54 protein-coding genes, 2 tRNA genes and 1 pseudogene (1 of these 57 only partly in view) are annotated in these 56876 nt (G+C 59.2%); 21 read left to right on the forward strand and 36 right to left on the reverse strand.

What is annotated here, in order from left to right; genetic code table 11:
- From tolB to ACI2KS_RS01920, 12 genes are all read right to left on the reverse strand, one after another.
- Window positions 1-1240, reverse strand: a 1240-nt coding sequence (tolB, locus tag ACI2KS_RS01865; RefSeq protein ID WP_404616693.1) for a Tol-Pal system beta propeller repeat protein TolB, incomplete at its 3' end; no start/stop codon positions are given.
- Window positions 1237-2325, reverse strand: coding sequence for a cell envelope integrity protein TolA (gene tolA / locus ACI2KS_RS01870; RefSeq protein WP_404616694.1), 1089 nt, complete (start codon window positions 2323-2325; stop codon window positions 1237-1239). The genes tolB and tolA, both read right to left, overlap by 4 nt.
- Window positions 2325-2789 carry a protein TolR gene (gene tolR / locus ACI2KS_RS01875; RefSeq protein ID WP_404616695.1) on the reverse strand — a complete coding sequence of 155 codons (465 nt, stop codon included), beginning with the start codon at window positions 2787-2789 and terminating at the stop codon, window positions 2325-2327. The genes tolA and tolR overlap by 1 nt, the downstream gene beginning before the upstream one ends.
- 14 nt (window positions 2790-2803) lie before the next feature.
- Entirely contained in the window at window positions 2804-3499 is a 696-nt protein-coding gene (gene tolQ, locus ACI2KS_RS01880) for a protein TolQ (RefSeq protein WP_074752669.1), read from the reverse strand.
- Entirely contained in the window at window positions 3489-3959 is a 471-nt protein-coding gene (ybgC, locus tag ACI2KS_RS01885) for a tol-pal system-associated acyl-CoA thioesterase (protein ID WP_404616696.1), read from the reverse strand. The genes tolQ and ybgC overlap by 11 nt, the downstream gene beginning before the upstream one ends.
- A 139-nt stretch (window positions 3960-4098) precedes the next feature.
- A complete protein-coding gene (ruvB, locus tag ACI2KS_RS01890) occupies window positions 4099-5154 on the reverse strand; it encodes a Holliday junction branch migration DNA helicase RuvB (protein WP_404616697.1) in 1056 nt (351 codons plus the stop codon).
- Window positions 5155-5763: a Holliday junction branch migration protein RuvA gene (gene ruvA, locus ACI2KS_RS01895; RefSeq protein WP_404616698.1), complete on the reverse strand. Its 609-nt coding sequence runs from the start codon at window positions 5761-5763 to the stop codon at window positions 5155-5157.
- 114 nt (window positions 5764-5877) lie between these two features.
- Window positions 5878-6402 carry a crossover junction endodeoxyribonuclease RuvC gene (gene ruvC, locus ACI2KS_RS01900; protein WP_404616699.1) on the reverse strand — a complete coding sequence of 175 codons (525 nt, stop codon included), beginning with the start codon at window positions 6400-6402 and terminating at the stop codon, window positions 5878-5880.
- Between the two features lie 126 nt (window positions 6403-6528).
- Complete coding sequence (locus ACI2KS_RS01905; RefSeq protein WP_404616700.1) at window positions 6529-7275, reverse strand: YebC/PmpR family DNA-binding transcriptional regulator; 747 nt, start codon at window positions 7273-7275, stop codon at window positions 6529-6531.
- 126 nt (window positions 7276-7401) lie between these two features.
- The gene (gene aspS / locus ACI2KS_RS01910; RefSeq protein WP_404616701.1) at window positions 7402-9177 is read right to left on the reverse strand and encodes an aspartate--tRNA ligase; all 1776 of its coding nucleotides are present in this window, start codon (window positions 9175-9177) and stop codon (window positions 7402-7404) included.
- Between the two features lie 280 nt (window positions 9178-9457).
- Window positions 9458-9799 carry a ribbon-helix-helix domain-containing protein gene (locus ACI2KS_RS01915; protein ID WP_404616702.1) on the reverse strand — a complete coding sequence of 114 codons (342 nt, stop codon included), beginning with the start codon at window positions 9797-9799 and terminating at the stop codon, window positions 9458-9460.
- A gap of 419 nt (window positions 9800-10218) precedes the next feature.
- Window positions 10219-10692 carry a Dps family protein gene (locus ACI2KS_RS01920; protein ID WP_404616703.1) on the reverse strand — a complete coding sequence of 158 codons (474 nt, stop codon included), beginning with the start codon at window positions 10690-10692 and terminating at the stop codon, window positions 10219-10221.
- Between the two features lie 471 nt (window positions 10693-11163).
- Here ACI2KS_RS01920 and ACI2KS_RS01925 point away from each other — a divergent pair.
- Window positions 11164-11487, forward strand: a pseudogene (locus ACI2KS_RS01925) (cold shock domain-containing protein membrane protein); the annotation flags it as partial.
- 60 nt (window positions 11488-11547) lie between these two features.
- Entirely contained in the window at window positions 11548-11769 is a 222-nt protein-coding gene (locus tag ACI2KS_RS01930) for a cold shock domain-containing protein (RefSeq protein WP_004667445.1), read from the forward strand.
- 55 nt (window positions 11770-11824) lie between these two features.
- On the opposite strand, the gene ACI2KS_RS01935 is transcribed toward ACI2KS_RS01930, so the two are convergent.
- On the reverse strand, window positions 11825-12031 hold the full coding sequence (locus tag ACI2KS_RS01935; RefSeq protein ID WP_404616704.1) for a SlyX family protein: 207 nt from the start codon (window positions 12029-12031) through the stop codon (window positions 11825-11827).
- Window positions 12031-12459, reverse strand: coding sequence for an HIT family protein (locus ACI2KS_RS01940; RefSeq protein ID WP_404616705.1), 429 nt, complete (start codon window positions 12457-12459; stop codon window positions 12031-12033). The genes ACI2KS_RS01935 and ACI2KS_RS01940 overlap by 1 nt, the downstream gene beginning before the upstream one ends.
- Before the next feature lie 994 nt (window positions 12460-13453).
- On the opposite strand from ACI2KS_RS01940, the gene ACI2KS_RS01945 reads away from it, so the two are divergent.
- The 3 genes from ACI2KS_RS01945 to ACI2KS_RS01955 all read left to right on the forward strand — a co-directional run bounded on the left by ACI2KS_RS01945 (window position 13454) and on the right by ACI2KS_RS01955 (window position 17699).
- Complete coding sequence (locus tag ACI2KS_RS01945; protein ID WP_404616706.1) at window positions 13454-14776, forward strand: OprD family porin; 1323 nt, start codon at window positions 13454-13456, stop codon at window positions 14774-14776.
- A gap of 172 nt (window positions 14777-14948) precedes the next feature.
- Window positions 14949-16664, forward strand: a complete 1716-nt coding sequence (locus tag ACI2KS_RS01950) for a proline--tRNA ligase (protein ID WP_404616707.1) — start codon at window positions 14949-14951, stop codon at window positions 16662-16664.
- Window positions 16665-16742: 78 nt separating this feature from the next.
- Window positions 16743-17699 carry a hypothetical protein gene (locus ACI2KS_RS01955; protein WP_404616708.1) on the forward strand — a complete coding sequence of 319 codons (957 nt, stop codon included), beginning with the start codon at window positions 16743-16745 and terminating at the stop codon, window positions 17697-17699.
- Window positions 17700-17708: 9 nt separating this feature from the next.
- Here ACI2KS_RS01955 and dinB read toward each other — a convergent pair whose 3' ends face one another.
- Window positions 17709-18767, reverse strand: coding sequence for a DNA polymerase IV (gene dinB / locus ACI2KS_RS01960; protein ID WP_404616709.1), 1059 nt, complete (start codon window positions 18765-18767; stop codon window positions 17709-17711).
- Window positions 18768-19021: 254 nt separating this feature from the next.
- Here dinB and ACI2KS_RS01965 point away from each other — a divergent pair.
- The 4 genes from ACI2KS_RS01965 to ACI2KS_RS01980 all read left to right on the forward strand — a co-directional run bounded on the left by ACI2KS_RS01965 (window position 19022) and on the right by ACI2KS_RS01980 (window position 23706).
- Window positions 19022-19098 (forward strand) — tRNA-Met (locus ACI2KS_RS01965).
- 258 nt (window positions 19099-19356) lie between these two features.
- Window positions 19357-19433, forward strand: a tRNA-Met gene (locus ACI2KS_RS01970).
- A gap of 329 nt (window positions 19434-19762) precedes the next feature.
- Complete coding sequence (gene mprF / locus ACI2KS_RS01975) at window positions 19763-22405, forward strand: bifunctional lysylphosphatidylglycerol flippase/synthetase MprF (protein WP_404616710.1); 2643 nt, start codon at window positions 19763-19765, stop codon at window positions 22403-22405.
- On the forward strand, window positions 22405-23706 hold the full coding sequence (locus tag ACI2KS_RS01980; protein WP_404616711.1) for a virulence factor family protein: 1302 nt from the start codon (window positions 22405-22407) through the stop codon (window positions 23704-23706). The genes mprF and ACI2KS_RS01980 overlap by 1 nt, the downstream gene beginning before the upstream one ends.
- Window positions 23707-23868: 162 nt before the next feature.
- On the opposite strand, the gene ACI2KS_RS01985 is transcribed toward ACI2KS_RS01980, so the two are convergent.
- Window positions 23869-25767: a potassium transporter Kup gene (locus ACI2KS_RS01985; protein ID WP_404616712.1), complete on the reverse strand. Its 1899-nt coding sequence runs from the start codon at window positions 25765-25767 to the stop codon at window positions 23869-23871.
- Window positions 25768-26039: 272 nt separating this feature from the next.
- On the opposite strand from ACI2KS_RS01985, the gene rimO reads away from it, so the two are divergent.
- The gene (gene rimO / locus ACI2KS_RS01990) at window positions 26040-27377 is read left to right on the forward strand and encodes a 30S ribosomal protein S12 methylthiotransferase RimO (RefSeq protein ID WP_404616713.1); all 1338 of its coding nucleotides are present in this window, start codon (window positions 26040-26042) and stop codon (window positions 27375-27377) included.
- A 110-nt stretch (window positions 27378-27487) separates the two neighbouring features.
- The gene (locus ACI2KS_RS01995; protein WP_404616714.1) at window positions 27488-27943 is read left to right on the forward strand and encodes a GNAT family N-acetyltransferase; all 456 of its coding nucleotides are present in this window, start codon (window positions 27488-27490) and stop codon (window positions 27941-27943) included.
- Between the two features lie 132 nt (window positions 27944-28075).
- Here ACI2KS_RS01995 and ACI2KS_RS02000 read toward each other — a convergent pair whose 3' ends face one another.
- Complete coding sequence (locus tag ACI2KS_RS02000) at window positions 28076-29071, reverse strand: alpha/beta fold hydrolase (protein WP_404616715.1); 996 nt, start codon at window positions 29069-29071, stop codon at window positions 28076-28078.
- Window positions 29072-29233: 162 nt separating this feature from the next.
- Here ACI2KS_RS02000 and ACI2KS_RS02005 point away from each other — a divergent pair, with 162 nt between their 5' ends.
- From ACI2KS_RS02005 to tsaA, 3 genes are all read left to right on the forward strand, one after another.
- Window positions 29234-29944 carry an rRNA pseudouridine synthase gene (locus ACI2KS_RS02005; RefSeq protein WP_404616716.1) on the forward strand — a complete coding sequence of 237 codons (711 nt, stop codon included), beginning with the start codon at window positions 29234-29236 and terminating at the stop codon, window positions 29942-29944.
- A gap of 66 nt (window positions 29945-30010) precedes the next feature.
- Window positions 30011-30472, forward strand: coding sequence for a DUF1456 family protein (locus tag ACI2KS_RS02010; protein WP_404616717.1), 462 nt, complete (start codon window positions 30011-30013; stop codon window positions 30470-30472).
- A gap of 34 nt (window positions 30473-30506) precedes the next feature.
- Window positions 30507-31211 carry a tRNA (N6-threonylcarbamoyladenosine(37)-N6)-methyltransferase TrmO gene (tsaA, locus tag ACI2KS_RS02015; RefSeq protein ID WP_404616718.1) on the forward strand — a complete coding sequence of 235 codons (705 nt, stop codon included), beginning with the start codon at window positions 30507-30509 and terminating at the stop codon, window positions 31209-31211.
- A gap of 308 nt (window positions 31212-31519) precedes the next feature.
- Here tsaA and fpr read toward each other — a convergent pair whose 3' ends face one another.
- Window positions 31520-32299, reverse strand: a complete 780-nt coding sequence (gene fpr / locus ACI2KS_RS02020) for a ferredoxin-NADP reductase (RefSeq protein ID WP_005616041.1) — start codon at window positions 32297-32299, stop codon at window positions 31520-31522.
- A gap of 121 nt (window positions 32300-32420) precedes the next feature.
- Between fpr and ACI2KS_RS02025 the strand changes: the two genes are divergently transcribed.
- Window positions 32421-33347 (forward strand): LysR family transcriptional regulator, encoded by a 927-nt coding sequence (locus ACI2KS_RS02025; protein WP_404616719.1) that lies wholly within the window; start codon window positions 32421-32423, stop codon window positions 33345-33347.
- Window positions 33348-33463: 116 nt separating this feature from the next.
- Here the strand turns inward: ACI2KS_RS02025 and ACI2KS_RS02030 are convergent, their stop codons facing one another.
- A complete protein-coding gene (locus ACI2KS_RS02030; RefSeq protein WP_404616720.1) occupies window positions 33464-33832 on the reverse strand; it encodes a diacylglycerol kinase in 369 nt (122 codons plus the stop codon).
- A 108-nt stretch (window positions 33833-33940) separates the two neighbouring features.
- Window positions 33941-34588 carry a response regulator transcription factor ErdR gene (gene erdR, locus ACI2KS_RS02035; RefSeq protein ID WP_404616721.1) on the reverse strand — a complete coding sequence of 216 codons (648 nt, stop codon included), beginning with the start codon at window positions 34586-34588 and terminating at the stop codon, window positions 33941-33943.
- Window positions 34589-34814: 226 nt separating this feature from the next.
- Between erdR and ACI2KS_RS02040 the strand changes: the two genes are divergently transcribed.
- Window positions 34815-35705 (forward strand): DMT family transporter, encoded by an 891-nt coding sequence (locus ACI2KS_RS02040; protein ID WP_404616722.1) that lies wholly within the window; start codon window positions 34815-34817, stop codon window positions 35703-35705.
- A 92-nt stretch (window positions 35706-35797) separates the two neighbouring features.
- Here ACI2KS_RS02040 and ACI2KS_RS02045 read toward each other — a convergent pair whose 3' ends face one another.
- Complete coding sequence (locus ACI2KS_RS02045) at window positions 35798-36508, reverse strand: tRNA-uridine aminocarboxypropyltransferase (RefSeq protein ID WP_404616723.1); 711 nt, start codon at window positions 36506-36508, stop codon at window positions 35798-35800.
- A gap of 219 nt (window positions 36509-36727) precedes the next feature.
- Between ACI2KS_RS02045 and ACI2KS_RS02050 the strand changes: the two genes are divergently transcribed.
- Window positions 36728-37153: a PA3611 family quorum-sensing-regulated virulence factor gene (locus ACI2KS_RS02050; protein ID WP_404617241.1), complete on the forward strand. Its 426-nt coding sequence runs from the start codon at window positions 36728-36730 to the stop codon at window positions 37151-37153.
- A 391-nt stretch (window positions 37154-37544) separates the two neighbouring features.
- Window positions 37545-38660, forward strand: coding sequence for an LOG family protein (locus tag ACI2KS_RS02055; protein WP_404616724.1), 1116 nt, complete (start codon window positions 37545-37547; stop codon window positions 38658-38660).
- Between the two features lie 130 nt (window positions 38661-38790).
- Here the strand turns inward: ACI2KS_RS02055 and recX are convergent, their stop codons facing one another.
- The 3 genes from recX to ACI2KS_RS02070 form a co-directional block, all read right to left on the reverse strand.
- Window positions 38791-39258 carry a recombination regulator RecX gene (recX, locus tag ACI2KS_RS02060; protein WP_404616725.1) on the reverse strand — a complete coding sequence of 156 codons (468 nt, stop codon included), beginning with the start codon at window positions 39256-39258 and terminating at the stop codon, window positions 38791-38793.
- Between the two features lie 13 nt (window positions 39259-39271).
- Entirely contained in the window at window positions 39272-40336 is a 1065-nt protein-coding gene (gene recA / locus ACI2KS_RS02065) for a recombinase RecA (protein WP_404616726.1), read from the reverse strand.
- An 85-nt stretch (window positions 40337-40421) separates the two neighbouring features.
- Window positions 40422-40958, reverse strand: a complete 537-nt coding sequence (locus ACI2KS_RS02070; RefSeq protein WP_404616727.1) for a CinA family protein — start codon at window positions 40956-40958, stop codon at window positions 40422-40424.
- A 464-nt stretch (window positions 40959-41422) separates the two neighbouring features.
- Here ACI2KS_RS02070 and mutS point away from each other — a divergent pair, with 464 nt between their 5' ends.
- Both mutS and fdxA read left to right on the forward strand, forming a co-directional pair.
- The gene (gene mutS / locus ACI2KS_RS02075; protein WP_404617243.1) at window positions 41423-43990 is read left to right on the forward strand and encodes a DNA mismatch repair protein MutS; all 2568 of its coding nucleotides are present in this window, start codon (window positions 41423-41425) and stop codon (window positions 43988-43990) included.
- 244 nt (window positions 43991-44234) lie between these two features.
- Window positions 44235-44558 (forward strand): ferredoxin FdxA, encoded by a 324-nt coding sequence (gene fdxA, locus ACI2KS_RS02080; protein WP_404616728.1) that lies wholly within the window; start codon window positions 44235-44237, stop codon window positions 44556-44558.
- Between the two features lie 586 nt (window positions 44559-45144).
- Here fdxA and rpoS read toward each other — a convergent pair.
- From rpoS to ACI2KS_RS02120, 8 genes are all read right to left on the reverse strand, one after another.
- Entirely contained in the window at window positions 45145-46149 is a 1005-nt protein-coding gene (gene rpoS, locus ACI2KS_RS02085; RefSeq protein WP_404616729.1) for an RNA polymerase sigma factor RpoS, read from the reverse strand.
- A 104-nt stretch (window positions 46150-46253) separates the two neighbouring features.
- A complete protein-coding gene (locus tag ACI2KS_RS02090) occupies window positions 46254-47150 on the reverse strand; it encodes a peptidoglycan DD-metalloendopeptidase family protein (RefSeq protein WP_404616730.1) in 897 nt (298 codons plus the stop codon).
- Between the two features lie 191 nt (window positions 47151-47341).
- Entirely contained in the window at window positions 47342-47977 is a 636-nt protein-coding gene (locus tag ACI2KS_RS02095) for a protein-L-isoaspartate(D-aspartate) O-methyltransferase (protein ID WP_404617245.1), read from the reverse strand.
- Window positions 47978-48018: 41 nt separating this feature from the next.
- The gene (gene surE / locus ACI2KS_RS02100) at window positions 48019-48768 is read right to left on the reverse strand and encodes a 5'/3'-nucleotidase SurE (RefSeq protein ID WP_404616732.1); all 750 of its coding nucleotides are present in this window, start codon (window positions 48766-48768) and stop codon (window positions 48019-48021) included.
- Window positions 48756-49814 (reverse strand): tRNA pseudouridine(13) synthase TruD, encoded by a 1059-nt coding sequence (gene truD, locus ACI2KS_RS02105; RefSeq protein WP_404616733.1) that lies wholly within the window; start codon window positions 49812-49814, stop codon window positions 48756-48758. Before truD ends, surE begins: the two co-directional genes overlap by 13 nt.
- Window positions 49811-50284, reverse strand: coding sequence for a 2-C-methyl-D-erythritol 2,4-cyclodiphosphate synthase (gene ispF, locus ACI2KS_RS02110; protein WP_404616735.1), 474 nt, complete (start codon window positions 50282-50284; stop codon window positions 49811-49813). The genes truD and ispF overlap by 4 nt, the downstream gene beginning before the upstream one ends.
- Window positions 50285-50393: 109 nt before the next feature.
- Entirely contained in the window at window positions 50394-51239 is an 846-nt protein-coding gene (fghA, locus tag ACI2KS_RS02115) for an S-formylglutathione hydrolase (RefSeq protein ID WP_404616736.1), read from the reverse strand.
- Between the two features lie 97 nt (window positions 51240-51336).
- On the reverse strand, window positions 51337-52449 hold the full coding sequence (locus ACI2KS_RS02120) for an S-(hydroxymethyl)glutathione dehydrogenase/class III alcohol dehydrogenase (protein WP_404616737.1): 1113 nt from the start codon (window positions 52447-52449) through the stop codon (window positions 51337-51339).
- Between the two features lie 103 nt (window positions 52450-52552).
- On the opposite strand from ACI2KS_RS02120, the gene ACI2KS_RS02125 reads away from it, so the two are divergent.
- Window positions 52553-53446, forward strand: coding sequence for a LysR substrate-binding domain-containing protein (locus ACI2KS_RS02125; RefSeq protein WP_404616738.1), 894 nt, complete (start codon window positions 52553-52555; stop codon window positions 53444-53446).
- A gap of 88 nt (window positions 53447-53534) precedes the next feature.
- Here ACI2KS_RS02125 and ispD read toward each other — a convergent pair whose 3' ends face one another.
- The 4 genes from ispD to kdsA all read right to left on the reverse strand — a co-directional run.
- Complete coding sequence (gene ispD / locus ACI2KS_RS02130; protein WP_404616740.1) at window positions 53535-54245, reverse strand: 2-C-methyl-D-erythritol 4-phosphate cytidylyltransferase; 711 nt, start codon at window positions 54243-54245, stop codon at window positions 53535-53537.
- Window positions 54246-54255: 10 nt separating this feature from the next.
- The gene (ftsB, locus tag ACI2KS_RS02135; protein ID WP_404616741.1) at window positions 54256-54534 is read right to left on the reverse strand and encodes a cell division protein FtsB; all 279 of its coding nucleotides are present in this window, start codon (window positions 54532-54534) and stop codon (window positions 54256-54258) included.
- A 157-nt stretch (window positions 54535-54691) separates the two neighbouring features.
- On the reverse strand, window positions 54692-55978 hold the full coding sequence (gene eno / locus ACI2KS_RS02140) for a phosphopyruvate hydratase (RefSeq protein WP_265386909.1): 1287 nt from the start codon (window positions 55976-55978) through the stop codon (window positions 54692-54694).
- 170 nt (window positions 55979-56148) lie between these two features.
- On the reverse strand, window positions 56149-56876 hold the 3' portion of the coding sequence (gene kdsA, locus ACI2KS_RS02145) for a 3-deoxy-8-phosphooctulonate synthase (protein WP_404616742.1). The gene runs 118 nt beyond the window's last position; only the last 728 of its 846 coding nucleotides appear in the window; the start codon falls outside the window, past its right edge; the stop codon is at window positions 56149-56151.

Below are 56876 nucleotides of genomic sequence, written 5' to 3' on the forward strand. Positions count from 1 at the left end.
GCCTTACGCGTCCATTAATGGACACGAGCATCAAGACTCCCCGGCCCTGCTGGCGGGTGGCGTAGATTACCATGGTGCCGTTGGGCGCAACAGTAGGCGACTCATCAAGGTTGCTATCTGTGAGGATTTTCACGCTACCGCGCTGCAAATCCTGAGCCGCTACCTTGAAGTTAGTGAAACCATCTTGACGATGGATCATGACCAGAGTCTTTTCATCAGCCGACAACTTAGGGTTTGCGTTGTAGTTACCGATGAAAGTGACTCGCTCAGCGCCGCCACCGTTAATGCTCGTTTTATAGATCTGTGGTTTGCCGCCACGATCGGAAGTGAAATAAAGAGTCGAGCCGTCCTTGCCAAAGAAAGGTTCGGTATCGATGGACGAATCATTGGTCACTCGCGACAGCTGACGCGAAGCCAGATTCATCACGTAGATTTCCGGGTTGCCGTCCTTGGACAGAACCATTGCCAGTTTGCTGCCATCCGGAGACCACGCAGGGGCGCCGTTGAGGCCTTCAAAGTTGGTGATCTGCTCGCGACGGCCAGTATCAATGTGCTGGACGAATATACGTGGACGCTTCTGTTCGAACGATACGTAGGCGATGCGCTTGCCATCGGGCGCGAAACGCGGCGACAGAATCGGCTCACGCGACTGCAACAGGGTGACTGCGCGAGCACCGTCGTAGTCCGAACGTTGCAGCGTGTAACGGGTATTGTCGGTAGAAAAACGTTCGGCGGTGACATACAGCATGCGAGTGGAGAACGCACCCTTGATGCCGGTCAGTTTTTCGAAAGACTGGTCGGCAATGTAGTGCGACATGTCACGCAGCTGATCGGTCGTACCCGACACATTGCCGGTCAACACCTGTTGCTCGGTGGCCACGTTGAACAGTGCATATTGAACCTGCAGCCGACCGCCCGAGGGCGTGATGCTGCCGACCATGACGTACTGGGCACCCAGCGCTTTCCAGTCACGGAAGATGACTTCGCTGGCCTGGCTCGGCTGGCTGATCATGTTTTCCTTTGGAATCGGCGAGTAATAGCCCGAGTTCTGCAGGTCACTGCCAATGATCTTGGCCATGTCTTCCGGCAATACGCTGCCGCCCTGCAAGCCAAATGGCACAACTGCAATCGGCGTGGCGCGGTCACTGCCGCTTGTGACCAGAATGTTCTTTTCGTCGGCAGCGGCAAAACCCGCTGCGCAACATAGAACGACAAGCAATCCTCGAAGAAGGTTAATCACAAGGCTAGATCCTCAGGTGTGAATGTCATCTTGAATGACCGGTAAGGTGCGAAATCCGAAGGTTTCAGCCCCTGCATCTCTGTCAAACGACCAATGTTCTTGACCGCTGCTACTGCCGAACTGTCGAAAGGACCATCGCCGCTGGATTTGCTGACGGTAACCGAAGTGACCGTGCCATCCGGCAACATGGCGATCTGCAACACGACTGTCATGCCTTTACGTGCCGAAGGTGGACGTGCCCAACCTTCCGCCGCGCGTGAGCGAATCAAGTCATCGAAGCTGCCTGCCGTTTCGTCGCCCTGCTCATCGGCCAGCGCCTGTTGGCGTTCGGGCTTGTCGGAAAGCAGATCGGCCAGTGCTTGCGCCTTCTTCTCTTCCGCCGATTTACGGGCTGCGTCCTGGGCTTTCTTCTTCGCGTCGTCAGCAGATTTCTTCTTGGCATCCTCGGCCGCTTTTTTCTTCGCGTCCTCGGTGGCCTTTTTCTTCGCGTCGTCAGCAGCCTGCTTCTTCGCGTCCTCGGCAGCCTGTTTCTTGGCTTCTTCGGCGGCCGCGCGCTTGGCGTCTTCCTCGGCTTTTTTCTTCGCGTCGTCTTCGGCTTTCTTCTTGGCTATATCAGCCACTTGTTTCTCTTCTGCGGCCTTCTTGGCGTCGTCTGCCTTCTTGGCTTCGGTCTTCTTGGCGTCTTCAGCTTTCTTGGCGTCATCGGCCTTTTTGGCGTCGTCAGCCTTCTTCGCTTCCTCAGCCTTTTGCTCTTCGGCTTTTTGAGCCGCGTCGGCTTTCTTTTGTTCCGCCGCCTTTATCGCTTCCTGCTCAACTTTTTTCTGCTCCATCTGCTCGACTTCAGTTTGTCGTGCAGCGGATTTCTTCGCCTCGCCGGCAAGCTTCTGGTTGGTCTGGGTCGTCGCCTGGCTCTTGGACTTCAACTGATAAAGCGTGGCCTGAACGATTGGCTTGGCCTCAGGCAGCTCTGGCGTCATCGCAAAGCTCGCGAACAACATGCCAAAAATCAGGACGTGCAGTGCCACAGCCCAGACCGAGGGCCAGAAGTAGCTTTCCGAGGCTGTCGGCTCTCGAATCGGCTGCATCAGGGGGCCTCGGTAATCAGACCAACATTCCCGACTCCGGCCTTCTGCAACCCGCCCATGGTGCCCATCACCGCACCGTAATCGACGGTCTTGTCGCCGCGGATGAAGACCTGGGTCTGCTTGCCGGCCTCACGACCGGCGGCGATGATCTTGGTCACCGCGCTGGTCAGCTGCGGCAAGGTCATGGCCTTGTCCATCTGCTTGTCGGTATCGACTTCGCTGCCAAGATTCCAGTAGTAGGTCTTGTCAGCCTTGATCGAAATGGTCAGGACCTGATTGTTGTTGTCCTGCGGCAGGGCCTCGCTGGAGACCTTGGGCAGATCGACCTTCACGCCCTGGTTAATCATTGGAGCCGTCACCATGAAGATGACCAGCAGCACCAGCATCACGTCGATGTAAGGCACCACGTTCATTTCGGCGACCGGCTTGCGTTTGTTGCGTCGGCCGCGAGCGATTAAAGCCATTGGGAAATACCTGCTTAGTCTTCGCTGGTGTGCACTTTACGGTGCAGGATGGCCTGGAATTCGTCGGCGAATGTGTAGTAACGGCCAATCAGGTTTTCGCCACGAGCGGCGAAACGGTTGTAGGCGATTACTGCAGGGATTGCAGCGAACAGGCCGATGGCGGTAGCGATCAGTGCTTCGGCGATACCCGGTGCGACGGTGGCCAGAGTCGCCTGCTGGGCCGTGGCCAGGCCACGGAAGGAGTTCATGATGCCCCAGACGGTACCGAACAGCCCGACATAAGGACTGGTGGAACCCACGGTTGCCAGGAACGGCAGACTTTGTTCGAGTTTCTCTTCCTCACGGGAGATGGCAACGCGCATGGCACGTGCAACACCTTCCATTACCGCATCGGGATCGACGCCCGGTTGCTGGCGCAGACGGGAAAACTCCTTGAAGCCGGCGCGGAAGATCTGCTCCACACCTGAATCCGGGTCAGGATTGCTGCCAGCCTGACGGTACAGCTTGGACAGGTCGATACCCGACCAGAAACGCTCTTCGAAGCTGTCCAGCGCACGGCGCCCGGCACGCAGCATCGCGCTGCGCTGAAAAATCATGATCCACGAGGTGACCGATGCGGCCACCAGGATCAGCATTACCAACTGAACGACCACGCTGGCATTGCTGACCAAACTCCACATGGAGGAATGGTCGACGACGTTAGCTTCCACGCTGTATCTCCTGCTCTGAATGTGTACCCGCGCCGCCCTGACCGGCAAAGGCCGTGCGCAGAGCTTCGGGAATGGCCCGGGGTTTCAAACTATCGGCGCGCACACACGCCACCAAAAACTGCCCCTCGCAGAGCAGCACATCATCCGCAGCCCGCCTGACCTGCTGTTTAAAGCGCAGGCTGGCACGGTTCAATTCGATCACTTCGGCGCTGATCAGCAGCTCATCGTCCAGTCGCGCCGGCTTGTGGTAACGCGCCTCGCTGGAATGCACGACAAACAACAGGTTCTCATCACCAGCCATTGCGGACTGGGCAAAGCCCAATTCCCGCAGTCGCTCGGTCCGAGCCCGCTCCATGAATTTCAGGTAATTGACGTAGTAGACGATGCCGCCAGCATCGGTGTCCTCGTAATAAACGCGACAACGATGTGCGAACGACTGAGCCCCGTTTTGCGCGCGCATACTCTAGTGCTTACTCCTCGGGTTGCCAATCCGGCCAGGCAACTGTTTTTCATCGTTTTTCATTGTCATGTGCAAGGTCATATCGCCCTGACTGCCCGTCAGACCATCAAACATCCGAATAAATCGCTCGGCGTCGCTTTTATTCGTCGGCATCGTCGACCCGTTCATCCGGAACCGCCCGATCCCCCATGCGCGACGGAATGTTCAGACCGAAGTGCAGATAGGCATGCCGGGTGACCATGCGTCCTCGTGGCGTGCGCATCATATAGCCTTGCTGGATCAAATAGGGTTCCAGTACATCCTCGATGGTGTGTCGCTCCTCGCTGATCGCTGCGGCAAGGTTGTCAACGCCAACCGGGCCACCGTCGAACTTCTCGATCATGGTCAGCAGCAACCGACGGTCCTGATGATCGAAGCCGCGCTCATCGACATCCAGCAGGTTCAGCGCCAGATCGGCAATGGCCTTGGTGATTTCTCCCTTGGCGCGCACCTCGGCAAAATCGCGTACCCGGCGTAACAGACGGTTGGCAATACGCGGGGTACCGCGAGCCCGGCGAGCAATCTCGAAAGCCCCCTGATCCTCGATAGGCAGCCCCAGGATGCCCGCCGAACGGGACACGATCGTGGCCAGGTCTGCGGTGCTGTAGAACTCAAGACGCTGCACGATACCGAAGCGGTCACGCAACGGATTGGTCAGCATGCCCGCCCGAGTGGTGGCGCCGACCAGGGTGAAAGGCGGCAGGTCGAGCTTGATCGAGCGCGCCGCAGGGCCTTCGCCGATCATGATGTCGAGCTGGAAGTCTTCCATCGCCGGGTACAGGACCTCTTCGACGATGGGCGACAGGCGGTGGATTTCGTCGATGAACAGCACGTCGTGCGGTTCAAGATTGGTAAGAATCGCCGCCAGATCGCCCGGCCGCTCCAGTACCGGGCCGGAGGTGCTCTTGATCGAAACCGACATTTCCTGGGCGATGATATGGGCCAGCGTGGTCTTGCCCAGCCCCGGCGGCCCGAAGATTAGTGTGTGGTCCAGGGCTTCGTTGCGTCCCCGGGCAGCCTGAATGAACAACTCCATCTGCTCGCGCACGGTAGGTTGACCAATGTAGTCGGCCAGGCTCAGCGGCCGGATGGCACGATCCAGTTGCTCGTCACGATCGCGTCCAGTGGCGGCGATCAGGCGGTCGGCGTCGATCACTTACATCATCCCCTTGAGTGCGCGGCGAATCAGATCTTCACTGCTCAGATTCTTGTCTTTGATGGCCGTGATGGCCTTGCTGGCTTCCTGCGGCTTGTAGCCCAGCGAGACCAGCGCGCTGATCGCGTCCGACTCGGCGGTAGCGATCGCCATCGGCGCGCCAGGGCCTTCAGACACCAGGGCGAAGGTGCCCGGCAACGCGTCCCATGCCTTGAAGCGGTCCTTGAGTTCAACCAGCAGACGCTCGGCGGTCTTCTTGCCTACCCCTGGCACGCGGGTCAGCGCCGAGGTGTCTTGCGCCTGAACGCAGCGCACCAGCTCATCGACTTCCAGCGTGGACATCAAGGCAAGCGCCAGCTTCGGTCCCACACCATTGAGGCGGATAAGCTCGCGAAACATCTCGCGGTCGCGCTTCTCGTAAAAGCCGAACAGCAGATGCGCATCTTCACGAACCACCAGATGGGTGTGCAGCGTCACCGTATCGCCCAGATGTGGCAGACGATAGAGGGTGGTCATCGGAACTTCGATCTCGTAGCCCACACCGTTGACATCCAGCACCAGGTGCGGTGGTTGCTTCTCGACCAGCGCACCGCGCAAACGTCCAATCACGTATCAGATCCTTTTCAGTAGCCCGTCACTGCGATCGACAGGGTTGAACCCCGGTCGCCATGGTTGCAGGACTCACGCGAGCTGCAAGTGAAGATTTATAAGCGAATGATGCTATCAGAGACGCAAGCGCCCACCACGACTACGTGCGGTATTGAGGCCATGAGGAATCAGACTGGAGCGTGTATGGGCATGACACAAGGCAATCGCCAACGCATCCGAGGCGTCTATCTGCGGTTTCTTGGTCAGTTTCAGCAGATGCATGACCATCATCATCACCTGATCCTTGTTCGCTCCACCCGTGCCCGCCACTGCCTGCTTGACCTGTGTCGCGGTGTATTCAGCTATTTCCAGGCTTTCCTCGGCGCCCGCGACGATTGCCGCGCCCCGGGCCTGGCCGAGCTTGAGCGCTGAGTCGGGGTTGCGCGCCATGAACACCTTTTCGATGCCCATGGTCACCGGGCCGTAGGTCTGGATCACCTCTCGCACACCCCGATAGATGATCTGCAGGCGCTCGTGCAACAAGCCACTGCCGGTGCGGATACAGCCCGAGGCCACATATTCGCAGCCGCGGCCCGTGTCTCGCACGACGCCAAAGCCGGTGATTCGCGAACCGGGGTCGATACCAAGGATAAGAGTCATAACGCCTGCAGCTTGAGAAGTGACGCGCACAATTGGACGCAGCTTAAAGGCAGAAGCCGAAGGCCCGAAGCGATGATCGAATCAGCGCTTCGTGCCTCCGGCCTCAGGTCCAGACGAGGGTGATGGTCAGCCAAGCTGCTCCAGCACTTCATCGGGTATTTCCGCGTTGGAATAGACGTTCTGTACGTCATCCAGGTCCTCGAGCATGTCGATCAGCTTGAGTACCTTCTCCGCCATCTCAAGATCCAGCACCGCGCTGGTGGTCGGCTGCATTACGATCTCTGCATCGGACGCCTTGAACCCGGCGGCTTCCAGAGCGATGCGCACCGCGTAGAAACCGGCGAACGAGGTAAACACGTCGATGGAGCCGTCTTCATGGGTTACGACATCGTCGGCATCCGCTTCCATCGCAGCTTCGATCAGCGCGTCTTCATCAATGCCTGGCGCGAAGGATATCTGCCCTTTGCGTTCGAACAGATAAGCCACCGAGCCATCGGTACCCAGATTCCCGCCGCACTTGCTGAACGCGTGGCGTACGGCTGCGGCCGTCCGGTTGCGGTTGTCGGTCATGGTTTCGACCATGACCGCCACGCCGCCAGGGCCGTAACCCTCATAGCCCAGCTCGACCATATCATCGGCATCGGCAGCGCCGGCACCCCGGGCGATCGCCCGGTCGATGATGTCGCGACTCATGTTAGCGCCTAGCGCCTTGTCCTGAGCCAGACGCAAACGCGGGTTGGATGCCGGATCACCGCCACCCTGGCGAGCGGCGACCGTCAGCTCACGAATCCACTTGGTGAAGATCTTGCCTTTCTTGGCATCCTGACGCTCTTTGCGGTGCTTGATGTTCGCCCACTTGGAATGACCAGCCATAACACGCTCCAAACCTTGAAACACGACGCCCCGTTCGATGACTCGAACGGGACGCTTCACTCGAAACCTTGCCCGATGCGGGCGTGGGAATCAGGGCGTATCGTGTCGATCCGCCCTGCCCCGCTGTCACTCGGCCTTTGGCGTTTCGCGCAGGCGAATGTGCAGTTCACGCAGCTGTTTGGCGTCGACCACACCTGGAGCCTGGGTCATCACGTCAGCAGCGCTCTGGGTTTTCGGGAAGGCAATGACTTCACGAATCGACTGCGCGCCAGTCATCAGCATGACCAGACGATCCAGGCCGAAGGCCAGACCACCGTGCGGTGGAGCACCATACTTAAGAGCGTCGAGCAGGAAGCCGAACTTCTCTTGCTGCTCATCTTCGGAAATACCCAGCAGACGGAACACCGCTTGCTGCATTTCCTTGCGATGGATACGGATCGAACCGCCGCCCAGCTCGGTGCCGTTGAGCACCATGTCGTAGGCGCGGGACAGAGCGGTTGCCGGGTTGGCGGCCAACTCTTCAGGCGAGCACTTTGGCGCAGTGAACGGGTGGTGCAACGCACTGAAGCTGCCGTCGTCGTTCTCTTCGAACATCGGGAAGTCGACGACCCACATCGGTGCCCATTCGCAGGTCAGCAGGTTCAGGTCGTGGCCAAGCTTGATACGCAATGCGCCCAAGGCTTCGCTGACGACTTTGAACTTGTCGGCGCCGAAGAACACGATGTCGCCATCAACGGCGCCAACGCGATCCAGAATCACGTTCAGGTTGTCTTGCGGGATGTTCTTGACGATCGGAGACTGCAAGCCTTCAACGCCCTTGGCGCGCTCGTTGACCTTGATGTAGGCCAGACCGCGTGCACCATAGATGCCGACGAACTTGGTGTAGTCGTCGATCTTGCTGCGCGGCATGCTCGCACCACCGGGGACGCGCAAAGCGGTCACGCGGCATTTCGGGTCGTTGGCCGGGCCGCTGAAGACCTTGAACTCGACATCCTTGAGCTGATCGGCGACGTCTACCAGTTCCAGCGGGTTGCGCAGGTCAGGCTTGTCGGAACCGTAGCGGCGCATGGCTTCTTCGAAGGTCATGTGCGGGAAGTCGTCAAACTCCAGGTCCAGCACTTCCTTGAACAGCTTGCGAATCATGCTCTCGGTCAGACCCATGATGTCGGCTTCGTTGAGGAAGCTGGTCTCGATGTCGATCTGGGTGAACTCAGGCTGACGGTCGGCACGCAGGTCTTCGTCGCGGAAACATTTGGCGATCTGGTAGTAACGGTCGAAGCCGGCGACCATCAGCAATTGCTTGAACAGCTGCGGCGATTGCGGCAGGGCGAAGAAGCTGCCGGCATGCGTACGGCTAGGTACCAGATAGTCGCGAGCACCTTCAGGGGTGGCACGGGTCAGGATCGGGGTTTCGACGTCAAGGAAGCCGTTACCGTCCAGAAATCCACGGATGCTGGAGGTGATGCGCGAGCGCAGGCGCAGCTTTTCGGCCATCTCTGGACGGCGCAGGTCGATGAAGCGATAGCGCAGGCGGGTCTCTTCGCCAACGTCGGAGTACTCGTTGAGCGGGAACGGCGGGGTTTCCGACTCGTTCAGGACTTCCAGCTCGTAGCCGAGGACTTCGATGGCACCGGAGGCCATGTTCGGATTGACAGCGCCAGCCGGACGCGCGCGGACCTTGCCGGTCAGCTTGACCACGTATTCGCTGCGCACGCGATCGGCGATGGCGAAGGTGTCGGCGCGATCCGGATCGAAGACCACCTGAGCGAGACCTTCACGATCACGGATGTCGAGGAAAATCACACCCCCGTGGTCGCGACGGCGGTGGACCCATCCGCAAAGGGTAATTTCCTGGCCTTCCAGGCTTTCGTTCAGTTGGCCGCAATAATGGCTGCGCATCATGATCGTGTGTTCACTTCTCGTAATTCGGAATTCGGTGGAGCTCTCGCCCGTCGCAGTGCGCAATAGTGCAGGAGCCCTGGCATGCACTTCAAGCTGACAGGTCGGTCGCTGCCCGCCGTAGTAAGGCGGGGGATTATATAGGGTTAATCAAGGCTGTGCAGCCGCGCAGGCCGATACAGATAAAGAAGTCGCCCGGAACGAGGCTTTCTCGATCCCGGGCGACGGTTGCTCAAGCAGGCCCGACCACGCGCACCCGCAAAAAATTAGCGCCTGTGCGCAGTCATGCAGGCGACAGCTGAAAGCCTTCGGCCTTGAGCAGATGCGCCACACACACGACGCGAATCAGACCGCTGAAGTTTTTAACACCGCCGTAACGCAGATGAACTTCCCGGTCGACATAAGATAAAACCGCGTTGATCGAACAACTGTTGCAACTTGCAATTTCCGACAGGATATTCCAGTACACCTCCTCCAGGCGCAGGCAGGTTGCCAGCCCATTAAGCCTTACCGAGCGCGACTGCGGCTGCGCAAGGTCCATATTGAAGTTTTCCACAAACGGATCGTTTTGAACGGTGAAACATCGGTGTGCATCCTTGACCTCCCGTGCAGAATTTTGACTCATGAATTCCCCCTTGACGCAATTTCGAACCTGGCGATAGAAACATTTGAAATCAAATAGACAACACGCCTATCAAGCCCTATTCATTGGGGGTTATCCAGCGGAATGAGCAACCACGAGGTGTAGGACATGACCACAAGTGCAAGACGAATTTCGACAAGATAAGACTTGAAGAAGTTAAAAAACAGGATGGGTATTACATATATATATTTTGCGGACTGAGATATCGACGGGACGCATCAAACCAGCACTGTTAGTTGACCACTTCGACAACTTAATCGCTTCAGCCATCAACACTGCGCAAGAAGTTGAATAGCAATTTACACGTTGAAAACTGCGACTGAGGACGTCAGCCTGAAACAAAGGCCAAGCCGTAAGGGTCAGGCGAGCGGCAGCCGATGCACGCCGCTCACCGTGCCGGTTTACTTGCCTTCGAGCATCGCGCGCAGCATCCAGGCTGTTTTCTCATGAATCTGCATGCGCTGGGTCAACAGGTCAGCGGTAGGTTCGTCACTGACTTTGTCCAGCAGCGGGAAGATGCCGCGAGCGGTCCGCGTCACTGCCTCTTGCCCCTGCACCAGCGAACGAATCATGTCTTCGGCGCCAGGGACACCCTCTTCCTCCTTGATCGAGGACAGACGCGCGTAGGTCGAATAGGTCCCCGGGGCCGGAAAGCCCAAGGCACGGATACGCTCTGCGATGGAGTCGACGGCCAGGGCCAGTTCGTTGTATTGCTCCTCGAACATCAGGTGCAAGGTACGAAACATCGGGCCTGTGACGTTCCAGTGGAAGTTGTGGGTTTTCAGATACAGCACATAGGTATCTGCCAGCAGGCGGGATAGACCCTCCACAATGGACTTGCGATCTTCTTCGCTGATACCGATATCAATTGCCATGCTTTGCCCTCTTTATAGAATGATTTTTTCCAAGCAACTGCCGACCACTCTACCAAGACGTGAGCCACCACGCAGCCATACATCGGAATGACGCGCTTGGGGAAAACGCCGCGCGGCATGCCCCGCCCGAAGTTCGCGGCCAACCCACAGGCATGCGAAACCTGTCGATTGCAGCCCCAAGGAGCTAAACATTGCCCACGCTGCCCTCGATGGCTCTGCGCCGAGCCTTCGGTGCCGTCATGCAAATATGAGACAAATAGCCACCACCATCACCGGAGACTGGCGCTAAGCGCTTGATTTGAGTAGCTCTCGGCTTTGCTGTTAAATACGGATGTGTCGCTGCTGACGTGCCAACAGGCTGCAGCGCATAGGCTGACCCGACGCTCGTGCAGCACGCCTTCCTTTTTGTCAGAAGCGTACCGGACGTCATCAGCTATTTCCTTGCGATCCATCTTAATGTGAGTCATCAAAATGTTGAAAATAGTCCACCTGCTAACGGGCGCAGCTGCCCTGCTGCTGTCATTCATACCCAGCCTGCGTAGTGAAGCGTTGTCTTCTTACCTGTCTCAACCGGATGCGTTGTACCTTGCATTCTTTGGCCTCATCAATCTGCTGCTCGCTCCGGTGATTCCTTACTGGAACCGGGGTCCACGTCATCAACTGCAAAATCTGGTCAGCGCACTGCTGGTGCTGGCCGTGGTGCTGCAGATCCTCACGCTACTCGTTCCACTGGAAACCATTGCCGGGCAACCAGCGGTTCTCGCCAGCCTGGTGGCTGTGGTGATTGCCGTCGCCGTGCACCTGGCTGTGAGTTTTTACCGGTCTTCCCCTTCGCCCGCTTCCCAGCCTCACGAACTGGGCAACCGGGATACCGGGACGGTCAAGTGGTTCAACACATCCAAGGGCTTTGGTTTTATCTCGCGGGATTCAGGCGACGATATCTTCGTACACTTTCGCGCCATCCGCGGTGAAGGTCACCGGGTGCTGGTCGAAGGTCAGCGCGTAGAGTTTTCGGTGATGAACCGGGACAAAGGCCTGCAAGCCGAAGACGTCATCGCAGCGTTGCCGCGCCGGTAACGCTAGCCACAAAAAAACCGCGCCTGCAAGCGCGGTTTTTTTTGCCTGCCGACACTCAATAATGTGGCGGCGGCGCATCTTCCTCAAACGCTTCGAATTGCCCGCCCATCTCCGCCTGACGCTTGATCAAGGCGGCCATCTGCAGTTGCAGTCGCTCCACACTTCGCTGCTGAGCGACCAATACATCGTTGAGCGTCTGAATAGTATCGTCCTGAAACGCCAGACGGCTTTCCAGTTCCATCACGCGCTCTTCCAGATCCATCACGACTGCTCCGCGAACGTGAAATCTTCGGTAAGCACTGCCTTGAGCCGCGCAAGGACCTCAGCCGCCTGGTCGGCCGAGTAAGCAACTGCCGGATGCCTGCCCCACACCGGGGCCGGCCATGCTGCATCAGTCTTGTGGCGCACGATGACGTGCATGTGCAACTGACTTACCACGTTGCCCAGCGCTGCGACATTCATCTTGTCGGCGTTGAAGAGCAACTGGAGTGTCTTGGACAGAACACTGGTCTCCTTCCACAGTTGCGCCTGTTCGGCATCGGATAACTGGAAAATCTCGCTGATATCTGCCCTGCGTGGCACCAGGATGAACCATGGGTACTGCGAGTCGTTTGACAATAGCAGTCGGCACAGCGGGAAATCTCCCACTGACAATGTGTCCTGTAGCAAACGCTGATCCAAAACGAACACGCGATGACTCCTGATCGCCGGGTTAAGGTTTTCGGCTGTTAATAGAGTTCGCCGAAATATGCACCGATAGGCGGCAGGATACTCGGGAATGGGCATCGAATCACCCCGACCCGCCATTTCGGATCATTTTGCACGGCCAGTGTTGATCCAGGGTCAGCTGATGGCGTTGGGTGCCTGCCCGGGATGTCCCCCTCCCGCCCAAACGCACTGGCATGACGCAGCGACGAAGGACAATAGATTCCGCTGGCGTCCCCGAAAATCAGCCCTGTAGCCCTTGTTAATCAAGGCCTTGACCGAGCGCCTGACTGAGCCGCGCTGACTCAAAAGTCAGACGCCGGTGGCACAAAGGAACGCGCGTACCAAATTCAGGCGAAATCACGATTCGGTGCACCAAAACGACTCACTCCAGGCAGCCGCGACACGGGCACCCATGCGCAATTTACCCACTTGCCCTCGGTAACAGGTAACGTCCGTGACATCTTTGAGGGGTAACCTCATCCGTTCAGACAGCGCAAACCATTTATTTCAATTTTTTTTAGCCTTATAAAACAATGAATTACGGGACCCTCTGAATGTGTTTATGTGGCTGTTGACATTTTTTTCAGGTTTGTGGGAACTTTGTGCACGGTTGTTGCTTTGTCACACACAGGATCGAACGTATGGGTCACCTGCCTGAACGTCGGTCGAGAAGAAAATGGCGATGAGCTTCTGGAGGCATTTGGGATGGCGGGATGCAGGTTAAAGCGGATGGGCGTCCCGGCCGTCGAAAAGTACTGCGGTAGTTGCACGTCTATGGATATGGAGCTGTTCAGTAGCGACACGGACAGTGCTGGTTTGCGACACGGCCGTAAAGAATTTGAAAGGATAGGTACGTAACTATCGCCAATAATGTCAGCGTGCTATAAGTTCGCCGACACCAAAAAGAAAGAGCCGTTCAGATAAAAAAACAGGTGGACGGCAGTACTCTTCTTAAAACCAAAGGAGCAAAGTCACGATGAGAGTGATGAAGTGGAGCGCAATCGCCCTGGCAGTTACTGCGGCCAGTACCCAATTGGCATCGGCTGCGGCATTCGTAAGCGATCAGTCCGAAGCAACTGGTTTTGTTGAAGGTAGCAAGCTGGACGTCAAGGCTCGCAACTACTACTACAACCGTAACAAGATGAACGGTGCAGTAGACGACAAGGACTGGACTCAAGGTTTCTGGGCCAACTACAGCTCCGGTTACACTCAAGGCCTGATCGGCGTGGGTGTTGACGCATTCGGTTACGCTGGCTTCAAGCTGGACGGTTCGGACAAGTATTCCGGCTCGGGCAACCTGGTCACCGACAGCAACGGCAAAAACGAAGACAGCTTCGGCAAAGCCGGTGGTGCTGTTAAGTTCCGCGTTTCGAAAACCGAACTGAAAATCGGCGACATGCAGCCGCAGAACCCGGTCTTCGCAGTAGGCGGCTCCCGTCTGTTGCCTCAGACTGCCAGCGGTATCACTCTGCAGAGCAGCGAACTCAAAGGTCTGGACGTTGAAGCCGGTCGTTTCTATTCGGGCACCAGCCAGGATGAAACCAACCGTGACGGCGACATCTGGGCGACCTACGCTGGCGTGACTTCGAAGTCTGCTACCTACGGCGGCGGCAAGTACTCCATCACTGACAACCTGGGCGTTGGTTTCTACTACAACAAACTCGAAGACGTGTGGAACCAGTACTACGGTAACGTGAACTACGCGCTGCCGTTGACCGACGACCAGTCCCTGGCCTTCGACTTCAACTACTACAACACCCAGGACACTGGCAGCAAGAAAGCAGGCGACATCAGCAACAACGCCTACTCCCTGTCTGCAGCCTACTCGTTCCTGGCCGCTCATACCCTGACCCTGGCTTTCCAGAAAGTTAACGGTGATACGCCGTTCGACTACATCGGTATCGGCGACAACAACCGTGGTGGCGACTCGATCTTCCTGGCGAACTCGATTCAATACTCCGACTTTAACGCCCCGGGTGAGAAATCCTGGCAAGCTCGCTACGACCTGAACATGTCTCCTTATGGTGTTCCTGGTCTGAGCTTCATGGCTCGTTACGTCAGCGGTACCGACATCGACGGTACTCACACCCCATCGAACAGCACCTACACCGGTCTGTACGGTGCTGACGGTAGCCACCACGAGACCAACGTCGAGGCCAAGTACGTTGTTCAGACTGGCCCGGCAAAAGACCTGTCGTTCCGCATCCGTCAAGCGTTCCACCGTGCCAACACGGACGAGGGCGAAGGCGATGTCAACGAGTTCCGTCTGATCGTCGACTACCCGATTTCGGTCCTGTAATCGCGCTGTCTGACACTCGTTATAGAAAAGCCCGGCCTTGTGCCGGGCTTTTTCATGCCTGCAACATCGACTCTCTCACCGCCCCAAGCGCCCAGGCGCCCTGTACTCGACCGTATCACCACCGTACAATGCCAGGTCATTTCCCAGTCACAGCAACCGACAACGGCCGACCATGCGTACAAGTCAATATTTGCTCGCCACACAAAAAGAAACGCCAAACGATGCGGTCGTGATCAGCCATCAGCTGATGCTTCGTGCCGGCATGATCCGCAAGCTCGCCTCCGGTCTCTACACCTGGCTGCCCATGGGTTTGCGTGTACTGCGCAAGGTCGAAGCGGTCGTGCGTGAAGAGATGAACGCGGCAGGTGCACTGGAAGTATTGATGCCCGGCATTCAGCCGGCAGAATTGTGGCAGGAATCCGGTCGCTGGGAGCAATACGGCCCTGAGCTGCTGCGCCTCAAAGACCGTCATGATCGCGAGTTCTGCGCCGGTCCGACCCACGAGGAAGTCATCACCGATCTGGCTCGCAACGAGCTGAGCAGCTATAAACAGCTGCCAATCAACATGTACCAGATCCAGACCAAGTTCCGTGACGAGATCCGTCCACGCTTCGGCTTGATGCGCGGTCGTGAATTCATCATGAAGGACGCCTACTCCTTCCACGCGACCCAGGATTCCCTGCAGCAAACCTACGACCGTATGCACCAGGCATACAGCAACGTATTCACCCGCCTTGGCCTGAACTTCCGCCCTGTGGTGGCAGACAACGGTTCGATCGGCGGCGCCGGCTCCCACGAGTTCCATGTGCTGGCCGAGTCGGGCGAAGACGATATCGTGTTCAGCGACACCTCCGATTACGCCGCCAACATCGAGAAGGCCGAGGCCGTACCCCGCGAGAAGTCGCGTGGCGTCGCGACCGAGCAACTGCGCCTGGTCGATACGCCGAACGCCAAGACCATCGCCGCGCTGGTCGAGCAGTTCAACCTCGCGATCGAGAAAACCGTCAAGACGCTGGTGGTGCATGCAGCAGAAGAAGGCAAGCTGATCGCGCTGATCATTCGTGGCGACCACGAACTCAACGAGATCAAGGCATCCAATCACCCATTGGTGGCCAGCCCGCTGGTCATGGCCAGTGAAGCCGATCTGCGCGACGCCATTGGCGCTGGCGCCGGGTCACTCGGTCCGCTGAATCTGCCACTGCCGTGCATCATCGACCGTTCGGTCGAGCTGATGAGCGATTTCGGCATCGGTGCAAACATCGACGACAAGCACTACTTCGGTGTGAACTGGGAACGCGATCTGCCGGTTCCGGAGGTCGCCGACCTGCGCAATGTGGTCGAAGGCGATCCAAGTCCGGATGGCCAGGGCAATGTCATCATCAAGCGCGGCATCGAAGTGGGCCATATCTTCCAGCTGGGCACCAAGTACAGCGACGCGATGAAGTGCCAGGTACTGGGCGAAAACGGCAAGCCTGTCACCTTGGCCATGGGTTGCTATGGCATCGGTGTTTCTCGCGTTGTCGCAGCCGCCATCGAGCAGAACAACGACGAAAACGGCATCATCTGGAGCGACGCGCTGGCACCGTACCAGATTGCCCTGGTACCGCTGCGTTATGAGACCGACGCTGTTCGCGAGGCCACCGACAAACTGTACGCAGAGCTCACCGCTGCAGGTTTCGAGGTGTTGCTGGACGACCGCGACAAGAAAACCAGCCCGGGCATCAAGTTCGCGGACATGGAGCTGATCGGCATCCCCCATCGGATCGTGGTCAGCGACCGCGGTCTGGCCGAAGGCAATCTGGAGTACAAGAGCCGTACCGAGTCTGAAGCCCAGGCCTTGCCGGTTGCTGATGTGCTGTCCTTCATCAAGGGCCGGATCAAGCGCTGAGTCGATGGCGCGCCCGCTGCTGGCGGGCGCGCCCTCCTTGACCGGCTTTATCCTGCCGTACGTGCAACAAGAGATCTCATGTTCAAGCGAAGTTCCTCAAGTCTCGCAGGCGCCGCGTTATGTGGCAGCCTGCTCGTCAGCGGTTGCGCCAATCATCTGTCTCAACGCAGCGAGCACGAAGAGCGCATCGAGCGTAAGTTGCTCGATCACAGTTTCCAGATCGATGTCGGCGAACCCAGAACGCTGGAGTTGCCACAACGTCGTGTGCGTATCCACGAACTGAAAACCTTCGACATCACCGAATTCGAAGTCACCCGCCATTACGATCGCTACACCCCCTATCAACCCTGGCGCGAAATCTACGAAATCCCGATGGGTGCCGTGGCCATCGTCGCCGGCGTTGGCGCCAACGTGGTCAATGTGCTGACCTTCGGCAGCCTGCCGGACAGCGTGACCAAAGACTGGCTCAGTTACGGCATTGCGGGCATCAATCCGTTCATGAACGCACCTTCACACGGCCGGGCCCAGCAAAACCTGGCCGGCATCGACGAAGTGCAGCATGATCATCGCGTCGAACATTCGAGCCTGCCCTGGAGTGAAAGCCCCGTGGAGATCAAGGCGGGTAAAGACACGCATGAGCTGAACACCGACCGCAACGGCGTACTGCGTATCAACCTGCTGGACAGTCCGTTCGCCGAACAGGACCTCAGTCGCATCACGCAACTGAGCATCAAGGTGGAGGATGAGCAGACCAACGTCCAGGCCAATGCCAGTCTGCCGCTGAGCAAATCCCTGCGTGGCAAACTGATCGAGGCCCACGACCTGATCTACGACGACCTTGAAGATGACGAAGTCAGCCAGTGGGTGCATCGGGTCAAGCGCCTGTCGGAACTGGGTCTGGAAGAACAGGCCAGCGAACTGGAACAGTCATTGATCGAAATGACGCGCAACGACCCGCAACTGCAACACGAGTTTCTCAAATCGCTGGCCAAGGACGCCGGCCGCCTGGTCGCCGTGCCTGCCGGAAGCGAGTAACAGGTGGCGTCAGCTGAACAGCTGAAGCTGTTCGTGGGCGCCACGCAGATCGTGTAACCGCACGCCGATCCCCAGCAATCGCACCGGCTTGCCGCCGCGTGCGAAAGCCTGGGTGAGCAAATGCTCGTAGCTCTCCAGATCCTTTGCCGCGCCCGCTTGCTCCAGCGTGGTCTGGGTGAAGTCGTGAAACTTCACTTTCACGAACGGTTTGCCCGGGCGGTACTGCGTATCGATGCGGGCAATCCTGCCGTTCAGGCTTTCCAGCAATTCGGGCAGCTTTTCCAGGCAACTGGCCAGATCAGGGAGATCCGTATCGTAGGTATTTTCCACACTCACTGATTGTCGACGACTGTCGTTCTGCACTGGACGCTCGTCGATGCCGTGGGCCAGATTCCAGAGCCGTTCGCCAAAGGAGCCAAATTCGCGTACCAGCGACAGCCGGCTCCAGTCACGCAGGTCAGCGCAACTGACGATTCCCAGGCGCCCCAGCTTGTCGGCCGTGACTTTGCCGACACCATGCAGCTTGGAGACCGGGAGCTGGGAAACGAAGTCTTCGACCTGATCCGGCGTGATCACGAACAAGCCGTTGGGCTTGCGCCAGTCACTGGCAATCTTGGCCAGAAACTTGTTGGGCGCCACCCCGGCCGAAACGGTGATGTGCAACTGGTTGGAAACCCGCCGGCGGATGTCCTGAGCGATACGCGTGGCGCTGCCGGCAAACTGACCGCAGTCAGAGACATCCAGATAAGCCTCATCCAGCGACAACGGCTCGATCAGATCGGTGTAATCGCGGAAGATCGTATGAATTTCCTTGGACGCTTCTTTATAAGCATCCATTCGCGGCTTGACGATAGTCAGGTCCGGGCACAGTGACAGTGCGTGCCGCGACGACATCGCCGAACGCACGCCATAAGCCCGGGCCTCGTAGCTACAGGTGGCAATGACGCCGCGCCGGTCTGCGGCGCCACCCACCGCCAACGGCTTGCCGGCCAGGCTGGGGTCGTCGCGCATTTCAATGGCGGCGTAGAAGCAGTCACAGTCTATATGGATGATTTTGCGCTGCGGCATAACATGCGGTCGTAGGAAAACGGATTAGGCAGTATCTCATTCATGCAACGGTCTGACACTCACCATCCATTCATGCCTGCAGCCATGGCTCAAACGCGCGACGAAAGCACCGCCAATGCAGGCGGACAGCCGCGTGTGCCAGGCCCTGCTCCACAGTGCGCTGACCACAATCGCTAACCAATTGAAGAAAAAGCATTTTTTTCCGTGCAACGCTTGACACCCTCGCATTCCTCTGTAGAATGCCGGCACACAGACGCGGGATGGAGCAGTCTGGTAGCTCGTCGGGCTCATAACCCGAAGGTCGTCGGTTCAAATCCGGCTCCCGCAACCAAACATCAAAAAAGGCTACTCGAAAGAGTGGCCTTTTTTGTGCGCGACGGTTTTTGATCTGGCTGGACATCGAGTCTTTCTTTCATACAACTGAAACACAGGCAATCGATGATGGCCTCGTGCCCAGCCTGGCGGCTGCGATAAAAGCCTTGTCGAACCGTCACTTAGGCTTGCAGCCCATGGAATGCGCTTATTTTGTCGATCATTGGCATAAAGGGTTGACACCTCGCCGTTCGGCTGTAGAATGCCGCCACACAGACGCGGGATGGAGCAGTCTGGTAGCTCGTCGGGCTCATAACCCGAAGGTCGTCGGTTCAAATCCGGCTCCCGCAACCAAACGTCTAAAAAGGCTACTCGAAAGAGTGGCCTTTTTTTTGCCCTGACGAAAAGCGCCCGAACAGCATGGGCAAACGCTTGTCACAGTGATTGTCAGACCTTTTAGCCTGGGCTGCTCGTTACCAGGTGTTGCAAGGCGCGATAGTTTTTATCCCCCTTGCCGATACGCTGGCCAGCAACTGAACCTAGACTGAATGGTCACGCAAACGTATCTGCCGTATTCGCCCGTTAGACGTTGAAGCGCTAACATCCTGAATTATTTTTTGCGTAGGGATTGGTAACTTGGCTGTATACCCCCATCCTGTCGCGCACGATCCAAGGAGTGATTGATGCGCGCCAACCCATCCGACACAAACGAAGCAGTTCCGGAGCGTCTTCCGGTCCCCCCTGCCCGACTGCGCGTACGCGAACTGGTGAGCAAGTATCGTCAACCCATCGGGCTGGCTGTCACCATCCTGCTGTTCGCCGTGGCGCTTATCGCCTGCCGGCACATGCTTACCGAGCTGGACATTTATGCCTTGCAGGATTCGCTGCTGAGCGTGCCGCTACCCTCGTTGGGCGGCGCTGTTCTGGCGACTGTCATCGGCTTCACCATACTGCTGGGTTATGAATGGTCCGCCAGTCGCTATGCCAATGTCGAGTTGCCCGCCAAGAGCCTGATCATGGGCGGTTTCTGCGCCTTCGCCATCGGTAACGCCGTTGGCTTGTCCATGCTTTCCGGCGGCTCTGTGCGTTACCGCCTGTATTCCCGACTGGGCCTGGGTGCTGGTGAAGTCGCCCACATGACCCTGTTCGCCAGCCTTTCGCTGGGTTGCGCACTGCCACCGCTGGCCGCATTGGCAACCTTGAGCGACCTGCCCGCCGCCTCGCTGGCGCTGCATTTGTCGGTGCCGGTGCTGGCGACTGTCGCGGTCGCGGTGCTTGCGATCAGCCTGATTCTCGGCGTAGCCATCTATCGTCGGCGACTGCCCGAGCAGACCATCCCGAACAGCCTGCTGGTACGTGCCGGACGCCGCACCCTGCGTCTGCCCGGGTTGCGTCTGACCCTGATGCAACTGGTCATTACCGCGCTGGACGTCGCCGCCGCTGCCGCCGTGCTGTATCTGCTGTTGCCGTCCGCCCCGCCCTTCGGCGCGTTTTTGCTGGTCTATCTGCTGGCATTGGCCGCCGGGGTGCTCAGCCATGTACCGGGTGGCGTCGGGGTTTTCGAAGCCATTCTGCTGACCGCTTTCGCTGACGAACTGGGTGCTGCGCCACTGGCCGCGGCGTTGCTGCTGTATCGCTTGATCTACGTGGTACTGCCGCTGCTGGTGGCGTGTCTGGTCCTGCTGTTCAGCGAGGCCAAGCGCTTTCTGTTTGCCCGCCAGGCCATGCGTGTCGCCTCGGGCCTGGGCGCGCCGATTCTTGCGTTGTTGGTGTTCCTGTCTGGCGTGGTGCTGCTGTTTTCCGGTGCCACTCCGGAAATCGATACCCGGCTCGAAAGCCTGGGGTTTCTGATCCCTCATCGGCTTATCGATGCCTCGCACTTCGGCGCGAGCCTGATTGGCGTGCTGTGTCTGTTGCTGGCCCAGGGCCTGCGTCGGCGGCTGTCCGCAGCCTGGATGCTGACGACGATCTTGCTGTTCGTCGGCTCCGTGCTTTCGATTCTCAAGGGGTTCGACTGGGAGGAAGCCAGCCTGCTGCTGTCGACCGCCTGCCTGCTGGCGATCTTCCGCCGCTCGTTCTATCGCCCCAGCCGCTTGCTCGAGCTGCCGTTCTCGCCGCTGTATCTGGTCGCCAGTATCTGCGTGCTGGGCGCCTCGTTCTGGCTGCTGCTGTTTGCCTATCAAGACGTTCCTTACAGCCATCAACTGTGGTGGCAATTCACCCTTGACGCTGACGCACCCCGTGGCCTGCGCTCGGCGCTGGGCAGTGCGGTACTGCTGGTGATCGTCTCGCTGACCTGGCTGTTGCGCACCGCGCGCCCACAGATCGATCTGCCCGATGAGGCTCAGCTGGCCAAGGCTGCCGAGATCATCAAGGCCTCCAATCAGCCGGACGGCGGGCTGGTGCTCACCGGTGACAAGGCCGTGCTGCTGCACCCGGACGGCAATGCATTCTTGATGTACGCCCATCGCGGCCGTAGCCTGGTGGCGCTGTATGATCCGATCGGGCCGACGCAACAGCGCGCCGAGCTGATCTGGCAATTCCGTGACCTGTGCGACGTCCACCACGCGCGCCCGGTTTTCTACCAGGTACGCGCCGAAAACCTGCCGTTCTACATGGACATCGGCCTGACCGCCATCAAGCTGGGCGAAGAGGCACGGGTCGATCTGCTCAAGTTCGACATCGACGCCAAGGGCAAGGAAATGAAAGACCTGCGCTACACCTGGAACAGAGGGGGTCGCGACGGTCTGTCACTGGAAATCTATGAAGTCGGTCAGGCACCGATGGAAGAGCTCAAGGTCATTTCCGATGCCTGGCTGACCGGTAAGAACGTGCGCGAAAAAGGCTTCTCGCTGGGTCGTTTCAGCCTTGATTACCTCAAGCATTTCCGCATTGCCATCATTCACTTCGAAGGCAAGCCGGTGGCGTTTTCCAACCTGCTGGAAACCTCGCGCCATGATCTGGCCAGCCTGGATCTGATGCGCTCGCACCCGGAAGCGCCGAAGCTGACCATGGAGTTCATGATGGTCGGCCTGATCCTGCATTACAAAAAAGAAGGCTACGCACGCTTCAGCCTGGGCATGGTGCCATTGTCCGGGCTGCAGCCACGACGTGGCGCACCATTGACCCAGCGTCTGGGCTCGATGGTCTTCAGTCGCGGCGAGCAGCTCTACAATTTTCAGGGCCTGCGCCGCTTCAAAGACAAATTCCAGCCTGACTGGGAACCTCGTTATATGGCCGTGCCCGCAGGACTTGATCCGCTGGTGGCACTGGCAGATACCGCCGCCCTTATCGCGGGCGGCCTGACTGGATTGGTGAAACGCTGATGATTCAACGCTACTGGCGCTTTTTGCTCGCTGCCCTGGTAATTCTGGTAGTCGCACTGGGTTTCTGGCTGTGGAACCGCCCTGCCGCACAACCGACACTGGAACACATGACACTGGATGACGGCTCGGCGCTGATTCGCGCCACCCCATCGACCAAGGTCAAGACACGGGTTGCCCTGGCCGTGACCGCCGACGACGCGATGACCGAAAAACAGGTCCTGGCACTGAGCTACGACGCCTCGGCCCAGGTCATTCAGGTTGTCCTGCCAAAAGACGACTGCCAGTTGCAGGACAAGGCGTTCAATGCCGCTCTGCAAAAGCTCGATGGTGCGCCGGATGTGGTCGCAGGCATCAGTGCCGGCGGGTCGGTCGCCTGGAGTTGGCTGGCCGCTCAGACCAATGACAAGGCCCAGGCCATCTCGGTGAACTTCGTCCTCAATCAGCCTGACTGCAAGGTGCCTGCACCGAAAGCCGCTGCCCATGGCAAATGGACCGTGGCCTGGAATGACGGCCCGGACGACGAAACAGCTGTGTTCGTGCGTGACACACCCAACGCCGAGACCAAAATCAGCGACTACGACATCAAGTACCCACAGATCCTCAACACCGAGGTTCGTCATCTGCTGGTTGCCGACGACGCCAACGGCGGGCTCAACATCCCCGTGGTGGAAGTGCCTTCCAGCCAGCCATCGGACACCGTCACCCTGTTCCTCTCCGGCGATGGCGGCTGGCGCGATCTGGACAAGGACGTGGCGGGTGACATGGCGAAATCGGGCGGCTATCCCGTGGTCGGCATCGACACCTTGCGCTACTACTGGGAGCACAAATCACCCGAGCAGACCGCTACCGACCTGAGCGAGTTGATGGCCCATTACCGGCAGAAATGGGGTGCCAAGCACTTTGTCCTGGCCGGCTACTCGTTCGGCGCCGACGTATTGCCGGCGATCTACAACCGCCTGCCGGAAGACGACAAGGCGCGGGTCGACGGTATCATCCTGCTGGCCTTTGCGCGCAGCGGCAGCTTCGAAATTGCCGTTGAAGGCTGGCTCGGCGCATCCGGCAAGGAAGCGGCTACCGGCCCGGAAATGGCCAAGCTGCCGGCGGACAAGGTGTTCTGCGTCTATGGCGTGGAAGAGAAGGATGAAAGCGGCTGCACCGAAGCCACCGCCCCTGGCCAGAAGCAACAGCTTCCGGGCGGCCATCACTTTGACGAAGACTACCCGGCTCTGGCCAAGCGCCTGATTGCCGTCATCGACAAGTGGAAGGGCAAGGAAGCGCCCGAATCAGCCAACGCCGACTGACCCGCAGCCGTAAAAAATCCCCGCACTCTCACGACTGCGGGGATTTTTTTGTCTGCGCTTGTGGGCGCAGTAATAGCCTGATTCATGACGCCTGTAACAATCCAGTTCGCCGGCGATGAGGCCCTGAGATCGCCCCGCCGGCAAGCCGTACAAAGGCTTTCGCTACATCTCCACCTGCGTACCCAGTTCGATCACTCGGTTGAACGGCAGTTTGAAGAAGCGCAGGTTACCGTTGGCGTTCTTCAACATGAAGGCGAACAAGCCTTCGCGCCAGCGCGCCATACCCACCAGCTTGGACGACACCACTGTCTCGCGACTGAGGAAATAGGTGGTGCGCATCGGACTGAAATCCAGTTCGGCCAGGTGACACAGTTTCAACGCGGCAGGCACGTCCGGCTCGTCGATGAAACCGAAGTGCAGGATCACCCGGAAGAACCCTTCACCGTAGGCCTCAACCTCGAAGCGCTGAGCGGCAGGCACCCGCGGCGTGTCTTCGTAAACCACCGTCAGCAGCACCACTTGCTCATGCAGCACCTGGTTGTGCAGCAGGTTGTGCAGCAACGCATGGGGCACGGCATCCGGACGCGCGGTCAGGAACACAGCAGTGCCCTGCACGCGGTGTGGCGGCTGCACGCGAATACTGCTGATGAAGATCGGCAGCGGCAGGCCGCCCTCGTCGATGCGGTCCACCAGCAACTGCTTGCCGCGCTTCCAGGTGGTCATCAGGATAAACAGCGCGATACCTGCCAGAAACGGAAACGCCCCGCCCTGCACCACTTTCGGCACGTTGGCGGCGAAGAACAGACCGTCCACCAACAGGCAACCAAGCAGGATCGGAATTGCGATCAGCGGCGGCCACTTCCACGCCAGCAGCATCACCGAGGAAACCAGGATGGTGGTACAGAGCATGGTGCCGGTGACCGCCACGCCGTAAGCAGAGGCCAGGGCGCCAGACGACTCGAAGCCCAGCACCAGCAGGATCACACCCACCATCAGCGCCCAGTTAACCGCACCGATGTAGATCTGCCCCTGGGCGTCGCTGGACGTGTGCTGGATGTACATGCGCGGAATATAGCCGAGCTGAATGGCCTGCAGGGTCATGGAAAACGCACCGGAGATCACCGCCTGAGAGGCAATAATGGTCGCCAGCGTGGACAGCGCGATCAGCGGCAACAATCCCCAGGCGGGCGCCAGCAGGTAAAAGGGGTTGCGCACAGCCTCCGGATCTTCGATCACCAGGGCGCCCTGGCCAAAATAGTTAAGCACCAGCGCCGGCAGCACCAGGCCGAACCAGGCACGGGAAATCGGCTTGCGACCGAAGTGGCCCATGTCTGCGTACAAGGCTTCGGCACCGGTCAGCGCCAGCACCACCGCGCCTAGCACCGCCACGCCGATACCCGGGTGATCGATGAAAAAGCGCAGTGCCCAGACCGGATTGACCGCATGCAGCACCTCGGGCTGGCGGACAATACCGTTGATACCAAGGGCCCCCAGGGTCACGAACCACAGCACCATGATGGGTCCGAACATCACCCCGATTCGGGCGGTGCCGTGCCGCTGGATGAGGAACAGCGCTACCAGCACGATCAAGGCGATCGGCACGACCCAGTGGTCCAGGCCATCGAACGCCAGCTCCATGCCCTCGACCGCCGACAACACGGAGATGGCCGGGGTGATCATGCTGTCGCCGTAAAACAACGCAGCGCCAAACAGGCCGAAGACAATCATCGTTGCCTGCAGCTTCGGAAACCTGGCGGAGGCTCGGCGGGCCAGTGCGGTGAGGGCCATGATGCCGCCTTCACCGTCGTTGTCCGCGCGCAGCACCAAGGCCATGTATTTGAATGAAACGACCCAGATCAGCGACCAGAAAATCAGCGACAGGATGCCCAGCACTGCATCGTGCCCAGCCTGCACCCCGTAGCCGCCGACGAATACTTCCTTGATCGTGTACAGCGGGCTGGTGCCGATGTCGCCGTACGCCACTCCCACCGCCCCCACCAGCAGACTCAATGGTTTGGCCGAATGATGTCCGGCCTCTGCCTGACTAGTTGCGTGACCCATTTACAACTCCTGAAACCATGACTCGAGCACCGCGATACTGCGCTGTCAGGTTGACCTGCGGCGTATCGGTAAATTCCGAAGAACCCGACCGGCAAGGGCCACCGGGTTCAACGCCGCGAAGCATAGCGCAGCACTCGTCGTAATTCTCGGTATAACGCTGGTCAATCGTTCGAGTGATCGCTAGAATTGCGCACTTTTTGATCAGAGGCGCACCAAGCGCCCAGTCAGTGCCTCGGCCAGTCGCCCGGGCAACCCTACGCCGAGGTTAGTCAATGTCCACCGTCACCACGTCTGCCGCCCCCAAGGTCGGCTTTGTCAGCCTCGGTTGCCCGAAGGCTCTGGTCGATTCCGAACGCATCCTTACCCAGCTGCGCATGGAAGGCTATCAGGTCGTGCCGACCTACGAAGACGCCGACGTCGTGGTGGTCAACACCTGTGGGTTCATCGATAGCGCCAAGGCCGAATCCCTGGACACCATCGGTGAAGCCCTGGCGGAAAACGGCAAGGTCATCGTCACCGGCTGCATGGGCGTGGACGAAAGCGTCATCCGCAACGTGCATCCCAGCGTACTCGCCGTGACCGGTCCGCAGCAGTATGAGCAAGTGCTCAACGCCGTCCACGATGCCGCACCGCCCAAGCTTGATCACAACCCGCTGATCGATCTGGTGCCGCCGCAGGGGATCAAGCTGACTCCGCGCCATTACGCTTATCTGAAGATTTCCGAAGGCTGTAACCACAGCTGCAGTTTCTGCATCATCCCGTCGATGCGCGGCAAGCTGGTCAGCCGTCCGGTGGGTGACGTGCTCGACGAAGCCCAGCGCCTGGTCAAGGCTGGCGTGCAGGAGCTGCTGGTGATCTCCCAGGACACCAGCGCCTACGGCGTCGACATCAAGTACCGCACCGGTTTCTGGAACGGCCAGCCGGTCAAGACGCGCATGACCGAGCTTTGCCAGGCACTGAGCTCGCTGGGCGTGTGGGTGCGCCTGCACTACGTCTACCCTTATCCGCACGTCGACGAGATCATCCCGTTGATGGCCGAGGGCAAGATCCTGCCGTACCTGGACATCCCGTTCCAGCACGCCAGCCCGAAAATCCTCAAGCTGATGAAGCGCCCGGCCTTCGAAGACAAGACCCTGGCGCGCATCAAGAACTGGCGCGAACAGTGCCCGGACCTGATCATCCGTTCGACCTTCATCGTCGGCTTCCCCGGTGAAACCGAAGAAGACTTCCAGTACCTGCTGGACTGGCTGACCGAAGCGCAACTCGATCGCGTCGGCTGCTTCCAGTATTCGCCGGTCGAAGGCGCGCCAGCCAATCTCCTGGACGCGCCGGTCGTGCCGGACGACGTCAAACAGGAACGCTGGGATCGCTTCATGGCGCACCAGCAGGCCATCAGCGCCGCGCGCCTGCAGCTGAAGATCGGCAAGGAAATCGAAGTGCTGATCGATGAAGTAGACGAGCAGGGTTTCGTTGGTCGCTCGTTCTTCGATGCACCGGAAATCGACGGTAACGTGTTCGTCGAAAGCGATCGTGACCTCAAGCCTGGCGACAAGATCATGTGCCGCGTGGTCGATGCCGATGAATACGACCTGTGGGCTGAGCCGGTCTGACGTCCGGCCGTTCCCGCAGCAAAACAACCCCGCCCTTCAAACGGCGGGGTTTGTTTTTTCTGGCTATCGTTTGTAGTTCAGGACAACGAAAAAACAGGAGAAGAGGCGACATGACCCACCACTCGGTCATTTACCTGCCCAAGCCGCACGACTACGCCGAGTTGACCCGGGTCTGGGAAGCATCGGTTCGGGCGACCCATGATTTTCTCCCGGACAACTACATCACCCTGCTCAGAAATCTCTTGCAGACCCAGTATCTGGGCGCCGTGAACCTGTTTTGCACGCGCGACTCGCACCTGCACATCACCGGTTTCGCCGGCACGACGCCGGGTAAGCTGGAGATGCTGTTCATCGCTCCTGATTACCGTGGCATGGGCCTGGGCAAGAAGCTGCTGGACTATGCCATCGAAAACTTCCAGGTAACCGAGCTGGACGTCAACGAGCAAAACCCGCAAGCGCTCGGATTTTATCAAAAGCAGGGATTTGAAACCGTAGGTCGCGCCGAAATGGACGGCCTGGGCAGGCCATACCCGATGTTGCGGATGCGAATAAAAAACCCGAGCTAATCATCTGTAGGAGTGAGCTTGCTCGCGATTGCAGTGTGCCAGTCACTTTATCTGTACCAGACATAAGGCAATCGCGAGCAAGCTCGCTCCTACAAAAAATAGAGTCGCCCGCGAATCTGGCGCTGGGTTGCGTTATCGCTTCAAACTCTCCAGCAACACCTTATTGAACTGCTGAGGGTCCTGAATCTGCGGGGCATGTCCCAACCCTGCAAACTCGACCAGAGTGGCCTGGGGGATGCGCCGGGCCGCAGCCTTGCCCAGCTCCGGATAGTTGCCCAGCGTCTTGCGCAGCGCCTCAGGCGCGGCGTCCTTGGCGATGGCGGTGTTGTCCTTCTGGCCGATCAACAGCACCGTCGGCATCTTCAACTTCTCGAAGTCGTAAAACACCGGTTGATTGAAGATCATCCCGTACGTCTGCGCGGAGGCCCGGGCGACTTCTTCATTGCCCTTGCCGTTGAACATGCCCGCCTGCATATCGACCCAATGATCGAATTCAGGCCGCCACTCATTGGCGTAGTAGGTCGACTGCTGGTATTTACGGATGCTCTGGGCGTTGGTCTTGAGTTCGCGAGCGTACCAGTCGTCGAAGCTGCGATCAGGCACTCCCTTGGCTTTCCAGTCCTCAAGACCGATGGGATTGACCAGCAGCAACTGATCGACCTGATCGGGGTACATCAACGCGAAACGCGTCGCCAGCATGCCACCCATGGAATGACCGACCACGGTGACATGATCGATGCCAAGGCGGGTCAGCAAGGCCTTGGTGTTCTGCGCCAGTTGCTCGAAGCTGTACTTATAGTCCGCCGGTTTGCTGGAGCGGCAGAAACCGATCTGGTCAGGCGCCACTACTCGATAGCCTGCCCCCGTCAGCGCCTTGATGCTGCCCTCCCAGGTCGCGCCACAGAAGTTCTTGCCATGCAGCATCAGCACGCTGCGGCCGTTGGCTGTACCTGTCGGCTTGATGTCGATGTAACCCATCTGCACCGGCGCGCCCTGGGACTGAAAACTGAAGCTCTGCGCCGGGAACGGATAGTCGAACCCCTCAAGCTGCGGCCCATAAGACGGGGTCGGTGCCGCCATCAGTGGCAAGCTGACACTCATCAGCAACGCGGGTAACCATCTGCTCATTAAAAGGCTCCAGACAAAGTGGGATTCAAGAGCAGACCTGTGCCGCCCCCGTAAAAATCCCCCGAATGGACGCTCATTCGCCAGGCATTTTCAATGTTGCCGCGATTAACGGTGTTTGCATGGGTACAATAGGCGCCTTTCCTTTCTGTTACGGCTTTTCTCATGACTGACCCCATTCGCCTTTCCAAACGCCTAATCGAGCTGGTCGGTTGCTCCCGCAGGGAGGCCGAGCTGTTCATCGAAGGCGGCTGGGTCACGGTGGACGGCGTTGTCGTCGACGAGCCACAGTTCAAGGTCGATAACCAGACGGTCGTCCTGAGCCCGGAAGCCAAAGCCATCACCCCGGAATCGGTGACGATCCTGTTCAACGTGCCCGCCGGTATGAGCCCGGAAAAGGCCCTGGCGTTGATCACACCCGAGACCTTGTCGGCGGAACACGCCTTCGGCAAGCGGCCGCTCAAGGGTCACTTTCTGCGCCTGGAGGCGATTTCCACGCTGCAAGCCAATGCCAGCGGCCTGATGGTGTTCAGCCAGGACTGGAAAATCCTGCGCAAGCTGACCGACGATCGCAGCAAGATCGAACAGGAATACGTGGTCGAGATCGATGGTGACATGGTCGCCCACGGCCTCAACCGTCTGAACCATGGCCTGATGTACAAAGGCAAGGAGCTGCCCAAGGTCAAGGCCAGCTGGCAGAACGAAACCCGCCTGCGCTTCGCCATGAAGAACCCGCAGCCGGGCGTCATCGCGCTGATGTGCGAAGCAGTCGGGCTCAAGGTGGTCTCCGTGCGGCGTATTCGTGTCGGCGGCGTCTCCATCGGCAAGGTGCCCGAAGGCCAATGGCGCTACATGACCGACAAAGAAAAGTTCTAAGCCCTTTTTCAGCGCCGCGCCCGATGTAGCGCGCGCTCACACCCGATTGATCAGGACACCCGCATCATGATGAACAATGACGTACTGCGTAGCATTCGCTACATGCTCGATATCAGCGACACCAAGGTGGTGGACATCATCAAGCTTGGCGGCCTGGACGTGACCAAGGCGCAGATCATGGCCTACATGAAGAAAGACGAAGAAGAAGGCTTCGAGCCGTGCAGCGACGAGGTCATGGCTTACTTCCTGGACGGCCTGGTGTTCTTCAAGCGTGGCAAGGACGACAGCCGTCCGCAGCTGGCGGTCGAATTGCCGATCACCAACAATATCGTGCTGAAAAAATTGCGGGTCGCCTTCGAACTCAAGGAAGACGACATGCATGGGATCCTCAAGGCTGCGGAGTTCCCGGTGTCCAAGCCAGAACTGAGCGCCCTGTTCCGCAAGGCCGGCCACAACAACTACCGTCCATGCGGCGACCAGTTGCTGCGCAACTTCCTGCGCGGCCTGACCTTGCGCGTTCGCGGCTGAGCGCTGCCGGTCATCCGATGAATCAGCCCCTTCGATGAGCCAGAGCTACAGCGTCTCCCCTATCGGCTTCGTGCGTTCCTGCTTCAAGGAAAAGTTCGCCATTCCGCGTCAGCCACAGTTAGCCCCCGCGGCTCGCGGCGTGCTGGAGCTGGTAGCGCCGTTCGACCAGGGCGACGCCGTGCAGGGGCTGGAGCAGGTCAGCCATGTCTGGCTGTTGTTTGTCTTCCATCAAGCGCTGGAAGCCAAGCCACGCCTGAAAGTGCGCCCTCCTCGCCTGGGCGGCAACCAGTCGATGGGCGTGTTCGCCACCCGCGCGACCCATCGGCCCAACGGTATCGGTCAGTCAGTGGTCAAGCTGGAGAAAGTCGAAGCCGGTCGCCTGTGGCTGTCGGGGATCGATTTGCTCGACGGCACGCCAGTGCTCGACATCAAGCCCTACGTGCCCTACGCCGACGCGATTGCCGACGCCAGCAATCACATGGCCGCCGCCGCGCCCGCACTGATTCCCGTGCAATGGGCCGCAGCAGCGCTGTCCCAGGCGCGAGAGCATGGTTTGCGGCTTGCCGAGCCACTGGTTGAGCTGATCGAACAATGTCTGGCTCAGGATCCACGCCCCGCCTATCAGGTACCAACGCCCGAGCGCCGCTATGGCGCGCAGTTCTGGGATCTGGATGTGCGCTGGCATTACCCGCAAGCAGGGACGATTCGGGTGCTTGAGGTCGTTCCAGCGGCCAACTGATCGCTGAGACCCTGGTGCCTGTTGAGTATCCGACATCAAAGCCCTGGCAATCGGTTTTGCCGCCGGTGGTGATTTCAAGAACGCGGCTGGCAAGCCGGACACCTACATCGGTGTGCAATGGCTCGGAGATTGATCGTACCCACAAAAAAACCGCCTGGACCGTGACCTCCAGGCGGCTTTTTTCAGACCCCAAGTGGCTGGGGCCTGTACTGACTTATTCGCGGACAAATCCACCCACACAGTCAATGTGCGAGCGGTTCATCCACGATTGGGTCGATCCGGGCCTGCCTTGGCGCAGGGCCAACAGGTTATTTCTCGACGAATGCACGCTCGATCAGGTAGTCACCCGGCTCACGCATGCGTGGCGAAACAGTCAGGCCGAAGCTGTTCAACACTTCGCTGGTTTCGTCGAGCATGCTCGGGCTGCCGCACAGCATGGCGCGGTCGTCCTGCGGGTTGATCGGCGGCAGACCGATATCGCTGAACAGCTTGCCGCTGCGCATCAGGTCGGTCAGGCGGCCTTCGTTTTCGAACGGCTCGCGGGTAACGGTTGGGTAGTAGATCAGCTTGTCGCGCAGCGACTCGCCGAAGAATTCGTTCTGTGGCAGGTGCTCGGTGATGAATTCGCGGTAAGCGACTTCGTTCACGTAACGCACGCCGTGGCACAGGATGACCTTCTCGAAACGCTCGTAGGTTTCCGGGTCCTGGATGACACTCATGAAAGGTGCCAGACCGGTACCGGTGCTGAGCAGGTACAGGTGTTTGCCAGGCTTGAGGTCGTCCAGCACCAGGGTACCGGTAGGCTTCTTGCTGATGATGATCTCATCGCCTTCCTTCAGGTGCTGCAGCTGCGAGGTCAGCGGGCCGTCAGGCACCTTGATGCTGAAGAACTCCAGATGCTCTTCCCAGTTGGGGCTGGCAATGGAGTAGGCACGCATGAGCGGGCGCCCGTTTGGCTGCTGCAGACCGATCATGACGAACTGACCGTTCTCGAAGCGCAGGCCTGGATCACGGGTGCACTTGAAACTGAAGAGGGTGTCGTTCCAGTGATGAACGCTGAGGACACGCTCGTGATTCATGTTGCTCATGGTACGTGGGAACTCCTGAAAATTGCCTGCGCCAGTCAAAGCGCCATTGCGCGATATTCTAGTGGCAAGCACAATATCTGTTAACTGAATTATCAAGATATAGGTTATCGGTTATATAGATATGCGATTTACTCTCCGTCAACTGCAAGTCTTCGTCGCTGTGGCCCAACAGGAAAGCGTTTCCCGCGCTGCCGTGCAGCTGTCGTTATCGCAATCTGCCGCCAGCACCTCCATCACCGAGCTGGAACGACAATCGAGCTGCCAGCTGTTCGACCGGGCCGGAAAACGCCTGAGCCTGAATGCCACCGGGCGTCAGCTGTTGCCGCAGGCCGTCGCCCTGCTCGACCAGGCCAAGGAGATCGAAGACCTGCTCAACGGCAAGTCTGGCTTCGGCTCGCTGGCGGTTGGTGCCACGCTGACCATCGGTAACTACCTGGCGACGCTGCTGATCGGCAGCTTCATGCAACGCCACCCCGAAAGCCAAGTGAAGCTGCATGTGCAGAACACGGCCAATATCGTGCAGCAAGTGGCGCATTACGAAATCGATTTGGGCTTGATCGAGGGCGATTGCAGCCACCCTGATATAGAAGTGCAAACCTGGGTCGAAGACGAGTTGGTGGTGTTTTGCGCGCCGCAACACCGACTGGCCGCCAAGGGTCACGCGACGTTGGCGCAATTGACCCAGGAGGCCTGGATTCTGCGGGAACAGGGGTCAGGCACGCGGTTGACCTTCGATCAGGCCATGCGTCACCACCTCAATAGCCTCAATGTGCGTCTGGAGCTGGAGCACACCGAGGCGATCAAACGCGCCGTTGAGTCGGGCCTGGGGATTGGCTGTATTTCTCGTCTGGCCCTGCGCGATGCCTTCCGCCGGGGCAGCCTGGTGGCCGTGGAGACCCCTGAGCTGGATCTGGTGCGCCAGTTTTACTTCATCTGGCATAAACAGAAATACCAGACGTCGGCCATTCGTGAGTTTCTCGACCTGTGCCGTTCATTTACCGCAGGCGTGCGTCGCAGCGATGAAATCGTGCTGCCCAGCATCGCCTGACCGTCTCAGGTTGCAACAGGGCAACTACGCACCCTTCTAGCAACACGGCTTGCTGGCGGCGGCGCCCTCAGGATCGCTACCGCCGGCAAGCCGGACTGCTACCCGAATGTCGAGGGTCAGCCGAGCAGGATCAGACCCCAGACCACCGCGATCATGGTCAACGCCACGAACTGGGCGGCACTGCCCATGTCCTTGGCGTTCTTGGAGAGTGGGTGTCGGTCCAGCGATATGCGATCGATCGCCGCTTCAATGGCCGAGTTGAGCAATTCCACGATCAGTGCCAGCAGGCACACGGCAATAAGCATCGCCCGCTCGCCCCGACTGACGTGGAACAGGAACGACAGCGGGATCAGAATGACATTGAGCAGCACCAGCTGACGAAACGCCGCCTCACCTTTGAAGGCTGCGGTCAGGCCGTCCAGTGAATAACCAGATGCATTAAGGATACGTTTAAGGCCGGTTTGACCTTTGAAAGGCGACGTCATAGGGGCAACTACTGCTCGATAAAAGACGGTGGAGGCTAGTTTAGCGGCGGTCAAAAAAGTGTGAAGCACACCCGCCCCAAGCCATGATGGAAACCCGGCACAACCGCATCAGGTCGACGGAATCGACTCGAGCTGTTGCAGCAGCAGTGCCGCCTGAGTGCGCGTTCGTACGCCGAGTTTGCGGAAAATCGCGGTCACGTGGGCCTTGATCGTCGCTTCCGAGACGCTTAGCTCGTAAGCGATCTGCTTGTTGAGCAAGCCTTCACAGACCATGGTCAACACGCGAAACTGCTGAGGTGTGAGGCTGGCCAGTCCTTCGCTTGCCGCCCTGGCTTCCGGCGAGACGCTGACGGGCTCATTGACCTGCGGCGGCCACCAGACGTCACCGTCGAGCACCGTGCGCACGGCCTGCTGGATGATTTCCAGGGAGCTGGACTTGGGAATGAAACCGCTGGCGCCGAATTCCTTGGACTTGACCACCACGGCCGCTTCTTCCTGCGCCGAGACCATTACCACTGGAACCTGTGGGTACTGGCCACGCAACAGCACGAGCCCGGAGAAGCCGTATGCACCGGGCATATTGAGGTCCAGCAGCACCAGGTCCCAATCGCCTTTTTCGGTCAGACGCGCCTCAAGCTCAGCGATACTTTCCGCTTCAACCAACCGCGCGTCAGCGCCCAGCCCCAAGGTCAAGGCTTGACGCAGGGCGCTACGGAACAAGGGGTGGTCATCGGCGATCAGGATTTCGTAGGTCATTTCATGATCCTGTTTATAAGTGAGAGCCGACGGATTCAGCCCTCACGATGGCACTGTGAAATGCCAGCCTGTATACGCTGCGCCAATACGGCGCATCAACGCTGAAAACAGACAGAGCACGGCGTTGCAGCATGCGTGCGGCGCCAAGGATGCCCAGCCAGGCCGGGGTGGTCAAGTTTGGCGCTTTGCGGCACAGTGCGCGGCCCTGATTATTGCGAGTGCCATCATGCGACAACACGCCCTGCGAGCGGACTTGCTCATGCTGCTGACCGCGATCATCTGGGGCACAGGATTCGTTGCGCAGACCGCCGGGATGGATCATATCGGCCCCTATCTTTATTCAGGGCTGCGCTTTGCTCTGGGCTCCGTCTGCCTGCTACCGCTGGTGCTGCGTCGTCCGGCGAGCGGCCCGCCACCCGAGCCATTATTGACCCGCGGCCTGCTGCAGGGCGGTATGGTGATGGGCGTTGCGCTGGCATTGGGTATCAACCTGCAGCAAGTCGGGCTGCTATTTACCAGTGTCACCCACTCGGGCTTCATCACCGGCCTGTACGTGATTGTAGTTCCGCTTCTGGGGCTGTTCATGGGTCACAAGACCGGCCTCGGGACTTGGCTGGGATGCCTGCTGGCGGTGATCGGCATGTTTCTGCTGAGCGTGGGCGACAACTCTCAGGTGGCGTCCGGCGACTGGCTGCAGCTGATCGGCGCCTTCGTGTGGGGCGCGCATGTGATTCTGGTCGGGTTGTTCGCCAGCCGTCACGATCCCATCCGCCTGGCGTTTCTTCAGTTTGTCACCTGCTCGGTGATCAGTATGGTCCTGGCGCTGATCTTCGAACCCATCGAGATCAGCGCCATTAGCGCCGCCGGTCCTGCCTTGCTGTACGGCGGGCTGATTGCCGTCGGCATCGGCTACACCCTGCAGGTCGTAGCGCAAAAACATGCGATTGCCTCCCATGCCGCGATCATTTTTTCGTTGGAGGCGGTTTTCGCCGCGATCGCCGGCGCGTGGCTGCTGGGTGAGGCATTGCAGCTTAAAGGCTATATGGGTTGCGCATTGATGCTAGCGGGAATGCTGCTGGCGCAGCTGTGGCCGAGGAAGGCGCAAACAGCACATTGATTTCTGACCTGTAGCAGCCGGCTTGCCGGCGGTGGCGAATGTCCGGACGCCGCCGCCGGCAAGCCGGACTGTTACAGGATTCAGAAGGCCGTTTAGATAAATGCCTTCAGAAAGCTGTGCGGCGCATCGTCCGGATCGATCGGCCGCTGATACTTCGCACCCAGATAATGAGCGCTGAACACGTCCAGATACGCATCCAGCACGCCGCCAGCCTGCTGATCATCCGCCAATTCCAGACACAACGCCGCCACTTCAGCCGTACAGAAATGGTCATCGCGTTTGGAACGACGCAGGCGATAGCGCGACATCTGTTCGGGCACCAGACTCAACACCGGCAAATGATCCAGATACGGGCTCTTGCGAAACATCTTGCGCGCTTCTGGCCACGTGGCATCGAGCAGAATGAACAGTGGCCGCTTGCCCTGCTCCAGCTTGACCTCGGTCACGACGCGTTCGGCCGCGACGAACTCACCAGGAAACACGATATACGGTTGCCATTGCGGGTCATTGAGCAAGGCTGGCAGCTTCTCGTCCACCTCGGTTCGCGACCAGGTGAATGCCTCCGTGTCCTTGATCACATCGGCGATAAGCCAGCCGGTATTGGTAGGCTTGAGCGGCTCGGTGTCGTACATCAACAGGCACACGGCGGACCTGGCCGCAACGGTAGGTTTCCAGGCGCACAGGCAATAGCTTTCGATCACCCTGCACCCTGGACAGCGCGGCGCACGCGAGCCGCGGGCGATGAAGGGCTTGGTGCTGCGGGCCAGGCGTTCAGCGCGCAGACGCGAGACAGCATGGCTCATGAGGCTAACCGCCCAGATATCGACAGTGGGTGGCAGAAGGTCGGCAGCACGATGAACATCCGGCATGAAAAAAGTCGGCGCAGTCTACCAGAGCGTCGGGTTCTCTGGTGTCCATCAAGGCGACTCACCTATACTGGCCGGCCTTCAAAGCCTTACGTCACCCGTGAACGCCAGCGGATGTCGCCGGTCCAACGACGTTCACTGCCCCAGGAGAATCCAATGCTGCGTTTCATCGCCCCCGCCCTCACGCTTTTGCTCATCGCTCCGCTTTGCGCCAATGCGGCGTCCAAACAGGATTACGAACTGAACAAAGAGCTCGAAAAAGTAGCGGCGTCGAGCAATGTCGGAAAGCCCAATGCGATCAGCGAAGACATCCTCGACGAGGGCTATACCGTCGATGGCAGAATGCTGATCAATCATCTGAGCGTGCAATCCGGTCAGGCCGCACAGATGCGTGAAAACCCGGATCTGGTAGGCCGTCAGTTGGGCACCAGCGTATGCCGCAACACGGGCTATCGTCAGCTGATGGGCAAAGGGGCAATCCTGCGTTACGAATTCAAGGAATACAAAACCGGCAAGCTGATTACCACGCAGCAAATCACCGCAGCCGATTGCGCAGCCAAGGCGCCCGCCAAGAAAAAGTAACCTCGCCCTCTGGCAGGCCGCGCGCCGTTGCTAACCCTCGGCGCGTGACTGCATGCCTCGCGCCGGGTGATTTCCAGTTCTCCCCTCCCAGGTTTGCGCCACAAAGACTGATTGCCAGCGTTCGGGTTTCGGGCACATCATCAAACCACTGCTGTTGCGCACAGCCAAATTCGCTTCATCCTCTCAGGCAAACGGGGAGTGCCTGCCATCATCGTGATCCTCAACGTTCTTATTTCAACCCAAGGACATAGGCAGAATCAGCGTGGCGTCGATCAGTCGCCATCCCGTTCCTGACCAATCGCCAGAGATGGGCTATCAGCAGCGACGCAAGAAGCGTCGTGATCTTGTTGCCGTAGACAGGGTCGAGATTCTGCAAAAGGAGAAAGTTTGCATGCCTTACGTACCTAATGATTCGCTCTCTCGCCATTTCCAGAGCAGCGGCATCGACCTTGGCGCCAAGGTTGAAGAACAACTCAGTCTGGTCGCCCCCAACAGCCCAAACCTTGCGTTGTACCGTGACATGATGCTGACCGTCCTGCGCATGGCTCAAGACGATCGCAATCGCTGGAACGCCAAGATCACCCTGCAGGCACTACGGGAACTGGACAACGCTTTTCGCGTCCTCGAGCAGTTCAAGGGCCGTCGCAAGGTCACGGTTTTCGGCTCGGCTCGCACCCCTGTCGAACACCCGGTGTACGCCCTGGCCCGGGAACTGGGCATGAAACTGGCCGCCTCCGACCTGATGGTCATCACCGGGGCTGGCGGCGGAATCATGGCAGCCGCCCATGAGGGCGCAGGCCTGGACTACAGCCTGGGATTCAACATTACCCTCCCGTTCGAGCAACACGCCAATGCGACCGTCGATGGCACTGGCAACCTGCTGCCTTTCCACTTTTTCTTTACCCGCAAGCTGTTCTTCGTCAAGGAAGCCGACGCACTTGTGCTCTGCCCTGGGGGCTTCGGTACGCTGGATGAGGCACTGGAAGTTCTGACATTGATTCAGACTGGCAAGAGCCCGCTGGTGCCAATCGTATTACTGGATGCACCGGGCGGCACATTCTGGGAGGGCGCGCTGGCGTTCATCAAGAACGAACTGGAAGCCAATCACTACATTCTGCCCAGCGACATGAATCTGCTCAAACTGGTATACAGCGCGGACGAAGCAGTCGCCGAGATCAACCAGTTCTACAGCAACTTCCATTCAAGCCGCTGGCTCAAGAATACGTTTGTGATACGAATGCACCACGCACTCAGTGAGGACGCCCTGGCCCATATGCATGAAGCATTTGCTGACTTGCGTCTGAGCGATGACTTCCATCAGCACGGCTATCAAGACGAACATGACGAGGCGCAGTTCAGCCACCTTACGCGGCTGGCCTTCAAATTCACCGGCCGAAACCATGGCCGTCTGCGAGAGCTGGTGAATTACATCAATCTGAGCGACAACTGGGCCGAGCCGCCGCAGGACCAGCCAACCCGGGACCGCGGACAGTTGCAGGCGAATTGATCTTTTGTGAGCGTGCAAACTACCTGTAGCAATACGGCTTGTCGGCGGTTGCGGGGTGTGTCAGCCACATCTCTGTAGCTGATACCTCGTAACCGCCGACAAGCCGTACAGGGAGTTGTGCTGTGCAGGATTAGTCGTCGTAGCCTTTACCGCTCAACAGTCGCCCAATCATCTCGGGCGGGTAGCCGCGATAACTCAGAAAGCGCATCTGCTGACCTCGCTCGCGAGCTTCCTTGGGCAGTTGTCCGGCGAACTTGCGCTGCCAACACTCTTCAAGCTTTTCTCGCCAGTCGATGCCGCACTCTCGTAGCGCCAGCTCGATATCGGCACGTTGCAAGCCCCGCTGCCCCAGCTCTTCGCGGATCCGCAAAGGGCCGTATCCCGAACGAGCGCGGTAGGAAACAAAACTTTCGAGATAACGGGATTCGCAAAGCAAACCCTCTTCCGTCAGACGGTCGAGGGCGGCTTCGATCAATTCAGGTGGTGCACCGCGCTGACGCAATTTACGCGTAAGCTCAACACGACCGTGCTCGCGACGTGCGAGCAGGTCCATTGCGGTACGCCGTACAGCGACGGGCGTATCAAGCTCTACGGGCATGGCTGGTTGCAGATCAGAGATCGGCGTCAGCTTCGACTTCCGCTACATCATCTTCGGCAACGCGAGACGATTGGGCTTTGACATCAGGTTTTGCAGCCAGCAGTTTTTCGCGGATCTGTTTCTCCAGGGTCGCACCGATTTCCGGATTGTCCTGCAGGAACTTGGCCGAGTTGGCCTTACCCTGACCGATCTTGCTGCCCTGATAGCTGTACCAGGCACCGGACTTCTCCAGCAGACCGTGCAGCACGCCCAGGTCGATGATTTCGCCGTTGCGATAGATACCCTTGCCGTACAGAATCTGGAACTCGGCCTGACGGAACGGAGGCGCTACTTTGTTTTTCACGACCTTGACGCGGGTTTCACTGCCGACGACCTCGTCGCCTTCCTTCACCGCGCCGGTGCGGCGGATGTCCAGACGCACCGAGGCGTAGAATTTCAGCGCGTTACCACCGGTGGTGGTTTCCGGGCTGCCGAACATGACGCCGATCTTCATGCGGATCTGGTTGATGAAGATGACCAGGCAGTTGGCGTTCTTGATATTACCGGTGATTTTACGCAGGGCCTGAGACATCAGGCGCGCTTGCAGGCCGACGTGCATGTCGCCCATCTCGCCTTCGATTTCAGCTTTTGGTACCAGAGCGGCCACGGAGTCGACGACGATGACGTCGATGGCATTGGAGCGCACCAGCATGTCGGTGATTTCCAGAGCTTGCTCGCCGGTATCCGGTTGCGAGACCAGCAGGTCGTCGACATTGACGCCCAATTTGCCAGCGTACTCGGGATCGAGGGCGTGCTCGGCGTCGACAAACGCACAGGTGGCGCCCATCTTTTGAGCTTCAGCGATGACCGAAAGGGTCAGCGTGGTTTTACCGGAAGACTCAGGACCGTAGATTTCAACGATCCGGCCTTTTGGCAGGCCGCCGATACCCAGTGCGATATCGAGACCCAACGAGCCGGTGGAGATAGCAGGAATAGCCTGGCGGTCATGGTCACCCATGCGCATCACGGCGCCTTTGCCGAACTGACGCTCGATCTGACCCAAGGCCGCAGCCAAGGCTTTCTTCTTGTTGTCGTCCATTGAAGTCCTCTCGTAATCGGTTAGGCCTGACGGCCGATATAACTGTATAAGTAGCCAGTATTATTCCACAGGGTTGCGCGCTCGCCTACCCCCGATTTGGTATTTCTCCGCGTGCGAGCTGGATCAGCCCCTCTAGGGCGGCCTTGACCGTTTGTCGGCGTACCGCGTCGCGGTCACCGGCAAACAGAAAGCGCTGGGCAATCAGCTGTTCTGCGGCGGCCCAGCAGATCCAGACGGTACCGACAGGTTTGTCCACGGAACCACCGTCAGGTCCGGCGACGCCGCTGACGGCGACAGCGAACCGTGCGCTGCTGTTGACCTGAGCGCCACGTGCCATGGCTTCGACCACTTCCCGGCTGACCGCGCCCACCGCGTCGAACAATTGCGGCGGGACCGCCAATTGTCGGGTTTTCTGCCGATTGGAATAGGTGACATAACCGGCCTCGAACCAGCTCGAACTGCCAGGGATGCGCGTGACGGCCTCTGCAATGCCGCCACCGGTACAGGATTCAGCGGTCGACAGCTGGGCGCTGGAAGCCAGAAGCAACTGGCCGAGCGTCGCTGCCAACTGAGTGATGTCATCCACAGGAAAGTGCTCCACTGACGGCTTGGCAAAGCTCATACGCTACACGAGCCGGTCTGGGGTGCAAGTGCGGCGGACGTCTCATTCGCCACTGCAGCGTCTGTCGCAGCCGCTACGGGCTGATCTGCTTTCGGGCAAGGTTTCCTGACGGTTTCCACGATGCTTTCACGAGGCCGCAGCCTGGCCTCGGCGAGGGTGATAAAGCGTCCATTGGTGGCGTCCCGCGCGCGTTTACGTCTCATGGCAAAGTCCTTTTAAGATGCCTGCCCAAGCTCGGCAGGCGACTTCGACAGGGTAGACAGCTGCGATCGATAAATGTGGGCTCAGAAACCTGTCGTGACGAATACGTCAGTCCTGCGGCCCATGGGCGTGCGTGGTAACCTTGCGCCCATCGCAAAAGCAATCGGATCCGACGTCGGCCCACGTAGGTGGTGTTCCACCCGGTACTCTGCACTTGCCTCAATCTCCCAACGAATTTGCCTGAATAACTGATGAACAAAGCAATTTCCGATCTCTCCTCGCACACCCCCATGATGCAGCAGTACTGGAAACTGAAGAATCAGCATCCAGACCAGTTGATGTTCTATCGCATGGGCGACTTCTACGAAATCTTCTACGAAGACGCCAAAAAGGCGGCCAAGCTGCTGGACATCACCCTGACCGCCAGGGGTCAATCGGCCGGGCAGAGCATTCCCATGTGCGGCATTCCCTATCATGCGGCAGAGGGGTATCTGGCCAAACTGGTTAAGCTGGGCGAATCGGTGGTGATCTGCGAGCAGATTGGCGATCCGGCGACCAGCAAGGGACCGGTTGAACGCCAGGTGGTGCGCATCATCACGCCCGGTACGGTGAGTGACGAGGCGTTGCTCGATGAGCGGCGCGACAACCTGATCGCTGCCGTGCTGGGCGATGAAAGACTGTTCGGGCTGGCGGTGCTGGACATCACCAGTGGCAATTTCACCGTCCAGGAGATCAAGGGCTGGGAAAACCTGCTGGCTGAACTTGAGCGCATCAACCCGGTTGAACTGCTGATCCCCGACGACTGGCCGCAAGGTCTGCCGGCGGAAAAGCGCCGTGGCTCGCGCCGTCGCGCGCCCTGGGATTTCGAGCGCGATTCGGCGCACAAGAGTCTGTGCCAGCAGTTCTCCACCCAGGATCTCAAAGGCTTTGGCTGCGAGACCCTGACCCTGGCGATCGGTGCCGCTGGTTGCCTGTTGGGCTATGCCAAGGAAACCCAGCGCACCGCCCTGCCCCATTTGCGCAGCCTGCGTCATGAGCGTATGGACGACACGGTGATCCTGGACGGCGCCAGTCGCCGCAATCTGGAACTGGACACCAACCTGGCTGGCGGCCGCGACAACACCCTGCAGTCGGTCATGGATCGCTGCCAGACCGCGATGGCCACGCGCCTGCTGACTCGCTGGCTGAATCGGCCGCTGCGCGACCTCAAGGTGCTGCAGGCACGCCAGGAGTCCATCGGCTGCTTCCTCGAGCGCTACCGCTTCGAGCAATTGCAACCCCAGCTCAAGGAGATTGGCGACCTGGAGCGCATCCTTGCGCGCATCGGCCTGCGCAATGCCCGCCCGCGCGACCTGGCGCGGCTGCGTGATGCCTTGAGCGCGCTGCCCGAACTGCAACGGGCGCTGGCCGAACTCGACGCCCCGCATATCCAGCAACTGGCCAACGCCGCCAGCACCTACCCCAAGCTTGCCGACCTGCTGGAACGGGCGATTATCGATAACCCGCCTGCGGTCATTCGCGACGGTGGCGTATTGAAAACCGGTTATGACGGCGAACTCGACGAGCTGCTGTCGCTGAGTGAAAACGCCGGCCAGTTCCTGATCGACCTGGAGGCCCGCGAGAAAGCCCGCACCGGCCTTTCCAACCTGAAGGTGGGTTACAACCGCGTTCACGGCTACTTCATCGAGCTGCCGAGCCGGCAGGCCGAACAGGCGCCTGCCGACTACATACGCCGCCAGACACTCAAAGGCGCGGAGCGCTTCATCACCCCCGAGCTCAAGGAGTTCGAGGACAAGGCGTTGTCGGCCAAGAGCCGCGCGCTGGCGCGGGAGAAAATGCTTTACGAAGCGTTGCTCGAAGACCTGATCGGTCATCTGGCACCATTGCAGGACACCGCCGCAGCGCTGGCCGAACTGGATGTGTTGAGCAACCTGGCCGAGCGCGCGCTGAACCTGGACCTGAACCGCCCACGCTTTACCGACGAACCCTGCATGCGGATCGAGCAAGGTCGCCACCCGGTGGTCGAACAGGTGCTGTCATCGCCCTTCGTGGCCAACGATCTGGACCTGCACGACAACACCCGCATGCTGGTGATCACCGGTCCGAACATGGGCGGTAAATCCACCTATATGCGTCAGACCGCATTGATTGTCCTGCTGGCCCACATCGGCAGCTTCGTTCCAGCGGCCAGCTGCGAGCTTTCACTGGTGGACCGGATCTTCACCCGGATCGGCTCCAGTGATGACCTGGCAGGCGGGCGTTCGACTTTCATGGTGGAAATGAGCGAAACGGCGAACATTCTGCACAACGCCACGGACAAGAGCCTGGTGCTGATGGATGAAGTCGGGCGCGGGACCAGCACTTTCGACGGACTGTCGCTGGCCTGGGCTGCGGCAGAATGTCTCGCCCAGCTTCGCGCCTACACCCTGTTTGCCACGCATTACTTCGAGTTGACCGTACTGCCGGAAAGCGAGCCGCTGGTGGCCAATGTGCACCTCAATGCGACCGAGCATAATGAGCGCATCGTGTTCCTGCATCGGGTCCTGCCAGGCCCCGCGAGTCAGAGCTATGGCTTGGCGGTTGCCCAGCTGGCCGGGGTTCCGGGCAAGGTAATCACACGCGCCAGGGAACACTTGCAGCGGCTTGAAACCACCAGCCTGCCCCACGAACAGCCCAAGTCCAAGCCCGGCAGACCGCCGGTGCCAATGCAAAGCGATATGTTCGCCAGCCTGCCGCACCCGGTGCTGGACGAGTTGTCGAACCTGAAAGTCGACGATCTGACGCCGCGTCAGGCGCTGGAGTTGTTGTATTCGATGCAAACACGCATCTGACGTGAATCGTAACAAGCTGCTAGAATCCCGCGCGGTTTGGGACGCTGTGAGCTTTTAGCCTGGCTTCACAGATAATCCGAGCCGCGTTTGAACGCAGCGAACCAGGGTCGGGCGACGCAGCGCAAGTCACCTTGCCTGCCGCGCTGTTCGACACAAGCTGAGTTTTCACGGCCCGGGGGACTTCCCGAACCTGGCAAGCCTGATTGAATGGCCTTGCTACCGCCGCCTGAGGAGAGAATTAGAAATGACCTTCGTCGTCACCGACAACTGCATCAAGTGCAAGTACACCGACTGCGTAGAAGTGTGTCCGGTGGACTGCTTTTACGAAGGCCCGAACTTCCTGGTGATTCACCCGGATGAGTGCATCGATTGCGCGCTGTGCGAGCCTGAATGCCCCGCCAACGCCATCTTCTCGGAAGATGAGGTGCCGGCCGGCATGGAGAACTTCATCGAGCTGAACGCCGAGCTGGCGGATGTCTGGCCCAACATCACCGAGCGTAAGGATGCGCTGCCGGATGCTAAAGAGTGGGATGGCAAGTCTGGCAAGATCGCTGACCTGGAACGCTAAGCTCCAACGCGGCATCTGTGAAAGGCCCTACGGGGTCTTTTTGCATTTTTGCGGGTAGCGACCTGTAGGGTCAGCTGTTTTCTGCAGACGAAAAAAGGGGCGGTTTGACCCGCCCACATTTTTTCCATATTCCCTTTAATCCTTTTCATCATCCTGATGAATCGCATCCTGCGATGTCCCTGCAGCAGTCATCCTTGACCGCCTGTGCCAATCCCTTGGCACAGTTCTGATCTTAGTGATTTACAGAGCTTGCGCAACACCCCTGAGTTTTCAAGAAAATACAGGGAGGTTTCAGCGATCAAAATAAAAGCTATTGAAATCATAAGGATGGACAAACGCCAACACCGATCCGAGGTCGACGCCCTCAACAAATAGTGTGATCGCTGACAGCCCGCGTAAGAAAACTCGCACAACTAAAGTAAGTCGGCCCTACATGGGAGTTTTATATTAAATTCAACATACATGTAGGAATATCCAAAACGTTTTGCATGAAAACACTTTGAATCCTGGACATTAAAAAGCCCCGAATATCGGGGCTATTAGATGATGCTAGTTGGCCACCAAGTTGCGCGGCCAGCCAGAAACCCTACTGAAACAATGACTCGCTCGACAAGCCGTTCTTTTCAAGAATCTCCCGAAGGCGCTTCAGGCCTTCGACCTGGATCTGCCTCACCCGCTCCCTGGTCAGACCGATCTCCAGCCCTACATCTTCCAGGGTGCTGCTCTCATGACCACGCAAGCCGAAGCGGCGTACGACCACTTCGCGTTGCTTGTCGGTCAGCTCAGACAGCCACTGGTCGATGCTCTGCGACAGATCATCGTCTTGCAACAGTTCACAGGGGTCGGTAGGACGATCGTCAGTGAGCGTATCAAGCAGCGTCTTGTCCGAGTCAGGCCCCAGGGACACATCGACGGAAGACACTCGCTCGTTGAGCCCGAGCATGCGCTTGACTTCACCGACCGGCTTCTCGAGCAGGTTGGCAATCTCTTCGGGGGAGGGTTCGTGATCGAGCTTCTGGGTCAGTTCACGCGCAGCGCGCAGATAGACATTGAGCTCCTTGACCACATGAATCGGCAGGCGGATGGTCCGGGTCTGATTCATGATTGCGCGTTCGATGGTCTGACGAATCCACCACGTCGCGTATGTGGAGAAGCGGAAGCCACGTTCCGGATCGAATTTTTCGACCGCACGAATCAGGCCAAGGTTGCCCTCTTCGATCAGGTCCAGCAATGACAGGCCACGATTGACGTAGCGACGGGCGATTTTCACCACCAGGCGCAGGTTGCTCTCAATCATGCGTTTACGGCCCGCGGGATCACCGCTTTGCGACAGTCGCGCAAAGTGGACTTCTTCTTCCGGGGACAGCAATGGGGAAAAACCGATCTCATTGAGATACAGCTGCGTGGCATCCAGTGCCCGCGTGTAGTCGATGTACTTGTGCTGCTTGAGTGCTGTGGAGTTTTTGGTCTTCGCACGAACAGAAGGTGCAGCTGGCTTCTCATCCGTTGCAGAATCCAGAACGATCCCGGGCTCCATCAGGAGAACCTCGTCGTCTATGTCAAACTCCGGCACTTCTTTGTTGAGAGCCATTGTTATAGTCCTTTGGTGAGTTCGACCTCAAGCTCCAGTGGCGCCTTTTTCCTTGGCATCACTTGAGCCTGTCCCCTCTACGCCAGGAACAGGCTGGTAACCGATCAACGACGTGGCAAAAATTCCAGTGGATCAACAGGCTTACCCTGACGGCGAATCTCGAAATGCAGTTTCACCCGGTCAGTCCCTGTGGACCCCATCTCGGCAATTGTCTGCCCTGCCTTGACCTGCTGCCCCTCCCGAACCAAGAGCCTGCGGTTATGACCGTAAGCACTTACGTAGGTATCGCTGTGCTTGATGATTACTAACTCGCCGTAGCCCCGTAAACCACTCCCGGCGTAGACCACTGAACCATCAGACGCGGCCAAAACAGGCTGTCCCAAATCCCCGGCGATATCAATTCCTTTATTCAAACTACCGTTTGAAGAAAACTTGCCTATCAAAACACCGCTCGTTGGCCACGCCCAACCGCTCGCCGAACGTGCTCCGGCCACTACAGGTGTATTGACCGGAGCGGTAGTCGGCGTCGTCGCAGGCGCTGCCACGGTGCCGGCAGCTACCCCCACAGGCCGGGTGATGACGGTGGTCTTGAGAGAGCCCGAAGGCGAGCTGGCGCTGCTGGTTGTAGACTGCGGGACGACCACGGGCGCAGCCGCCACGGCACTGGACGCCGAACTGGAACGCCCGTCGAAACGAATCGCCTGACCGACGTGAATGGTGAAAGGCTCGGGAATATTGTTTCGAGCGGCGAGCGCCTTCCAGTCCCATCCGTAACGGAATGCGATGGAGAACAACGTGTCGCCACGCTTGACGACGTATTGACCGGTAGTCACCGGTTGCCGGGTAGGGGCTGCCGGCTTGCCGCCATTGCGATCGACAACACGAACGCCGCCCGATGGTGCGGAGGAGCAGCCGACCAGAAGGACACTCAGGGCAATGCCAATCACCAGACGTTGAAAACTTGTTGAAGACCTACGCTGCCGAATGACTGTGAGACTCACCCGCCACTCCCTTTACTGGTGACTGAATTAAAGCTGCCCATTGTGTCTTGATCATGACAGGCAGCCATGGAAAAACTGGTTTCGAAAAACTTCGCGACGACAAGCAGCGGACAGGTTGAACCCTCATCGCAAATCGCCAGCCTGTAGACAGGCGGCGCCTCACGGAATTCATTGCAGCTGCAAAACAGTGGTTATGCCAGTGGACCGTTGAGCAAGGGCACGAAGCGTACCGCCCCCAGAACGTGACGGGAGAAACCGTTGTCTTCGCGGATGATCAACATCAGTTGCTGCACTTCCCCCGAACCTACCGGAATCACCAGACGGCCACCGGGGGCCAGTTGATCCAGCAGCGCCTGGGGCACGTCGGTCGCGACCGCGGTGACGATGATGCCGTTATAAGGCGCAAGCGCCGGCCAGCCCTCCCAGCCGTCACCCCAGCGAAACACCATGTTGCGCAGGTTCAGCTCCAGCAGGCGCTCCTTGGCACGGTCCTGGAGGACCTTGATACGCTCGACGGAAAACACCCGCTCGACCAGTTGCGCCAGCACCGCGGTCTGGTAACCCGAGCCGGTGCCGATCTCCAGCACTTTGTCCAGCGGCCCCGCCGCCAGCAGCAGCTCGCTCATGCGAGCGACCATGTAGGGCTGGGAGATGGTCTGGTTGTTACCGATCGGCAACGCTGTGTCTTCATAGGCCCGATGGGCGAGCGCTTCGTCGACGAACAGATGCCGGGGCGTCTTGCGAATGACATCCAGCACCTGAGCGTTGCTGATGCCCTCCTCGTACAACCGCTGGATCAGCCGCTCGCGGGTGCGCTGGGAAGTCATCCCCACGCCACGACGTAATAGATCATCTTGCTCACGCGACATCAGGCCATTCCCTCCAGCCATGCGTTCAGGCTGTTGAAACCGTCCTGATAGGTCCGATCCAGCTGCAACGGTGTGATCGACACGTAGCCTTGCATCACGGCGTGAAAATCCGTACCCGGGCCACCGTCTTCGGCATCACCGGCAGCTGCGATCCAGTAGCCGGCCTTGCCACGCGGGTCAACCACGCGTACCGGTGCCGCAGCGCGGGTACGATGCCCCAGACGGGTCAGCTGGATTCCACGCACATGGTTGAGCGGCAGGTTTGGAATATTCACATTCAATACGGTACGTGGCGCAAGATCGAGTTGCTCGTGCGCCTCGACCAGGAGCCGCGCGTAATGCGCGGCGGTTGCCAGGTTATCGACCTGACGGGACAAAAATGAAAAGGCAAATGACGGACGTTGCAGAAACCGCCCTTCCAGCGCCGCAGCGACAGTCCCCGAATACAGCACATCGTCGCCCAGGTTGGCGCCCAGATTGATCCCGGACACCACCATGTCGGGCTCGCGCTCCAACAAGCCGTTAAGCCCCAGATGGACGCAGTCGGTGGGTGTGCCGTTGATGCTGATAAAACCGTTGTCCAGAAAATGCGGGTGCAGCGGCCGATCAAGGGTCAATGAGCTGCTCGCGCCACTTCTGTCTTGATCAGGCGCGATGACCACGCACTCGGCATAGTCCGCCAGCGCTCCATGGAGCGCAGCGAGTCCGGGTGCCATGACCCCATCATCATTTGAAATCAGAATACGCATGAGCTGTCCGTCTGTCCTGCGGGCGCCAGATCGACGAGTTCACGCACCAATGCGGTGGCGAAGCATCCGGCCGGCAGGACGAATTCCAGTTGCAGAATGTCAGGCTCGGGATAATGCCACGTCAACCGCCCAATGGGCAGCCGCAGGATACGCCGTTCGTGTTCCATTCCGGCTTTTATCAACCAGTTACAGAGCGACGACTCGCGCAGCGCAACGCTGTTTTCAAGCTCGGCAGTGGCGCCAGCCGCGGGGGATTGGCCCTCCCCCCACTGTGGGCCAGTGGGGTGCAGATCGAGAATTGCCAGACGCGGATCGCTGCACTCAGCCTCACCTGCCGCAAAGAAGCTACGGCTATCGGTAAACGCCAGCAGATCACCTACTTGTGCCCGCTGCCAGCTGCCATCGGCGACCCGTGCCGCCAGGACCTGATTGAACAGGTAGCTGCGGGCAGTGGAAAGCAGTCGGGAACGCACATTGCGCTGCTCGGGCAAGGCCTGGCGTTCGGCGTAATGACGCGCTTCACCGACGTTGCCGCCTTCATGGCCGAAACGCTGGGCCCCGAAATAGTTGGGAATGCCGCCCTGCCTTATGGCTTCCAGGCGTGCATCCATGGCAGGCTTGTCGACCTGCAACTGCGTCAGACGCAGGGTAAAGCCGTTGGCTGCGTGGGCGCCGCGTTGCAGCTTGCGCTTGTGGCGGGTACTGCGCAGGATCTTCAGCGTATCGTTTTCAGCCGCGGACAGGTCCGGATCGGCCTTGCCCGGCAGTTGAATGCTGAACCATTGGCGGGTCAACGCCTGACGGTCCTTCAAACCGGCATAGCTGACCGTGCGCAGGGGAACGCCAGCCGCCTTGGCCAGGCGCCGGGCCGCTTCCTCGGTATTCAGGCCACGCTTTTCGACCCACAGCCATAGATGTTCGCCATCGCCGGAGAGGGGGATGTCGAGCACTTCATCCACCTGAAAGTCTTCAGCGGTGGCTTTGAGCACTGCAGTGCCCAGGGCATCGCCGTACGCCTTGGGGCCCAGGAGTTCTAGTTCGGTCATGCGGGGATCAACAGCGCGACGGCGTGAACCGCAATGCCCTCTTCACGACCGGTGAAACCGAGCTTCTCGGTGGTCGTGGCCTTGACGTTGACCTGGTCGAGTTCGACCTGCAGGTCCGCTGCGATCAGCGCACGCATGGCGTCGATATGCGGCGCCATCTTCGGTGCCTGGGCAACGATCGTAGCGTCGACATTACCCACCTTCCAGCCTTTGGCCTGCACCTGCTGGAGCACATGACGCAGCAACACGCGGCTATCGGCCCCCTTGAACTGCGGCTCGGTATCGGGAAAGTGCTTGCCGATGTCGCCCAACGCCGCAGCGCCCAACAGGGCATCGCTCAATGCATGCAACAGCACATCGCCATCCGAATGAGCGAGCAGCCCAAACGTGTGTGCAATCCGCACCCCGCCCAAGGTAATGAAATCGCCTTCAGCGAAACGGTGCACATCATAGCCATGGCCAATACGCATAAAAAAACGCCCTGAAAAAGTCAGGGCGTGATTCTACCTACTTTGTCGGACATTAGGGCCTGCCGACACTCAATTGCCGGCCACGTCATCGCGATCGTGTACCAGCCCCTCAGTTGGCCAAGGCACGGGCATGATGGCGCAGGTGGTCCTCGATGAAGCTGGCGATGAAGTAATAGCTGTGGTCGTAACCGGGCTGCATGCGTAACTCCAGCGGGTGGCCTACCGCCTTCGCCGCCTGGATCAGCGCCTCGGGCTTGAGCTGATTGGCGAGGAAGTCGTCGCGATCGCCCTGATCGATCAACAGTGGCAAACGCTCGGTTGCCTCGGCGATCAGGGCAGTGGCGTCCCATTCGCGCCATTTGGAGCGGTCCTCGCCCAGATAGCGGGAGAAGGCCTTCTGCCCCCAAGGGCAATCCATCGGATTGCAGATCGGTGAGAACGCCGACACCGACTTATAACGTCCCGGGTTACGCAAAGCGCTAACCAGCGCACCGTGCCCGCCCATCGAGTGACCGCTGATGCCACGGCTTTGCGAGGCCGGAAAATGCGCCTCGATCAGGGCCGGCAGTTCGCTGACCACGTAGTCGTACATGCGGTAGTGTCGCGCCCACGGGGTTTGGGTCGCATTGAGGTAGAACCCGGCCCCCAGACCGAAATCGTAGGCGTTGTCCGGATCGCCGGGAACGTCAGCGCCGCGCGGGCTGGTGTCCGGGGCGACGATGATCAACCCCAACTCGGCTGCCAGGCGTTGAGCGCCGGCCTTCTGCATGAAATTCTCATCGGTGCAGGTCAGGCCCGACAGCCAGTACACCACCGGCAGCTTGCCACCCTGCTCTGCCTGCGGCGGCAGATACACGGCGAATACCATGTCGCAGCCCAGCACATCGGAGTGATGCCTGTAGCGTTTGTGCCAGCCGCCGAAACTCTTCTGGCACGAGATGTTTTCCAGATTCAAGGTCGTTCCTCCCAACCGCAAGCTTCAAGCCGTCAGCTGCAAGTCGGCACAGTGGCGCGCCTTCTTGCAGCTTGCAGCTCGTGGCTTGTCGCTGCTCTTAGAAATGGATGACCGAACGAATGCTTTTGCCTTCGTGCATCAGCTCGAACGCTTCGTTGATCCGGTCCAGGGTCATGGTGTGGGTGATGAAGGTGTCCAGCGGGATTTCGCCGCTCTGCGCCTTTTCCACATAGCTGGGCAGCTCGGTGCGACCTTTGACGCCGCCGAACGCCGAGCCGCGCCAGACGCGACCGGTGACCAGCTGGAACGGACGAGTGGATATTTCCTGACCGGAAGGCGCCACGCCGATGATGATGGATTCGCCCCAACCTTTGTGGCAGCACTCCAGCGCCGCACGCATCAGGCTGACGTTGCCGATGCATTCGAAGCTGTAGTCCACGCCGCCATCAGTCAGTTCGACGATAACGTCCTGAATAGGCTTGGTGTGTTCTTTGGGGTTGATGAAATCGGTGGCGCCCAGCTCACGTGCCACATCGAACTTGGCCGGGTTGATGTCGATGGCGATGATGCGCGAGGCCTTGGCCATTTTTGCACCGATGATCGCCGCCAGGCCGATGCCGCCCAGGCCGAAGATGGCTACGGTCGCGCCCTCTTCTACCTTGGCGGTATTGAGCACCGCGCCAATGCCGGTGGTCACGCCACAGCCGAGCAGGCAGACCTTTTCCAGCGGCGCTTCCTTTGGAATCCTGGCCAGGGAGATTTCCGGCACCACGGTGTACTCGGAGAACGTCGAGCAGCCCATGTAGTGGTAGATCGGCTGGCCGTTGTAGCTGAAGCGGGTGGTGCCATCGGGCATCAGGCCCTTGCCTTGGGTCGCGCGGACTTTCTGGCAGAGATTGGTCTTGCCCGACTTGCAGAATTTGCACTCACGGCATTCGGCCGTGTAGAGCGGAATGACGTGATCGCCCACCGCCAGGGAAGTCACGCCCTCGCCGATGGCCTCCACGATGCCGCCGCCTTCGTGCCCCAGGATGCACGGGAACACGCCTTCGGAGTCAGCACCGGACAAGGTGTAGGCGTCGGTATGACACACGCCGGAGGCGACGGTGCGGATCAACACCTCGCCGGCTTTCGGTGCTTCGACGTCCACTTCGACGATCTGCAGCGGTTCATTGGGCGCGAAGGCAACGGCAGCACGAGACTTGATCATCATGATCTCCAGCGAAGAAAAAACGAGCCCGCAGTGTAAAGCAGTGCCGTTTGATTAATAATCCGTCGAAAAGCAAAACATTAATGCTGCACAGGGATAATCGATGTACGTCAATCGCTGGGAAGGTCTCGACGAATTCGTCGCGGTGGCCGAATGCGGCCAGTTCACTGCAGCAGCGGATCGCCTGGGCGTATCGTCTTCACACATCAGCCGGCAGATCGCGCGGTTGGAGGAGCGCCTGCAGACGCGCCTGCTGTACCGCAGTACCCGCAAGGTCGCGTTGACCGAAGCTGGCCAGACATTCCTGGCCCACTGCCAGCGGTTACAGGATGGGCGCGAGGAGGCGCTGCGGGCCGTGGGTGATCTGACCAGCGAACCCAAGGGGCTGCTGCGAATGACTTGCGCAGTCGCGTATGGCGAGCGCTTCATCGCGCCGCTGGTGACCCGGTTCATGGAGGATTATCCAGAGCTGCGCGTTGATATCGAGTTGAGCAACAACACACTGGATCTGCTGCATGAGGGCATGGACCTGGCGATCCGTCTTGGCCGTTTGCAGGAGTCACGGCTGGTGGCAACACGTCTGGCCCCACGCCGCATGTACCTGTGTGCATCGCCTTCTTACCTGGAACGCTACGGTCGCCCGCACAGCGTGTCGGAACTGAGCCGGCACAATTGCCTGATCGGCAGCTCCGACAGCTGGCTGCTGCAGCAGAACGGGCGGGAATTTTCCCAGCGTGTCCAGGGCAACTGGCGCTGCAACAGTGGCCAGGCGGTGCTGGACGCGGCACTGCGGGGCGTGGGCCTGTGTCAGCTGCCTGACTATTACGTGCTCGAGCACCTGAAAAGCGGCGCGCTGATTGCGCTACTCGATGCCCAACAGCCGCCCAATACAGCGGTCTGGGCGTTGTACCCGCAGCAGCGACACCTCTCGCCGAAGGTCAGGAAGCTGGTGGATTATCTGAAGGCCGGATTGGCGTTGCGGGCGGAGTATCTGTAGGAAATCCGCTTCTGCCCGCAGGGCGTGGGAGTCGCCGGGGTGGCGTACACCTTGCCGACGATGTGGTGCGAGGCGCCAGCAAACCCTGTCAGCGATTGGATTCAGCCCGCCGCTGGCGCAGCCATTCAAGGTCTTCCGGGCGGGTGACCTTGATGTTGTCGGCGCGCCCTTCGATCAGACGAGGTGACTGGCCAGCCCATTCCATGGCCGAGGACTCATCGGTAATCGCCACGTTCGACACCAGACTGTCCGCCAACGCCCGATGCAACGGACCCAGGCGGAACATCTGCGGCGTGTAGGCCTGCCAGATCAGGCTGCGATCAACGGTTTCAGCCACACGACCATTGCCATCGACGCGCTTCAGGGTGTCCTTCGCTGGCACCGCCAACAGGCCGCCGACCGGATCGTTTGCCAGTTCCCCAAGCAGGTTGTCCAGGTCCGCGCGTGCCAGGTTAGGCCGCGCGGCATCATGTACCAACACCCAGTCATTGTCGTCGGCACCCTTGGCGTGCAAATGCAGCAGGGCATTGAGTACCGAGTCCGCCCGCTCCTTGCCACCGGCGACTCGCTGAATACGACAGTCCAGCGCGCAGGGCAACGTCGGCCAGTAAGGATCGTCCACAGCCAAACTGATCACCAGGCCGCGCAGGCCGGGATGATCGAGAAAGCAAAGCAGGCTGTGTTCAAGAATGGTGAGGCCGCCCAATTGCAGATACTGCTTGGGACGGTCTGCCGCCATGCGAGCACCAACGCCCGCCGCGGGAATCACTGCCCAGAAGGCAGGAAGCGATTGTGTCATTGCGTCAACGTCACTGTGCCAACTGATAAAGGGTTTCGCCGTCCTTGACCATGCCCAACTCGTGGCGGGCGCGTTCTTCAACGGTTTCCAGGCCTTTCTTCAGTTCCAGCACCTCGGCATCAAGCACCCGGTTGCGCTCCAGCAGAGCGTCGTTCTCGGAATGTTGATCGGCGATTTGCTGGGTCAGACTGGCGACCTGCGCGAGACTGCCATTGCCCACCCACAGGCGATATTGCAAGCCAGCGAGCAGCAGGAGCAGAACGAGGAACAACCAGTTAGGACTGCGCATTGTGAATATCTGTTACCCGGTGGAGAAAGACAGCAAGACCGACCATTTCAAATGCCCAAGAGCCCGGTGGTCACCGGGCTCATGGATCAGGACGTCAGGATAAATCGGTTTTAGCGATTTCCCCTACAGCGCCTGCTGCCTTTTTACCATCTTGCAATCAGCCGCGAAACTCGCCGCGACCACGGTATACAGCTTTGGCGCCCAATTGCTCTTCGATACGCAGCAGTTGGTTGTACTTGGCGATGCGATCGGAGCGGCTCAGAGAACCGGTCTTGATCTGACCTGCGGCCGTGCCCACCGCAAGATCGGCAATGGTCGAATCCTCGGTTTCACCGGAGCGGTGGGAGATCACCGCCGTGTAACCGGCAGCCTTGGCCATCTGGATGGCTTCCAGGGTTTCGGTCAGCGTGCCGATCTGGTTGAACTTGATCAGGATCGAGTTACCGATTTTCTTGTCGATACCTTCTTTCAGGATCTTGGTGTTGGTCACGAACAGGTCGTCACCCACCAGCTGGATCTTGTCACCGATCTTGTCAGTGAGCACCTTCCAGCCATCCCAGTCGGACTCGTCCAGACCGTCTTCGATGGAGATGATCGGGTGTTTGCTCACCAGGTCGGCCAGGTAGTCAGCGAAACCGGCGGAGTCATACTCGCCTTCTTCGCTCAACACGTACTTGCCGTTCTTGTAGAACTCGCTCGCTGCGCAGTCCAGCGCCAGGGTCACGTCAGTGCCCAGCTTGTAACCGGCGTTGGCCACGGCCTCAGCGATGGCGTCCAGTGCGTCGGCGTTGGAGTTCAGGTTCGGTGCGAAGCCACCTTCATCGCCCACGGCGGTGTTCAGACCGCGCGCCTTGAGTACAGCCTTGAGGTGATGGAAGATCTCGGTGCCCCAGCGCAGGCCTTCGGAGAAGGTCTTGGCGCCTACCGGCTGGATCATGAATTCCTGGATGTCGATGTTGTTATCGGCATGCTCGCCGCCGTTGATGATGTTCATCATCGGAACCGGCATGGAGTAGACGCCCGGCGTGCCATTGAGGTTGGCAATGTGCGCGTACAGCGGCAGGTCCTGATCCTGGGCAGCGGCCTTGGCGGCAGCCAGGGACACGGCGAGGATCGCGTTGGCGCCCAGGCTGGCCTTGTTTTCAGTGCCGTCGAGCTCGATCATCGCGTGATCCAGTGCCTTTTGGTCAACCGGGTCCTTGCCCAGCAGCAGGTCGCGGATCGGGCCGTTGATGTTGGCCACGGCCTTCAGAACGCCCTTGCCCATGTAACGGCTCTTGTCGCCATCACGCAGCTCAAGTGCTTCACGCGAGCCGGTGGATGCACCGGACGGCGCACAGGCGCTGCCGATGATGCCGTTGTCGAGGAGCACATCTGCTTCCACGGTGGGGTTGCCACGGGAGTCGAGAACTTCACGACCTTTGATGTCGACGATTTTTGCCATTGTTGTTAACACTCCAAGATTGACGAAAACGACGCAGCTGGGAAAAACGACTGGCGTCTCGAGGCACTAGACAGCGGGCAGGCCCGAGACGACAAAAATTCCCGACCCTTTGGTCGGGAAAAGAACGAGCGGCACTGTACCGGAGGCCCCGGCGTCGGAGAAGCGGGTTTTTACGCCGTTTCTATCGACGGGAACGCCTTGATCAGGTCATCGAGTGCCTTGAGCTGGGTCAGGAACGGCTCCAGTTTGTCCAGACGCAGCGCGCATGGGCCATCGCATTTGGCGTTGTCCGGGTCCGGATGCGCCTCGAGGAACAGACCTGCCAGGCCCTGGCTGATCCCGGCCTTGGCCAGATCGGTCACCTGGGCACGACGACCGCCTGCCGAATCGGAGCGACCACCGGGCATCTGCAACGCATGGGTCACGTCGAAGAATACCGGGTATTCGAACGATTTCATGATGCCGAAACCCAGCATGTCCACCACCAGGTTGTTATAGCCGAAGCTCGAACCACGCTCGCAAAGGATCAGTTGATCGTTACCGGCTTCTTCGCATTTGTTCAGGATGTGTTTCATTTCCTGCGGCGCGAGGAACTGAGCTTTCTTGATGTTGATGACCGCACCGGTTTTCGCCATCGCCACGACCAGATCGGTCTGGCGCGACAGGAAAGCCGGCAACTGAATGATGTCGCAGACTTCAGCCACGGTCGCAGCCTGATGCGGCTCATGCACATCAGTGATCACGGGCACACCGAAGGTGCTCTTGATCTCTTCGAAAATGCGCATGCCCGCTTCCAGGCCCGGGCCACGATAGGAGGTCACCGAAGAACGGTTGGCCTTGTCGAAGCTGGCCTTGAACACGTAGGGGATGCCGAGCTTCTCGGTCACCCGCACGTATT

This window comes from Pseudomonas sp. NPDC087358 (genome assembly GCF_044900785.1).
GTDB lineage: Bacteria > Pseudomonadota > Gammaproteobacteria > Pseudomonadales > Pseudomonadaceae > Aquipseudomonas.

Bases quoted from the DNA above. Each gene is read 5' to 3' on its own strand.
- tolA (WP_404616694.1), bottom strand. From the start codon at position 2,325: ATGCAGCCGATTCGAGAGCCGACAGCCTCGGAAAGCTACTTCTGGCCC.
- tolR (WP_404616695.1), bottom strand. From the start codon at position 2,789: ATGGCTTTAATCGCTCGCGGCCGACGCAACAAACGCAAGCCGGTCGCC.
- ybgC (WP_404616696.1), bottom strand. From the start codon at position 3,959: ATGCGCGCGCAAAACGGGGCTCAGTCGTTCGCACATCGTTGTCGCGTT.
- ruvC (WP_404616699.1), bottom strand. From the start codon at position 6,402: ATGACTCTTATCCTTGGTATCGACCCCGGTTCGCGAATCACCGGCTTT.
- ACI2KS_RS01905 (WP_404616700.1), bottom strand. From the start codon at position 7,275: ATGGCTGGTCATTCCAAGTGGGCGAACATCAAGCACCGCAAAGAGCGT.
- aspS (WP_404616701.1), bottom strand. From the start codon at position 9,177: ATGATGCGCAGCCATTATTGCGGCCAACTGAACGAAAGCCTGGAAGGC.
- ACI2KS_RS01915 (WP_404616702.1), bottom strand. From the start codon at position 9,799: ATGAGTCAAAATTCTGCACGGGAGGTCAAGGATGCACACCGATGTTTC.
- ACI2KS_RS01920 (WP_404616703.1), bottom strand. From the start codon at position 10,692: ATGGCAATTGATATCGGTATCAGCGAAGAAGATCGCAAGTCCATTGTG.
- ACI2KS_RS01935 (WP_404616704.1), bottom strand. From the start codon at position 12,031: ATGGATCTGGAAGAGCGCGTGATGGAACTGGAAAGCCGTCTGGCGTTT.
- ACI2KS_RS01945 (WP_404616706.1), top strand. From the start codon at position 13,454: ATGAGAGTGATGAAGTGGAGCGCAATCGCCCTGGCAGTTACTGCGGCC.
- ACI2KS_RS01950 (WP_404616707.1), top strand. From the start codon at position 14,949: ATGCGTACAAGTCAATATTTGCTCGCCACACAAAAAGAAACGCCAAAC.
- ACI2KS_RS01955 (WP_404616708.1), top strand. From the start codon at position 16,743: ATGTTCAAGCGAAGTTCCTCAAGTCTCGCAGGCGCCGCGTTATGTGGC.
- dinB (WP_404616709.1), bottom strand. From the start codon at position 18,767: ATGCCGCAGCGCAAAATCATCCATATAGACTGTGACTGCTTCTACGCC.
- mprF (WP_404616710.1), top strand. From the start codon at position 19,763: ATGCGCGCCAACCCATCCGACACAAACGAAGCAGTTCCGGAGCGTCTT.
- ACI2KS_RS01980 (WP_404616711.1), top strand. From the start codon at position 22,405: ATGATTCAACGCTACTGGCGCTTTTTGCTCGCTGCCCTGGTAATTCTG.
- ACI2KS_RS01985 (WP_404616712.1), bottom strand. From the start codon at position 25,767: ATGGGTCACGCAACTAGTCAGGCAGAGGCCGGACATCATTCGGCCAAA.
- rimO (WP_404616713.1), top strand. From the start codon at position 26,040: ATGTCCACCGTCACCACGTCTGCCGCCCCCAAGGTCGGCTTTGTCAGC.
- ACI2KS_RS01995 (WP_404616714.1), top strand. From the start codon at position 27,488: ATGACCCACCACTCGGTCATTTACCTGCCCAAGCCGCACGACTACGCC.
- ACI2KS_RS02000 (WP_404616715.1), bottom strand. From the start codon at position 29,071: ATGAGCAGATGGTTACCCGCGTTGCTGATGAGTGTCAGCTTGCCACTG.
- ACI2KS_RS02005 (WP_404616716.1), top strand. From the start codon at position 29,234: ATGACTGACCCCATTCGCCTTTCCAAACGCCTAATCGAGCTGGTCGGT.
- ACI2KS_RS02010 (WP_404616717.1), top strand. From the start codon at position 30,011: ATGATGAACAATGACGTACTGCGTAGCATTCGCTACATGCTCGATATC.
- tsaA (WP_404616718.1), top strand. From the start codon at position 30,507: ATGAGCCAGAGCTACAGCGTCTCCCCTATCGGCTTCGTGCGTTCCTGC.
- fpr (WP_005616041.1), bottom strand. From the start codon at position 32,299: ATGAGCAACATGAATCACGAGCGTGTCCTCAGCGTTCATCACTGGAAC.
- ACI2KS_RS02025 (WP_404616719.1), top strand. From the start codon at position 32,421: ATGCGATTTACTCTCCGTCAACTGCAAGTCTTCGTCGCTGTGGCCCAA.
- ACI2KS_RS02030 (WP_404616720.1), bottom strand. From the start codon at position 33,832: ATGACGTCGCCTTTCAAAGGTCAAACCGGCCTTAAACGTATCCTTAAT.
- erdR (WP_404616721.1), bottom strand. From the start codon at position 34,588: ATGACCTACGAAATCCTGATCGCCGATGACCACCCCTTGTTCCGTAGC.
- ACI2KS_RS02040 (WP_404616722.1), top strand. From the start codon at position 34,815: ATGCGACAACACGCCCTGCGAGCGGACTTGCTCATGCTGCTGACCGCG.
- ACI2KS_RS02045 (WP_404616723.1), bottom strand. From the start codon at position 36,508: ATGAGCCATGCTGTCTCGCGTCTGCGCGCTGAACGCCTGGCCCGCAGC.
- ACI2KS_RS02050 (WP_404617241.1), top strand. From the start codon at position 36,728: ATGCTGCGTTTCATCGCCCCCGCCCTCACGCTTTTGCTCATCGCTCCG.
- ACI2KS_RS02055 (WP_404616724.1), top strand. From the start codon at position 37,545: ATGCCTTACGTACCTAATGATTCGCTCTCTCGCCATTTCCAGAGCAGC.
- recX (WP_404616725.1), bottom strand. From the start codon at position 39,258: ATGCCCGTAGAGCTTGATACGCCCGTCGCTGTACGGCGTACCGCAATG.
- recA (WP_404616726.1), bottom strand. From the start codon at position 40,336: ATGGACGACAACAAGAAGAAAGCCTTGGCTGCGGCCTTGGGTCAGATC.
- ACI2KS_RS02070 (WP_404616727.1), bottom strand. From the start codon at position 40,958: ATGAGCTTTGCCAAGCCGTCAGTGGAGCACTTTCCTGTGGATGACATC.
- fdxA (WP_404616728.1), top strand. From the start codon at position 44,235: ATGACCTTCGTCGTCACCGACAACTGCATCAAGTGCAAGTACACCGAC.
- rpoS (WP_404616729.1), bottom strand. From the start codon at position 46,149: ATGGCTCTCAACAAAGAAGTGCCGGAGTTTGACATAGACGACGAGGTT.
- ACI2KS_RS02095 (WP_404617245.1), bottom strand. From the start codon at position 47,977: ATGACTTCCCAGCGCACCCGCGAGCGGCTGATCCAGCGGTTGTACGAG.
- surE (WP_404616732.1), bottom strand. From the start codon at position 48,768: ATGCGTATTCTGATTTCAAATGATGATGGGGTCATGGCACCCGGACTC.
- truD (WP_404616733.1), bottom strand. From the start codon at position 49,814: ATGACCGAACTAGAACTCCTGGGCCCCAAGGCGTACGGCGATGCCCTG.
- ispF (WP_404616735.1), bottom strand. From the start codon at position 50,284: ATGCGTATTGGCCATGGCTATGATGTGCACCGTTTCGCTGAAGGCGAT.
- ACI2KS_RS02120 (WP_404616737.1), bottom strand. From the start codon at position 52,449: ATGATCAAGTCTCGTGCTGCCGTTGCCTTCGCGCCCAATGAACCGCTG.
- ACI2KS_RS02125 (WP_404616738.1), top strand. From the start codon at position 52,553: ATGTACGTCAATCGCTGGGAAGGTCTCGACGAATTCGTCGCGGTGGCC.
- ispD (WP_404616740.1), bottom strand. From the start codon at position 54,245: ATGACACAATCGCTTCCTGCCTTCTGGGCAGTGATTCCCGCGGCGGGC.
- ftsB (WP_404616741.1), bottom strand. From the start codon at position 54,534: ATGCGCAGTCCTAACTGGTTGTTCCTCGTTCTGCTCCTGCTGCTCGCT.
- eno (WP_265386909.1), bottom strand. From the start codon at position 55,978: ATGGCAAAAATCGTCGACATCAAAGGTCGTGAAGTTCTCGACTCCCGT.